The sequence below is a fragment of the Novosphingobium sp. FG90 genome (assembly GCF_057808725.1).
Map to the genome: position 1 here is coordinate 1 of NZ_JBMDIO010000034.1, position 54,368 is coordinate 54,368.

At 64.0% G+C, this 54,368-nt stretch carries 56 protein-coding genes and 1 pseudogene; 37 read left to right on the forward strand and 20 right to left on the reverse strand.

Annotated elements, in window-relative coordinates:
* From ACODRZ_RS21470 to ACODRZ_RS21480, 3 genes are all read left to right on the forward strand, one after another.
* The coding region (locus ACODRZ_RS21470) for a hypothetical protein (protein ID WP_488972476.1) at positions 1–670 on the forward strand (670 nt) is incomplete at its 5' end.
* 1,247 nt (positions 671–1,917) lie between these two features.
* Positions 1,918–2,604 carry a ParA family protein gene (locus tag ACODRZ_RS21475; RefSeq protein ID WP_019054793.1) on the forward strand — a complete coding sequence of 229 codons (687 nt, stop codon included), beginning with the start codon at positions 1,918–1,920 and terminating at the stop codon, positions 2,602–2,604.
* Positions 2,597–2,992 carry a hypothetical protein gene (locus ACODRZ_RS21480; protein ID WP_019054794.1) on the forward strand — a complete coding sequence of 132 codons (396 nt, stop codon included), beginning with the start codon at positions 2,597–2,599 and terminating at the stop codon, positions 2,990–2,992. The genes ACODRZ_RS21475 and ACODRZ_RS21480 overlap by 8 nt, the downstream gene beginning before the upstream one ends.
* 45 nt (positions 2,993–3,037) lie before the next feature.
* On the opposite strand, the gene ACODRZ_RS21485 is transcribed toward ACODRZ_RS21480, so the two are convergent.
* Positions 3,038–4,171, reverse strand: coding sequence for a replication initiation protein (locus ACODRZ_RS21485; protein WP_488972475.1), 1,134 nt, complete (start codon positions 4,169–4,171; stop codon positions 3,038–3,040).
* An 868-nt stretch (positions 4,172–5,039) separates the two neighbouring features.
* Here ACODRZ_RS21485 and ACODRZ_RS21490 point away from each other — a divergent pair.
* The 5 genes from ACODRZ_RS21490 to ACODRZ_RS21510 all read left to right on the forward strand — a co-directional run bounded on the left by ACODRZ_RS21490 (position 5,040) and on the right by ACODRZ_RS21510 (position 12,425).
* Positions 5,040–5,876, forward strand: a complete 837-nt coding sequence (locus tag ACODRZ_RS21490) for a DUF7146 domain-containing protein (protein ID WP_024018137.1) — start codon at positions 5,040–5,042, stop codon at positions 5,874–5,876.
* 80 nt (positions 5,877–5,956) lie between these two features.
* Complete coding sequence (locus tag ACODRZ_RS21495) at positions 5,957–6,535, forward strand: NAD(P)H-dependent oxidoreductase (RefSeq protein ID WP_019054338.1); 579 nt, start codon at positions 5,957–5,959, stop codon at positions 6,533–6,535.
* Between the two features lie 137 nt (positions 6,536–6,672).
* Positions 6,673–10,890: a strawberry notch-like NTP hydrolase domain-containing protein gene (locus ACODRZ_RS21500; RefSeq protein ID WP_019054339.1), complete on the forward strand. Its 4,218-nt coding sequence runs from the start codon at positions 6,673–6,675 to the stop codon at positions 10,888–10,890.
* A gap of 94 nt (positions 10,891–10,984) precedes the next feature.
* Positions 10,985–11,701: a hypothetical protein gene (locus ACODRZ_RS21505; protein ID WP_026149955.1), complete on the forward strand. Its 717-nt coding sequence runs from the start codon at positions 10,985–10,987 to the stop codon at positions 11,699–11,701.
* Positions 11,702–11,906: 205 nt separating this feature from the next.
* Entirely contained in the window at positions 11,907–12,425 is a 519-nt protein-coding gene (locus tag ACODRZ_RS21510; RefSeq protein WP_019054342.1) for a hypothetical protein, read from the forward strand.
* A gap of 34 nt (positions 12,426–12,459) precedes the next feature.
* Here ACODRZ_RS21510 and ACODRZ_RS21515 read toward each other — a convergent pair whose 3' ends face one another.
* Positions 12,460–13,242, reverse strand: coding sequence for a hypothetical protein (locus ACODRZ_RS21515; protein ID WP_019054343.1), 783 nt, complete (start codon positions 13,240–13,242; stop codon positions 12,460–12,462).
* A gap of 178 nt (positions 13,243–13,420) precedes the next feature.
* Between ACODRZ_RS21515 and ACODRZ_RS21520 the strand changes: the two genes are divergently transcribed.
* Complete coding sequence (locus ACODRZ_RS21520) at positions 13,421–14,164, forward strand: hypothetical protein (RefSeq protein ID WP_148564661.1); 744 nt, start codon at positions 13,421–13,423, stop codon at positions 14,162–14,164.
* A 196-nt stretch (positions 14,165–14,360) separates the two neighbouring features.
* Here ACODRZ_RS21520 and ACODRZ_RS21525 read toward each other — a convergent pair whose 3' ends face one another.
* Together ACODRZ_RS21525 and ACODRZ_RS21530 are read right to left on the reverse strand one after the other, a co-directional pair.
* A complete protein-coding gene (locus ACODRZ_RS21525; RefSeq protein ID WP_325421030.1) occupies positions 14,361–15,731 on the reverse strand; it encodes a septum formation inhibitor-activating ATPase in 1,371 nt (456 codons plus the stop codon).
* Between the two features lie 128 nt (positions 15,732–15,859).
* Complete coding sequence (locus ACODRZ_RS21530; RefSeq protein ID WP_019054346.1) at positions 15,860–18,211, reverse strand: phospholipase D-like domain-containing protein; 2,352 nt, start codon at positions 18,209–18,211, stop codon at positions 15,860–15,862.
* A gap of 182 nt (positions 18,212–18,393) precedes the next feature.
* Here ACODRZ_RS21530 and ACODRZ_RS21535 point away from each other — a divergent pair, with 182 nt between their 5' ends.
* From ACODRZ_RS21535 to ACODRZ_RS21555, 5 genes are all read left to right on the forward strand, one after another.
* Complete coding sequence (locus ACODRZ_RS21535; protein WP_031308780.1) at positions 18,394–20,463, forward strand: ParB/RepB/Spo0J family partition protein; 2,070 nt, start codon at positions 18,394–18,396, stop codon at positions 20,461–20,463.
* 83 nt (positions 20,464–20,546) lie between these two features.
* A complete protein-coding gene (locus ACODRZ_RS21540; protein ID WP_019054348.1) occupies positions 20,547–21,485 on the forward strand; it encodes an ArdC family protein in 939 nt (312 codons plus the stop codon).
* Positions 21,486–21,538: 53 nt separating this feature from the next.
* A complete protein-coding gene (locus tag ACODRZ_RS21545; RefSeq protein WP_019054349.1) occupies positions 21,539–22,150 on the forward strand; it encodes a DUF6927 domain-containing protein in 612 nt (203 codons plus the stop codon).
* Positions 22,151–22,190: 40 nt separating this feature from the next.
* Positions 22,191–22,397 carry a hypothetical protein gene (locus ACODRZ_RS21550; RefSeq protein ID WP_019054350.1) on the forward strand — a complete coding sequence of 69 codons (207 nt, stop codon included), beginning with the start codon at positions 22,191–22,193 and terminating at the stop codon, positions 22,395–22,397.
* The gene (locus ACODRZ_RS21555) at positions 22,394–22,900 is read left to right on the forward strand and encodes a thermonuclease family protein (protein ID WP_019054351.1); all 507 of its coding nucleotides are present in this window, start codon (positions 22,394–22,396) and stop codon (positions 22,898–22,900) included. Before ACODRZ_RS21550 ends, ACODRZ_RS21555 begins: the two co-directional genes overlap by 4 nt.
* Positions 22,901–23,008: 108 nt before the next feature.
* On the opposite strand, the gene ACODRZ_RS21560 is transcribed toward ACODRZ_RS21555, so the two are convergent.
* Positions 23,009–23,503, reverse strand: a complete 495-nt coding sequence (locus ACODRZ_RS21560; protein ID WP_019054352.1) for a hypothetical protein — start codon at positions 23,501–23,503, stop codon at positions 23,009–23,011.
* A gap of 29 nt (positions 23,504–23,532) precedes the next feature.
* On the opposite strand from ACODRZ_RS21560, the gene ACODRZ_RS21565 reads away from it, so the two are divergent.
* The 4 genes from ACODRZ_RS21565 to ACODRZ_RS21580 all read left to right on the forward strand — a co-directional run bounded on the left by ACODRZ_RS21565 (position 23,533) and on the right by ACODRZ_RS21580 (position 25,700).
* Positions 23,533–24,567, forward strand: coding sequence for a deazapurine DNA modification protein DpdA family protein (locus ACODRZ_RS21565; RefSeq protein ID WP_019054353.1), 1,035 nt, complete (start codon positions 23,533–23,535; stop codon positions 24,565–24,567).
* Positions 24,568–24,629: 62 nt separating this feature from the next.
* Positions 24,630–24,884 (forward strand): type II toxin-antitoxin system Phd/YefM family antitoxin, encoded by a 255-nt coding sequence (locus ACODRZ_RS21570; RefSeq protein ID WP_019054354.1) that lies wholly within the window; start codon positions 24,630–24,632, stop codon positions 24,882–24,884.
* Positions 24,884–25,300, forward strand: coding sequence for a type II toxin-antitoxin system VapC family toxin (locus ACODRZ_RS21575; RefSeq protein ID WP_019054355.1), 417 nt, complete (start codon positions 24,884–24,886; stop codon positions 25,298–25,300). The genes ACODRZ_RS21570 and ACODRZ_RS21575 overlap by 1 nt, the downstream gene beginning before the upstream one ends.
* Positions 25,301–25,391: 91 nt before the next feature.
* Positions 25,392–25,700, forward strand: a complete 309-nt coding sequence (locus ACODRZ_RS21580) for a hypothetical protein (RefSeq protein ID WP_019054356.1) — start codon at positions 25,392–25,394, stop codon at positions 25,698–25,700.
* 17 nt (positions 25,701–25,717) lie between these two features.
* Here ACODRZ_RS21580 and ACODRZ_RS21585 read toward each other — a convergent pair whose 3' ends face one another.
* Positions 25,718–26,329 carry a hypothetical protein gene (locus tag ACODRZ_RS21585; protein WP_052310930.1) on the reverse strand — a complete coding sequence of 204 codons (612 nt, stop codon included), beginning with the start codon at positions 26,327–26,329 and terminating at the stop codon, positions 25,718–25,720.
* Positions 26,330–26,509: 180 nt separating this feature from the next.
* Between ACODRZ_RS21585 and ACODRZ_RS21590 the strand changes: the two genes are divergently transcribed.
* From ACODRZ_RS21590 to ACODRZ_RS21640, 11 genes are all read left to right on the forward strand, one after another.
* On the forward strand, positions 26,510–27,154 hold the full coding sequence (locus ACODRZ_RS21590) for a hypothetical protein (protein ID WP_019054358.1): 645 nt from the start codon (positions 26,510–26,512) through the stop codon (positions 27,152–27,154).
* Between the two features lie 13 nt (positions 27,155–27,167).
* On the forward strand, positions 27,168–27,620 hold the full coding sequence (locus tag ACODRZ_RS21595) for a hypothetical protein (RefSeq protein WP_019054359.1): 453 nt from the start codon (positions 27,168–27,170) through the stop codon (positions 27,618–27,620).
* A complete protein-coding gene (locus ACODRZ_RS21600; protein ID WP_171132323.1) occupies positions 27,617–28,942 on the forward strand; it encodes a hypothetical protein in 1,326 nt (441 codons plus the stop codon). Before ACODRZ_RS21595 ends, ACODRZ_RS21600 begins: the two co-directional genes overlap by 4 nt.
* 95 nt (positions 28,943–29,037) lie before the next feature.
* Positions 29,038–29,571: a hypothetical protein gene (locus ACODRZ_RS21605; RefSeq protein ID WP_019054409.1), complete on the forward strand. Its 534-nt coding sequence runs from the start codon at positions 29,038–29,040 to the stop codon at positions 29,569–29,571.
* 28 nt (positions 29,572–29,599) lie between these two features.
* Positions 29,600–30,034, forward strand: a complete 435-nt coding sequence (locus ACODRZ_RS21610; RefSeq protein WP_019054410.1) for a DUF4262 domain-containing protein — start codon at positions 29,600–29,602, stop codon at positions 30,032–30,034.
* 79 nt (positions 30,035–30,113) lie between these two features.
* A complete protein-coding gene (locus ACODRZ_RS21615; protein WP_019054411.1) occupies positions 30,114–30,440 on the forward strand; it encodes a hypothetical protein in 327 nt (108 codons plus the stop codon).
* Positions 30,441–30,535: 95 nt separating this feature from the next.
* Complete coding sequence (locus ACODRZ_RS21620) at positions 30,536–30,844, forward strand: hypothetical protein (protein WP_019054412.1); 309 nt, start codon at positions 30,536–30,538, stop codon at positions 30,842–30,844.
* Between the two features lie 99 nt (positions 30,845–30,943).
* Positions 30,944–31,762: an NYN domain-containing protein gene (locus tag ACODRZ_RS21625; protein WP_019054413.1), complete on the forward strand. Its 819-nt coding sequence runs from the start codon at positions 30,944–30,946 to the stop codon at positions 31,760–31,762.
* Positions 31,763–31,867: 105 nt separating this feature from the next.
* The gene (locus tag ACODRZ_RS21630) at positions 31,868–33,079 is read left to right on the forward strand and encodes a helicase HerA domain-containing protein (RefSeq protein WP_019054414.1); all 1,212 of its coding nucleotides are present in this window, start codon (positions 31,868–31,870) and stop codon (positions 33,077–33,079) included.
* Positions 33,076–34,287, forward strand: a complete 1,212-nt coding sequence (locus tag ACODRZ_RS21635; RefSeq protein ID WP_019054415.1) for a hypothetical protein — start codon at positions 33,076–33,078, stop codon at positions 34,285–34,287. Before ACODRZ_RS21630 ends, ACODRZ_RS21635 begins: the two co-directional genes overlap by 4 nt.
* Positions 34,288–34,375: 88 nt before the next feature.
* Positions 34,376–35,179: an N-6 DNA methylase gene (locus tag ACODRZ_RS21640; protein WP_026149969.1), complete on the forward strand. Its 804-nt coding sequence runs from the start codon at positions 34,376–34,378 to the stop codon at positions 35,177–35,179.
* Positions 35,180–35,238: 59 nt separating this feature from the next.
* Here ACODRZ_RS21640 and ACODRZ_RS21645 read toward each other — a convergent pair whose 3' ends face one another.
* Together ACODRZ_RS21645 and ACODRZ_RS21650 are read right to left on the reverse strand one after the other, a co-directional pair.
* A complete protein-coding gene (locus tag ACODRZ_RS21645) occupies positions 35,239–35,787 on the reverse strand; it encodes a hypothetical protein (RefSeq protein ID WP_019054417.1) in 549 nt (182 codons plus the stop codon).
* A gap of 38 nt (positions 35,788–35,825) precedes the next feature.
* Entirely contained in the window at positions 35,826–36,317 is a 492-nt protein-coding gene (locus ACODRZ_RS21650) for a Ros/MucR family transcriptional regulator (protein ID WP_019054418.1), read from the reverse strand.
* A 263-nt stretch (positions 36,318–36,580) separates the two neighbouring features.
* On the opposite strand from ACODRZ_RS21650, the gene ACODRZ_RS21655 reads away from it, so the two are divergent.
* Positions 36,581–37,390: a Mom family adenine methylcarbamoylation protein gene (locus ACODRZ_RS21655; protein ID WP_019054419.1), complete on the forward strand. Its 810-nt coding sequence runs from the start codon at positions 36,581–36,583 to the stop codon at positions 37,388–37,390.
* On the opposite strand, the gene ACODRZ_RS21660 is transcribed toward ACODRZ_RS21655, so the two are convergent.
* Positions 37,366–37,602 (reverse strand): acyl carrier protein, encoded by a 237-nt coding sequence (locus ACODRZ_RS21660; protein WP_026149970.1) that lies wholly within the window; start codon positions 37,600–37,602, stop codon positions 37,366–37,368. The genes ACODRZ_RS21655 and ACODRZ_RS21660 overlap by 25 nt on opposite strands.
* A gap of 119 nt (positions 37,603–37,721) precedes the next feature.
* On the opposite strand from ACODRZ_RS21660, the gene ACODRZ_RS21665 reads away from it, so the two are divergent.
* Together ACODRZ_RS21665 and ACODRZ_RS21670 are read left to right on the forward strand one after the other, a co-directional pair.
* Positions 37,722–37,964: a hypothetical protein gene (locus tag ACODRZ_RS21665; RefSeq protein WP_019054421.1), complete on the forward strand. Its 243-nt coding sequence runs from the start codon at positions 37,722–37,724 to the stop codon at positions 37,962–37,964.
* Between the two features lie 87 nt (positions 37,965–38,051).
* Positions 38,052–38,753 (forward strand): annotated as a pseudogene (locus tag ACODRZ_RS21670) (adenine nucleotide alpha hydrolase family protein); the annotation flags it as partial.
* 741 nt (positions 38,754–39,494) lie between these two features.
* Here ACODRZ_RS21670 and chrA read toward each other — a convergent pair.
* Both chrA and ACODRZ_RS21680 read right to left on the reverse strand, forming a co-directional pair.
* Positions 39,495–40,652 (reverse strand): chromate efflux transporter, encoded by a 1,158-nt coding sequence (gene chrA, locus ACODRZ_RS21675; RefSeq protein WP_488986235.1) that lies wholly within the window; start codon positions 40,650–40,652, stop codon positions 39,495–39,497.
* Between the two features lie 19 nt (positions 40,653–40,671).
* Positions 40,672–41,013 (reverse strand): PadR family transcriptional regulator, encoded by a 342-nt coding sequence (locus ACODRZ_RS21680; protein WP_313041664.1) that lies wholly within the window; start codon positions 41,011–41,013, stop codon positions 40,672–40,674.
* Positions 41,014–41,135: 122 nt separating this feature from the next.
* Between ACODRZ_RS21680 and ACODRZ_RS21685 the strand changes: the two genes are divergently transcribed.
* Both ACODRZ_RS21685 and ACODRZ_RS21690 read left to right on the forward strand, forming a co-directional pair.
* Positions 41,136–41,882 (forward strand): hemerythrin domain-containing protein, encoded by a 747-nt coding sequence (locus ACODRZ_RS21685; protein ID WP_313041663.1) that lies wholly within the window; start codon positions 41,136–41,138, stop codon positions 41,880–41,882.
* A gap of 216 nt (positions 41,883–42,098) precedes the next feature.
* On the forward strand, positions 42,099–42,584 hold the full coding sequence (locus ACODRZ_RS21690; protein ID WP_488972472.1) for a DoxX family protein: 486 nt from the start codon (positions 42,099–42,101) through the stop codon (positions 42,582–42,584).
* Positions 42,585–42,673: 89 nt separating this feature from the next.
* Here the strand turns inward: ACODRZ_RS21690 and ACODRZ_RS21695 are convergent, their stop codons facing one another.
* Genes ACODRZ_RS21695 through ACODRZ_RS21720 form a run of 6 tightly spaced genes read right to left on the reverse strand, consistent with a single transcriptional unit; the run spans position 42,674 to position 47,414 of the window.
* Complete coding sequence (locus tag ACODRZ_RS21695; protein WP_488972471.1) at positions 42,674–44,050, reverse strand: alkaline phosphatase PhoX; 1,377 nt, start codon at positions 44,048–44,050, stop codon at positions 42,674–42,676.
* Between the two features lie 44 nt (positions 44,051–44,094).
* Positions 44,095–44,841, reverse strand: a complete 747-nt coding sequence (arsH, locus tag ACODRZ_RS21700) for an arsenical resistance protein ArsH (protein ID WP_488972470.1) — start codon at positions 44,839–44,841, stop codon at positions 44,095–44,097.
* The gene (locus ACODRZ_RS21705; RefSeq protein WP_488972469.1) at positions 44,841–46,127 is read right to left on the reverse strand and encodes an arsenic transporter; all 1,287 of its coding nucleotides are present in this window, start codon (positions 46,125–46,127) and stop codon (positions 44,841–44,843) included. The genes arsH and ACODRZ_RS21705 overlap by 1 nt, the downstream gene beginning before the upstream one ends.
* Positions 46,127–46,555 (reverse strand): arsenate reductase (glutaredoxin), encoded by a 429-nt coding sequence (gene arsC, locus ACODRZ_RS21710; RefSeq protein WP_488972468.1) that lies wholly within the window; start codon positions 46,553–46,555, stop codon positions 46,127–46,129. The genes ACODRZ_RS21705 and arsC overlap by 1 nt, the downstream gene beginning before the upstream one ends.
* Positions 46,552–47,073 carry an arsenate reductase ArsC gene (locus ACODRZ_RS21715; RefSeq protein ID WP_488972467.1) on the reverse strand — a complete coding sequence of 174 codons (522 nt, stop codon included), beginning with the start codon at positions 47,071–47,073 and terminating at the stop codon, positions 46,552–46,554. The genes arsC and ACODRZ_RS21715 overlap by 4 nt, the downstream gene beginning before the upstream one ends.
* Positions 47,074–47,084: 11 nt before the next feature.
* Complete coding sequence (locus tag ACODRZ_RS21720; RefSeq protein ID WP_488972466.1) at positions 47,085–47,414, reverse strand: ArsR/SmtB family transcription factor; 330 nt, start codon at positions 47,412–47,414, stop codon at positions 47,085–47,087.
* 320 nt (positions 47,415–47,734) lie between these two features.
* On the opposite strand from ACODRZ_RS21720, the gene ACODRZ_RS21725 reads away from it, so the two are divergent.
* Positions 47,735–48,367 carry a tyrosine-type recombinase/integrase gene (locus ACODRZ_RS21725; RefSeq protein WP_488972465.1) on the forward strand — a complete coding sequence of 211 codons (633 nt, stop codon included), beginning with the start codon at positions 47,735–47,737 and terminating at the stop codon, positions 48,365–48,367.
* Positions 48,368–48,643: 276 nt separating this feature from the next.
* Complete coding sequence (locus ACODRZ_RS21730; RefSeq protein ID WP_488972464.1) at positions 48,644–50,578, forward strand: TonB-dependent receptor plug domain-containing protein; 1,935 nt, start codon at positions 48,644–48,646, stop codon at positions 50,576–50,578.
* Here the strand turns inward: ACODRZ_RS21730 and ACODRZ_RS21735 are convergent.
* Entirely contained in the window at positions 50,541–51,209 is a 669-nt protein-coding gene (locus tag ACODRZ_RS21735) for a cation efflux transmembrane domain-containing protein (protein WP_488972463.1), read from the reverse strand. The genes ACODRZ_RS21730 and ACODRZ_RS21735 overlap by 38 nt on opposite strands.
* A gap of 66 nt (positions 51,210–51,275) precedes the next feature.
* Between ACODRZ_RS21735 and ACODRZ_RS21740 the strand changes: the two genes are divergently transcribed.
* Entirely contained in the window at positions 51,276–51,680 is a 405-nt protein-coding gene (locus ACODRZ_RS21740) for a MerR family transcriptional regulator (protein ID WP_488972462.1), read from the forward strand.
* A gap of 406 nt (positions 51,681–52,086) precedes the next feature.
* On the opposite strand, the gene ACODRZ_RS21745 is transcribed toward ACODRZ_RS21740, so the two are convergent.
* Both ACODRZ_RS21745 and ACODRZ_RS21750 read right to left on the reverse strand, forming a co-directional pair.
* Positions 52,087–52,455, reverse strand: coding sequence for a hypothetical protein (locus tag ACODRZ_RS21745; RefSeq protein WP_010409068.1), 369 nt, complete (start codon positions 52,453–52,455; stop codon positions 52,087–52,089).
* A complete protein-coding gene (locus ACODRZ_RS21750; protein ID WP_488972461.1) occupies positions 52,452–54,293 on the reverse strand; it encodes a site-specific integrase in 1,842 nt (613 codons plus the stop codon). Before ACODRZ_RS21750 ends, ACODRZ_RS21745 begins: the two co-directional genes overlap by 4 nt.
* Between the last annotated feature and the right edge of the window lie 75 nt (positions 54,294–54,368).

The following is a 54,368-nucleotide window of genomic DNA, read 5'->3' on the forward strand; positions in this document are numbered from 1 at the left end:
ATATGACTTTAATTCAATAGTTTACACCCGATGTTGGAAACTTTGTCGCGTGACAGCCACGCGGCAAGTCGTGATCGAGCGCCCTCGCCCGCCCTCCCCGCGCTGGGCGATCGAATGCGCCTTTGGCGCGTATCTGCAAGCCACCGGCGCCCATAGCGCGGCGCTGCCGCTCAACGGCCTGATCCGGCTCGATACGGTGCGCGCGGCCGAAGTTGACGACAACCCGGCGCACGCCGCCATCGTTCACGCCGAAGCGCTGCGCGATGTCCTGAATCATCTCAACCGCCTGGTTGCTGAGGCCCGCGACACGCGCCAACACCTCGCCGAGCGCTACCGCGCGAAACGGACGAACTCGCGCGCGCAGCAGCTCTATGGCCTCCTCTCCGGCTTTGGCCCGCTGCGCTCGTCCCAGATCGAGGCCGTGCTCGGCGCGACCCGGCTCGGGGTCCGGACCATGCTGGCCGCGCTGGCAGACGGAGGCGATCTGGCCGTTGAAACCCTGTCGGGGGTCAAGCTCTATTCGGTCATGCGCGGCAGACCAGCCGTTGCGCCTACACCGCTGGCCGATGACCCGGTCCGGTTTTCCAGCGAGGCGATTGAGGACTATGATGCCGCCCTCGCCCGGATTGATGCTCTGCTGGCGCGCTATGACGATCGATCGGACGACTAGGCCTGAAAACCGGCAAAAAGTTTGTCCCTGCAAACGCCCCTTACAGCGCCAACACGAGCGTGAAGCAGCCCCGACTACGGGAGCACCCCCTAATCGCGCTGTGCGGGCTTCTGAGGACGATTTTGCCAGCCGAGCCCGTCCACCCACGTTCATTTGCCCAGTTTTGCACCAATGCGCGGTTCGTCGAGCGATAGAAGCCATAATTGGCTTCAGGCCCCGGGGGGCGACCGATCGGTTCGCCCCGCGCTTCCGCGCGCTGGGTAATGGACATATCAGATCGGCGGGAAACCGATGTTCTCCGTTATCGCGTGGAGCAGGCCCCCTCCCCTGCCTGTGCGGGGGTGCGAAGACGTTGCGGTTGAAGCCACGTCCTTCCGACGCGGACTGGTTGGCGGGCGTACGATCGCTTCATGGTGCGGCTGTCTCAGGGTCCGAACGGCTCGATGAGCTCAAGCGTCTCTATCGCGACGCCCAGCACGCTATCCTCTCTCGCGCAGGGACCCTTCCCTCCCCTGCCTCTCTCTATTCATCGTCCAATTCTTTCGCCGCAGTTCGTCCCGGAGGCGTTGAAGTTGAGCGTGGCCGGAGTCAGCAAGCTTCTGGTCCGTGGTGTTGCCGCGAGTCTGGTGGTCGAGGTTACCCGACCGCGCACCTTGGGGAGATTCCTGGCGGCCAATCTTGCGGTTACGTTCGGATACGCATCCCCGAAGCGCGGCCGACCAAGGTTGGCCCCCCTCCCCTACCCGCGGATCCGAGCTTGTCGGCAATCTTCGACACCTTTGACGAAGAAATGGCCGAGATCGATCGCCTGCTTGCGCGCCATTGACTCCGCTATGGCAACGCTCCGGGTCCCTTAGCTCACAGCGTCGGCATCGTCGGATTCCTTGATTTCTGCGGGCTTTTGGCATGTGCCGCATTGTGTGCCGCGCTTTGTCGTGCGCTGGGTGTCGCGCTGGCGGGTTGTAACGCCATCGCGCTAGGTGACGCGCTCACGCCGTGTAATGCTGCGACGCTGTACCCAGCGCTGTCACCTTCTACCTCGCTTTTCCCAGCGCGTGCGCTGTCGATGGCGCACGCGCTGGCCAATGTGCTCGCATACGCGCTTTGCCCTACGCCTGCGACTATAGCCGCGCCCACGCCTTGCACCGCGCATCCACAGGCGCTATGCACCGCGCATATCAATTGTGTCGCGCTGCCCATCTTACGCTACATGGGTGCCGCGCCTTCGACCCACAGGGAGTTCCTTCGTGCCAGTCATCACTATCGCGCAGAGCAAGGGAGGGGCGGGCAAGACGACACTCGCACTCGCCCTGGCATCAGAATTCGAAGCGCTTGGCGGTTCAGTCTTCATGCTCGACGCAGACCGCCAGAACAGCTTGCTCAACTGGCACCGGGATCGGATCGCAGCGGGCAGGGGAGGGGATTCGCGCATCGCCGTCGAAGACGCCTCGCAGCTTCGAGATTCCGATATTGGCGGCGCAATCGCTCGGGCCCGAGAAGTGGCCCAGCTCGTCGTCGTCGATTCTGAGGGAACCTCGAACTTCAAGACGGCCTACGCCGCCATGGACTCGGATTTCGTCGTCATCCCCACGCGTTCCTCGCGGCTCGATCTCGAGCGGACCGTCGAAACCAGCGACATGCTCGAGAAGATGTGCCGTGGCGTGCCGTACCGCGTGCTCATCACGCAGACGGGGCAGGTGGCCCGCTCGAAGGCCGAATGGGAGATCGACGGGCAGATCAGGAAGGCCCTGCCAACTTTCACAGACCAGATGTTCACGCTCGATGCCTTCCGCGCCATGTCCAATTACCGGATGACTCTCGCTGAAGTCGAAGCCGCCAACCTCGCCAAGACGGAAAAGGCCAGGCGCATCGCCCAAAGCGTCCTTGCCGATATTCTCAGCGAAATTCAGAACAAGGAGGCCGTGGATGCCTGAAGACAAGGCCGCCGCAAGCAGCATGGGCGATATCATCAGCTCTACACGCCAGCGACTGGAACAGCCCGAAGCGCCAGCCGACCGCCTTCGGGGCCTCGTAGCCGCAACCGCAGCGCCCAAGCCCGGCGGCGCACCTCCTGTGCAACGTGAACCCGCTGGCACGGCTGTGCCGGCGAACTATTTCCACCAAATTCCTGCAGAACTAGGCGTCACGCCCAAGCGCAAACCGCAGCGCGGGCCAGCTCGTTCTCTGCATATCAGCATGCGCTTGTCGCCCCCGGAGCGCGACCGCCTCGTGCGCTGGTGCGACGATCGCAATCTCAGCCTCCCGGACGGAATCATGGCGCTGATCGATCTGGTAGAAGGGGAGGGCGGCACGCCCAAATAGGCGCTATTACGCTTTATGTGAGGAATCGGGGGAGGGGGTCTTCCCCTAGGGCCGACCCCGGGCTCCAACGAAAGCTTTGCAGAACCCTTCCCACGATCTGTAGAGAGGCACGCCAGTCAGCGTCTTCAGCTTGTCTCCCATCTTCTCCCGAAACGCGCCGGCGATCAGGTCCTTGTCCCAACCACCTCCAAAATCGGCGACAATCGTGAGCAAACGCTGATCCCCGCAGAAATGCATGGATCCTGTGGGGAAGGGCTTGCTCGAAGCCAGCGCCGCTACCGGAGCCGCCGCCGGGATCGCCGCGATCTGCTCGACGCTGCCATCGCGCCTGGCCCGCCGTCCGACCTTCGGCCGATCGAGCTCCTTGGCGGTCTCTTCCTGATCGACAGGATCCTTGGGACTGAAGGTCAGCTTGACCGCTTCAACCGGCCGCCCACGCCCTGATCCCCTGATTTCTTCCCACTCCACGATGAAATCGGCGAGCTGGTCGATCTCCGCCTTCGATTTTGCGAGGACGTCGCGCCGAAATTCGGCGAAGTTCTTGAAGCTGCCGTCAGGCACACCGAGCCGCCGCCGCAGTTCATCGACGTTCATTTTGACGACACGGTTCTGGCGATTGATGATCAGGCAGCCAAGATCATACAGCGTGAGCGAATAGCGCGACTGAAGCGCAAGCATCACGCCGAGATTCACCCGCGCATAATAATCCGAACGCTGGATTACGCGCTTGAAACTCTCGGAGAATTGATACTCGACGACGCTCATGCCGTCCTCGGAGATTTCCTCCACGCAGCTCGACAGCAAAGACTGCGACATGATCGCAGGCTTGCCCTTCTTCGAGGTCGTCCGGATACGAACAATGACGCGCAGCAGTTCATCCATCACCGGCTGGATGCGCTCATTGCCCTTATGCGTGCCGCGCAGTTTCTTCTTGGTGATCGTGAAGGTCTTGCTGTCTTCCCCGGCTTCCGGTCCAGCCTTGCGCAACATCAGCGCAAAAGCCTTTCTTCCCGCGGCGCTCAACGACCCGGTCTCGAACTCGGATTCGACTAATTCCCCGGGTTTACTTACAAAGTCGAGGTCGCGGCGGCGAATCACGTCAGCCACCCGCAACGTCCGGCTCAGACCCTCAAGGTCAGGCGGAACCTCGATTTCAACCGTGTCCGAATCGAGCTTCATGTGAGTTGCATAACATCAGCTTGTCATAAAGAGAACAGCCCCCCCGTTCACTCACATAGACGTGCCCCTGAGCGCTCACATAAACCTCGCTGGCACCATTCGGCCGACAGCCCCCACGCACTCACATAAAGACAAAGGGCCCCCAACTGCCGACTCGCACAAACAGGCCGAGTCGCGTCCGCTCCCCCGAAAACTCACATAGAACTTTTGTCCGCCTGGAAAGGGCCGGGGAGGGGATTCCGACCCGACGAGCCGATGCCCCCGGCGACTCACATATAGATCCCTACATCCCGCTGTTTTAATTGAGTTTTCTTGGCCACCCCCCATCGCTCACACAAAGGCGGGGGAATTCCTTATTTCGAATACTCTTCACAGAAGGCTCCGCCCCCGTGCGCTCACACAAAGATCGGCCTCCCGCCAATTCGGTCCCCCACATGCTCACATAAACATCGGGATCGCCGGCCAGCCATCGTATGGACAGCAAAACGCCCAGCGATTCAGGGCTTTCGAAACTGCTCTTAAGCCCGCTTCGCCCGCTTCGCCTGATTCCCCCGAAAACTCACATTATCCCCCGATCGCTCAGGCTCTTGCCCCCATCGCCTCGCATAGACGCCCCCGAGAACTCACGCAGAAGCCCCCGCATCCTCACAAGGAGAGCACTCAAGCTATTGGTTTGCCGTCACAAATGGTGCCCGAATCTTAGAATCCATGAATCTATGAAGCTCCCGCGCTCCGCTTGGGCGTTTTTAAGATTTGATTCTTTGAGAGTAGCAGCTCGACGGTTCCGCATCACCGACAGGCTGGCGGCCAGGATAGAGCGACCAAGGAGAGAGGCAAGGGGGAGCAAGGACCGCGAAAGGAGCAGCCAATGGCCCTGGTCGCGCTCAAACCCACTCAGGAACTCGTCGATCTTGTCGGCTCGCTGGGCGGAACCTGGCACGGTCGCACGGCGATGTGTCCGTGTCCGGCCCACGCCGACAGCACCCCAAGCCTCTCCATCCGGCAAGGCAATCGAGGCATCCTCGTCACCTGCTTTGCCGGATGCGACCGTGACGACATCCTTCGGGAACTGCGCCGCGTGCCCAGCCGGGGGCGGTTTGCCTACACCGACAACCCGGCGGCTCAGGCGGGCAATGCGAGCCGGCTATGGGACGAGGCGCTTTCCGTCGCCGGCACGCTTGCCGAGCGCTATCTCGGGATCAGGCACCTCATGCCGATCAGCCAGGATCTGCGGTTTCACCCGCGCTGCCCTTACCGGCCAAAGCCGTGGACGACCTACCATCCCGCCTTGCTGGTCGCGGTTCGCGAGGGCCGGCGCCTGACAGCGGTGCAGCGCATATTCCTCGATCCAGTGACGGCGCGCTATCGCATGAAGCTCATGCTCGGCCGACCGGCGCGCGGTGCCTGGCAAGGGGGAGGGCGAGGCGATGTCCTGGCACTCGCCGAGGGGTTCGAAACGGCCCGGGCGTTCACGCTCCTTCACGACATCCCCTGCTGGGCGAGCCTGGGCGCACGTCGTCTCGACCAGATCCTACTGCCCGAGACGCTGACCTCGCTGATCCTGGCCGCCGACAACGACGCCGAAGGGGCGATCGCCGCGGAGCGCGCGACCCTTCGCTATGCCCGCCCTGGCCTCAAAATCAGAAGCATGCCGCCAGAGCGCGTCAAGGATTGGGCCAAGGTCCTCGAACTGAGCCGGCGATAACCGACTGCCGCGCACGCATTCGGAAACATCCGGATTGCGGGAGGCTGCGCTTCGGAGGAACGCCTTGCCTGGAGGCTCGAATGGCACGCATCACGATCATCGATGGCCACCCCGATCCGGACCGCGCGCGGTTCATCCATGCGCTCGCGTACGCCTATGCGGCCGGGGCAGAAGACGCCATCCATGAAGTGAGGCGGATCGACGTCGCGACTCTGGATTTCCCCATCCTGCGCTCGGCAAACGAATGGCGCGAGACCGATCCCGCAAAAGCCATCCACGACGCGCAGATCGACATCAGATGGGCCGACCATCTGGTCATCCTCTTTCCGCTTTGGCTCGGCGACCTACCGGCGCTCCTCAAGGCCTTTCTCGAACAGGTTATGCGGCCGGGCTTCGCGATCGACGAAACCGTGTCGGATCGGAATGCGAAGCTGCTCTGCGGCCGACCGGCACGTGTCGCGGTGACCATGGGAATGCCGGCCCCTTTCTATCGATTCTACTACCGTGCCCACAGCCTCAAGAGCTGGGCGCGAAATCTACTCGGCTTCACTGGGATCGCGCCCGTTCGCCATTCCATCATCGGGGACGCCGAGGCGAGCGACGGCGAACGGCAACACTGGCTGAGCCTCATCAGCCAGTTCGGCCGGGACGCGCGATAGCGTTCGGCAAACAGCGGGGCCCGAGCCCTGTCCCGCCAGCGCCAACCAAGCCTCGCCGCAGTCGGGCAATCGTGAAAAGGGAAGGGGGGTCGAAGGATTGATGCTGCCGATGGGGCAGCCAGTCCGGAGACCCCTCAATGTCCGATCTCTTCGATACCGCCACCGCGGCCGAACGCCGCGCGGCCACGCTTCTCGTCGACCGTCTCCGCTCCAGCGACCCGATCACGAGGGCGGACCTCAATGCGGCCATGGTCGAGGGCTATGGCGGGACGGACGCCGACGGGCTCTGGACGCAGCGCGACAGCTTCGAGATTCTGGAGCACGCGCTTGCCCATCACCTCCAGTTCGGGCCCTATCCCCTGCGCTCGCTCGATGACGTTGCGTCCGCCTGCGATCTGCTCGACCGGCTGCCGACGCAGACCGTGCGCAGCGAGGACCAGATCGAATGGCAGCAATTCTCGACGCCCGTCGATCTCGCTGCCGTCGCGGTTCTGCTCGCCAATATCCAGAACGATGACGTCATCCTCGAGCCGAGCGCGGGCAACGGACTCCTCGTGGCACATTGCCGAGGCTTCGCCGCCCTGCAGCTCAACGAATACGCACCGGCTCGCCGCGCGCGCCTCGCCGACGTTTTCCCCGACGCGGTAGTCACCGGCCACGACGGTGCGACGATCAATTCGAGCCTGGCCGCGGCACCGCGTCCCAGCCTGATCCTCATGAACCCGCCTTTCTCGCGCTCGGTGGGGCTCGGCGCCGACGCCCATGCCGCCGTGCGTCACCTTCAGGCAGCGCTTCGCCGGCTGCGCACTGGTGGGCGGCTGGTCGCCATCATGCCTGACTGGTTCGGACCCAATGCGCGCATGCGTGACCTCTTCGAGACCACGCTGCGCGATGTGACCGTGCGGACCTTGGTGCGGCTCGAGAAATGCTATCTGAAGCACGGCACCAGCATCGCGGTCCGGCTCTTCGTCATCGACAAGGTTCCCGGGACAACCATCCCCGCGACAATCCAGCGCACCTCGATCCGCGAACTCATCGGCGCGCTCTCGATCCATGAACGCGGGATGCTCGGCACCGCGGCCGCGCCCGCCCCGAAGCGATCGAGCAGTCCCTCGCTGTTCCGCGCCATGAAGAGCAATCGCGCGCAGCCACGGCCCTATCACGCTCCCGTGCGCAACAATGTGCTGCCGGTCGACTACATGTCGCTCGACACGCCCGCGCCGCTGCTCGACCAGGTCGGCGTCTATCTTCCCTATCGCCCGAGCCGCATCACCTTCGACGCCGCCGGCGAACATCCGACCGCGCTTGTCGAATCGGTCGCGATGGGCTCGATCGCCGCCCCGATCCCAGCTTACATCCCGAGGCTTCCCGAGCGGACCGTCTCCGAGCGCCTGCTATCGGCTTCGCAGCTCGAGACTGTCGTCTATGCCGGCCATGCCTGGGACCAGTTCCTGCCGGGCAAGTTCAGGCCCGCCAAGGAGGGCGTCGGTCTCGAGGAAGCGAACGACGGACGCGCCTACCGCATGGGCTATTTCCTCGGCGACGGCACCGGGGCGGGGAAGGGCAGGCAGGTCGCGGCCTGCATCCTCGACAGCTGGCTTGCGGGTCGGCGCCGCAACATCTGGATCTCCAAGAACGAGGCGCTGCTCGAAGACGCCCGCCGCGACTGGACTGCGCTCGGCGGCCTTGCGGCCGATATCCAGCCTCTCGCCAACTGGAAGATCGATCAGGCGATCCCGCTCGAACAGGGCGTGCTTTTCGTCACCTATCCCACCCTTCGTTCGGCACGCGGCGACCATAGCCGTCTGCAGCAGATCATCGACTGGGCAGGCGATGACTTCGAAGGCGTGATCGGTTTCGACGAGGCCCATGAAATGGGCGGTGTCGCGGGAGGCGAGGGCGCGCTCGGCAAGAAGGAGGGCTCGCAGCAGGGCATCAGCGGCGTGCTGCTCCAGAACCACCTGCCCGAGGCACGCGTGCTCTATGCCTCGGCGACCGGCGCTTCCGACGTCAACAATCTTGCCTATGCCGTGCGGCTCGGCCTTTGGGGACCCGAAACGGCGTTCAGCAACCGCGAGCAGTTCATCCAGGGCATACGCAAGGGCGGCATCGCGGCGATGGAACTGGTGGCCCGCGATTTGAAGGCGCTCGGCCTCTACACGTCCCGCGCGCTCAGCTTCGCCGGCGTCGAATATGACATCCTGCGCCATGAGCTGACCCGCGAACAGATCGCGATCTACGACGCCTATGCCGATGCCTGGGGCATCATCCACCGCAACATGGAGCATGCGCTCGAACTGACCGCGGTGGTCGACGGGCTCGAAAATGCGACCCTCAACAGCGGGGCGAAGGCATCGGCGCGCTCGCGCTTCGAGTCGACCAAGCAGCGCTTCTTCGGTCAGCTCCTCCTCTCCATGAAGCTTCCGACCGTGATCGCGGCGGCGAAGGCCCATCTCGCTGCCGGGCAGTCGGTGGTCCTTCAGCTGGTGACGACCGCGGAATCGATCCTCGACCGGCGCCTTGGCGACCTCTCTCCCGACGAGCGCGCGAATTTGGAGATTGATCTGAGTCCGCGTGAGTACATCATCGATTACCTCGAGCGCGCATTCCCGACCCGTCAGATGCGCGTGTTCAAGGACGACACGGGCACGCCGCGTTCTCTGCCGATGGTGAATGACGACGGCCACCCGGTCTACAATCCCGAGGCTCAGGCCGCGCGCGATGACCTCATCGAGAAGCTCTGCGCCATGCCGCCGATCATGTCGGCGCTTGATGCGCTGCTCGAACATTTTGGGCACGACAATGTCGCCGAGGTCACGGGCCGGACAAAGCGCCTCATCACGGTAAGCGACGGCCGCCAGAAACTGGAAAGCCGCTCGGCGCGCACCAGCCAGGCCGAGGCCGCTGCCTTCATGGCCGGCAAGAAACGCATGCTGGTCTTCTCTGACGCCGGCGGCACGGGGCGAAGCTACCACGCCTCGCTCGACGTGATGAACCAGGAGCAGCGCGTCCACCTTCTGCTCGAGCCCGGCTGGCGCGCCGATCGCGCGATCCAGGGCCTGGGCCGAACCCACCGCACGCACCAGGCGACCACGCCGCTGTTCCGGCCGGTGACCACTGACTGCAAGGGCGAGCTGCGCTTCACCAGCACGATCGCACGCCGTCTCGACAGTCTCGGTGCGCTGACGCGCGGCCAGCGGCAGACGGGCGGGCAGGGGCTCTTCGACCCGGCCGACAATCTCGAGAGCGAATATGCCTGCGCGGCGCTCCTCTCCTGGTTCGACCTGCTCGCCGCGGGCAAGCTTTCGAGCACGACGCTCGACGATTTCCAGCACCGCACCGGGCTCGAGCTTTGCGACAAGGACGGCGTGCTCAAGGACGAGATGCCGCCGATCCAGCGCTGGCTCAACCGCATCCTGGCCCTGCCGATCGCGCTGCAGAACAGCATCTTCGACGAGTTCCTGTCGCTGATCGAAACCCGCGTCTCGGCCGCGCGCGAGGCGGGACGGCTCGATGTCGGCGTCGAGACGATCCTCGTCGACAAGGCGACCCTCCTCGACGACGTCGTACTGCGGACCGATCCCCGCACCGGCGCGACCTCGCATCTTCTCACCATCGAGATCGCGCGGCGCCGCAACCCTGTTTCCCTCGAGCGCATCCTGAGGATCGCCGACGGCGATGCCAGCGCCGGTTTCATGATCAACCGCAAGTCCGGCAAGGCGGCGCTCAGGACGCGGGCGCGCTCGCTCATGGAGGAGAAGGAAGGCACGCCGATCCCGCGCGTCGAGATGATGCGACCTACGCGCAACGAATATATGCGCGAGGACGATCTCTACGAATCCTCCTGGGAGGAGGTGACCCGCGAGGCCTTCACGGCGACCTGGTCGGAGGAAGTGGACATCGCCCGGGAGACGGTCGACAGCGAGACGATCCGGTTGGCCACGGGGCTGCTGTTGCCGATCTGGTCGGCACTTCCGAGCGATCACATGGCGGTCAACCGTATCGTCGACGGGGAAGGGCAGTCCTGGCTCGGCCGTCTCGTCTTCGACGACCATGTGCCCCAGCTCTTCACCAAGCTCGGGATCGATCGGTCCGATACGCTGCCGCCCGACGCGGTCGCGAAGGCGGTGTCCGCGGGCCGCAGCGTCGACGTGTCGCATCCGTTCCCGCTCACCATCAAGCGCTCGGTCGTCAACGGCTCCCAGCGGATCGAGCTCGTCGGCTGCCCGCACGACCGTCTGCCGTGGCTCAAGTCGATCGGCTGCTTCACCGAGATCATCCAGTATCGCACGCGGATGTTCGTACCCATGGCGACGGCGGAGGCGGTCCTGGGGAAGCTACTCGAAGGAAGATGACGGCGCTCGGAGACGCTGCCTAAAGTATGTGGGCCGGGATGGTCTGTCTTGTCTCATTGGGCTAGACCGAGCAGGGCCGTTTCGGGGGAAACCATTGCGCATAATTTCTTTTTTGATTGCACTCGGCCTGTCGCTGCCGGCCATGGCACAGACCCAGGCGCAGCAGGACCGACTAAACCGCGTGGGGCAGTTCGTCGTGACGGCACCCATGTGCGAAAGACTCGGCATGAAACTCGACCCGGACTTGCCAGTGAAGGCGGAAGCCGCGCTGAACGCCGAGACAGCGGCCTGGGCGGTCGCGCCCGCGACGGTGGCGCGCTTGAAGGGCGAAGCGATCAACCGTCAGAGCCGCATGCTTGCGACTGATCTTCAATCAGCGGCCGACGGCGCGAAAACCGACGCTCAGCTCCGCGACCTGAAGCATACACTTTTGGGCTATGGCCGCACGTGCATGGAGGCGTCCGGCGAACCTATCTTCTCTTCCCTCATCGTTCCGCCACCCGGCTTCAATCTCGAGACCGCAGCGACCGAACTAACGGACAGCATGCTGGAGGTCGGTGGCCTCGCGAGTTGGCAGACCCCGCAGATCCAGGCACGCGGTGATCTGATGATGCTGGCCGGCACCTGCCGGTCGAAGATCGGAGCCCTGCGGTCGGACGCTCTGGTCAGGCAATATGGCCAGTCGGATGATCCCCGCGTTCGGGACTACTATTCCAAGTCATTCGACGAGGGTCTTTCCGATCCTTCCACGATTGGCACTCTAGCTGGCTGCAACAGGGCGATCGCTGCCTATCGCGCCAGGATACGGTGACTCCCGTGCTGCGGCGACGATCCATCGAGTTGCAGATGCACGATTATATCCGTTCCGTCATTGTGGAGCGGCATCTGTTTTTTGTGCTGAAGCGAAAAGCCGCCTGCTCACCCAGTTCGACGATATCGAAGGTGAAGCTGAACGCTATCAGGAGGATGCCTGGCAAGCGGCTATTAAAGCGCCCTATCATGGTGAAGAGCCCGATATGGGCGACATCGCAGATGCGGTGACGAGTGATGCCGCCGGACATTACATGTTGCTCGATGAGATGCGCAAACAGGTCCGCCTCGCCACCACGGCCGCCATGTTCCATCAGTGGGACAAGGAGCTGCGCGAATATCTCGCCAATGAATTCCGGCACTATGTCGATACGAAATGGATCGACAAGAACATCTGGAACGCCAAGACCATCGAGATTTTCGACATGTTTGGCGAGTTTGGATGGCAGGCAAAGCAGCAGGCTTTCTACCCGCAGATCGATGCCTGCAACCTCGTCGTGAACGTCTACAAACATGGCAAGGGTGCCGCGCTTACCCGCCTGCACAAGGCCTATCCGCACTTTATGAGCAAGCTCGGCGTCCAGTCGTGGACCGGCACGCTCTATCTCGATTATCGGTGGCTCGAAATCACTGACAGCGACTTCGACGATTTCGCGGGCGCGTTAGAGGCGTTCTGGCGAGCCATGCCGGAGCGTCTTGTTTATCATTCCCCAGATGTTGATTGACCTACCTTGTGCGCCCCGGCTGCGCTGCCGGAGATCATGTTGAGACCGAGGGGATATTTGGACGCGAGGCTATATTTCTCGACCATAGCCGCCTCCGCGTCATGCGCTTCCCGGCGAGAGAGCCGGTGGCACAAATGGTGGTAATCAGCCCCGCTAGCTTGGGCCGATCGTCGGCCCTGCCGGTGCGCTCGGCGATCCGCGCATCGATCAGCGCGTTGAGCGTGCGCGCGAAAAGGCGTTTGGACGCTGTCGCGACTGCCGCGCGGGTGTGTTCGTGGAAACGGATGTTCCAGCCCCGCTTGGTGATCCCGTAATATAGATAGGCCTCCCCCTCGCTGGTCAACAGCGTGTGGAGATAGAGCGTGTAAGTGCACGCGAGAGCTGGATTCCCGTGCAGAATTGCGCGCATCGGCAGTTCGACGCGCATGGCGACGTCGAGGAGAGGCGAGACCATGCTGAGGAAGACGGCCGGCGCGACGCCCGCCTCCCGCGCCTCTTTGAGGATAGCCGCAGTGTGTGCTGTCTTTCCCTCGGCGTTCGCCGCCTCTCTTACATCGGCGATGATCCGCCCGCCGGGATAAGCCGGGCAAGCCCCGGCCTGCAGCCCCCCTGCGCGAACCCAGGTTTCGACCTCGGCGACATAGCCGCTGGTCTCGTTGAAATGGACGAGGACATCGTCCAGCACTTCAGCTGACCGGAGCGGATTGAACGTAAGGCCGCGCGAGAGGTGCATGAGCGCCACTGGGTCGACGAAGCGAAGTTGCCGCCCGAGTTCGGCGGCGGCAGGCCAGTCTGGTTTGAACGCAGGGCTGAACATTCGACGTCCTTCAGCTACGCAGGTTACTTCCATGGTCGAACCCGGCGGGTCACGGGCTGCTTTTGTAAAACACTGTAAAATTACAAGAAATGAGGACCGGCGCGTAGCAGTAATGGCAGATATGATCTATCTATCTCAATGCGCGCAAATAACGATAATATAGCCGGGAGAACATGCCGTGACGGACGTGGTTTCCTCGTCTGTTGGCGAGGCTCGCCCATACATAAGCCCGGACAGCGAGATCGTCCGGGAGATGCGCTCGATACGGCGCACCATCGACGAAGCGCGCTCCGCCGGCACCCTCGACCCGCTCTTCGGCTATCTCTATGCGACCATCGAGCGGCGAACCCCAGCGCAGATCCGGACCGAAGCTGCATGCGGTCCGCGCTGCGCCTGGTGTTGTCACACGCGCGTCGCGGCGACCGCACCGGAAATCCTGTTCCTCGCGCGCAGCCTTCCCGCCGGGGTCGTGGAGGCCGTTCCCGCATTGGCCACGCGGCGCCGCGACGGCTGGGATCGACCGCTGCTCGAGAGCCTGGCGCCCTGCGCGGTTCTCGCCGATGGCCTTTGCACCGCGCATCCGAGCCGGCCGATCGTATCCCGCACCACCGTGTCGCTTGACGCCGAGCAGTGCCGGATTGCCACGAGCAATCCCGAGGAAGCCGTTATCCCCTCCGTGCTGGCGTCGGTCGCCCTGCGCGCGGTTTACGAGATCGCGCTGCAGGGCGCGCTGCTCAACGCCGGCTATGCGGTGGACCGGTTCGATCTTGCCACTGCGCTCGCCGATGTAGTCGCGGCGCCGGATGCCGAAGCCGCCTGGCTCGCGGGCGGCGATGTCTTCCCTTCAGCGCTCAGGATCGAGCAGGAAGCCTATCTGGACGAGCCGCTGAGGCTTGCCTTCTACGAGGCGGCGTTCGGCTGAAGCCCGACTTTGCGCGCTGCCGGCATGAGCTGGCGGCACGCCCGTACCTCATAAAAAGAGCCTGCCCGGTAAGGACCGGACAGGCTTGGAAGTGGGAGGCCGCCGAAACTTTCGACTCGAAGGCCCCTCGGGTCGCAGCAACATTGTATCGCAGCGCGCATCCATTTCCTTGCACGGATGCGACACTAGCGGCTCTCTAGAGTCGCCTGCACTCGACGAGCAGGCTGGTGGCTGTCTCCAGCCGGTCCGGCGTCGGCTCCGGCGGATTGCCCTGCCGGGTGGTGCCCGGCGTCAGCGTCCATCCGCCCTCGTCCATGACAATCCGCAACCGCAGGATCGTCTTGCCCCGATTGCGTGCATCGGCAAGGCCTCTTCCTACCGACCAATAGGCGTGCTGAGCCATGATCCAGATCTCGAGCATGTGGCAGACGAAACCGGCCGGCGTCAGCTCACCCCAGCCTTGCGCCTCCCGCTTGGCCCGGCTCAGGGGCAAGCGATCCGGATTTTCGAACGGATGACCCTGGTTCGGCGCTTCCCGCAGGCAGAGCGCGAGGGCAGCGACGATAGCGGCTGGAAGCTGGTCCTGGTCACGCAAGACTCCCTGCAGGGCGCGAAGACGTTCCACCGGGTTGGTTGCGTCCTTTGATGCGAGAATCCAGGCTTCGGCACTATCCGCCAATGACTTCTTATCGAGAGCGCCGATGAAGGCCCGGGCCAGTTGTGTCGTCGAGCGAGGACCAGGCAGGAGTGCGCCGATCGTCCAATAAAACATGCCTTCGAGGGCAAGACGGAACAGTTGGCGGATTTGCACCGCGCGCCATTCGTCCGCTGCCAGGGGGCGGTCACTCGCGCTGTCCCAGGCTTCGGCGCGATCGGCCATCCGAACCCTGATGTCCTCGTAGGTGGCTTCCTCGTCGTCGAGATTCGCATAGGCCGCCTGGACCAGCGCGACACCCTTCTGACGGGCTGGAGCTGCCCGTTCACCGCCGAGCCTCGTAAACATGGCCTTCGCCTCCGCGGCGCGAGGCTTGTCCATCGTCCAAAGCTTGCCCCAGCGCTCGGCATCCGCGCGCCTGACGACCACGTTGCCGAAGCGGTTGAACGCCTCGTGGCCCAGCTCCGCCCCGAAACCTCTTTCGAAGGCGTCGAGCACCGGGTCGAGGGAAGCATCGGGTTGGAATATGCCTGCCGCGCCCTCGACCGGGATCAGCCAGCCCATGGTGCGCAGGCTCGGCCCGTAGTTCAGCGGCGATATGAAACCTGTCGAATAGCGTCGCATGTTGCGCCGGGCTTCCCATTCCTCACCGCCAAAACGATACTGCTTCGCGTCCAGCATCGGCCGCATGGCTTGCGCCCCCGGAATGTCCGCACGCGGGTCGATCAGGAACTGTGACCACGCGTAGATAGCCTCGATCCGGTCGACGAAATCGCGCATCTCTTCGGGCTTTGCGCTCTGCCGCTTTCCCCGCTCCAGAACATGGCGCACCCTCCGCCAGGCCCAGGCCATCAGGGTGTAGGGACGGATGTGGCTTGCCACATTGTTGAGGTCCGGCAGCACCCGGTCCATCAGGCCGAAGTTGATCTGCCTAAGGCCCAGCGGGTCTACCCCGCCGAAGTTGATCTTGCTCCTGTCGACCGCGCGAGCCTCGCCAGCGGAGCGCGCGGTATCGAGGAGTTCGTTCAGATCCGTCATCGTCAGCAATCCCGATTGATGAGGATTCGGCCGCAGCAGGTGCTGAGACCCCGCAACCGCAGATCTTCCCCGGCCGCCAGAGGCAGGCGAATGTGGCACCGCGGGCAGGAGGGTCTGAAGGAGTCGAGTACCGTCAGTTTGGCGTATGACGAAGGATCACGCAGCGCCCGCTCTAGATTGGGCCAGTGCGGCGATGACCTCAGGCTATCGTAACCGACATGGGGGCCACGGCCATCGCCAGCGGCAAGATAGGCGTCGATCTGCTCACCCATGGTCCTTGCCGTCAGGACCTCGCCGAGGAAGCTGTCGAGGTCGACGCCCGATCCCAGCAAATCCATGAATGCCGGTATTACATCCGGAGTGACGGAAAGGCTTGCCGGGTCGATCCCGCGGCGCAGGAAATAGCGACGTGCCCGGATCGCATTGTCGTCCCGGCGATCAGCTGCGTGATGAAGGAGAATGGAGGCGATGGCGATGTCGCTTTCGGGTCCGTCAAGCGCAACGACGTGCGCAAGCACCTTGTCGAGCCAGAGTTGCACCTTGCCCGGCGCCGGCCTGATCCGGTCCGCCAGGAAATGCGATAGCGACAGAGCCATGAGCGCGTTGCGGCCCTCCGCCTCGGGCGCCAGCATGGCCGTCAGGAGCTCGTCGAAGAGTTGCAGCGACCGATGGTTCGCCGCCTCCTCCGATCGCGCCCGCTTTTCCCGGTCCTTCTCGTCCTCATCGTCGTCGTCATCGGTCTCGCCGCCGCCGCCCCAGGGTCCGCGCGACTGTCTGAAGACGGCACGGATGAGGGCCATGGAATGGCGCCAGGCGGACGTTGCTTCGCCGTCGCTCGCTCCAGAAAATGACTGTGCGCCAAGGCCAGCCGCCTTAAGGTCCGCGAGCGTTACCGCTCCTTCGCTCTCATTGGGTCCGCCGGTGCTTCCCCCGCCGCCAATGCCCAGCGATGCCGGCATGCGGCTCGGATCCTCACGAAACCATGCCAGGATGGCGGCAACGTCCGTCGGTGTCTCCGTGCCGGCGAGCATCGCCATGAGGCGGGGCGCGATCGAACCCGTGCGTCGGATCAGTTCGAGGGCAGCCGCGATCGACACGAAACCCTCCCAGCGTCTGCCGTCCTGCTCAAGCCCGAGGATCAGGCGACCATTCTCCCAGCTTTCGAACTCGATTCGCGGTGCATCGACCTCGAAATGGCCGTCGTCGGAAATCAACACCGAGCCCAACATGTGGGATCCCCTGGGCGTTCGCAGGACGGCGTTTGCGCTCCCGGAGAGTCTGGGCGCGAGCGTTCGGCCGGTTATCGTTTCGCCTTCGAGCGATGCGCCCAGGACCCCGACCGCGGATGCCACCGCGTCATTCTCGTCCTGCTCGTCGGCCGGCAGTCGTGCAGGGGCCGTCGCCGGCGCCGTCACCCAATAATTCTTGCTGCCTCGCTGAACGCGCAGCACACCGGCTTCGACGTTTCGGCCGAACAGTCCGGCATGCGTCACATTGGCGCTGCCGCTCAGAACGAGGCGGCCTTTGCGGCACACCAGTTCGATCGATTTGGCGTGAAGCGGCCTGTCATCCTGGCCGAACGCGTCGGCGGCATCGATAGCCTTCCACCTCTTGCCACCCTCGAAGGGCCAGGCGTTCGAACCCTGGCCGCGGACCGTGCCTGCGCGGTGGGCATGGAGATGCGCTTCATCGATCTCCAGCAGCGCCGCGAGCGCATTCAACCCCTCGGCGCGAAGATCGTAATAGGGCGAAACAGCTGTCATGCGCGTCACGCCGCCCAGATCTTCCGCATAGAGCGCCAGTTGTTCCGCAATAGGCGCGTCGAGGCTGTGGACCATGCGAACATTGCCCGGCCGCGGCTGTCCTTGCGCCGACCGGCGTAACGACGCAGCGATCGTCTCGCACGCCGGTCCCGCTGTCGTGATGATCTGAGCGGAAGCCGAAATCTGTCCGAAGAAGTCGGCCGCATCGTCGAAGGCGTCCGCAGCGAAACTAGGATGGAGATGCTCGACCAGCTCGAGATTGCCGCCCCAGCCCGCGAAGGTCAGATTTCCCGATCCGACGAGCAGATGAGCATCGTCCTCGCTGAAAAGTGCGCAGACCTTCGCGTGGAAAACGCCGTGATTGGTGCAGGCAACGGGTTCGATTTCATAGTCGCGGCCGACCCTGCGCGCCCCTTCCTCGCTCAAACCGGCACGCACGCCCTCAGGATCGGCCAGAACAAGAGCATTGCGCCCGCCGCCACGCAGCAAAGCGTCGAGAAGCACCGCCTCGAAGAAGGATAGCGAAAGCGCATAGGTTGTGAAGGCAGCGCGCTTCCACGGCGCGGCCGAGATCAGATCGAGCGGATTCACGTACACCCCCTGGACCAAGCCTAACCATCGACCAGTTCATCGACAGTAAAAATCGAAGCTTCCGCAGGTGAGCGACTGGCGGCTCCGGCCTATGCAAGTTCGGCCGAAGCAGATCGGGGAAAGGGAAGGGGGGACGGAGCTGGTGTTCGGGATGATCCGGACGCCAGATGGAGCTCCTTCCCATGACCGCTTCCGTAAAGCTCGCCAAACTCACCCTATCGCCCATCAACGTCCGCAAAAGGCCCGACGAACTGCTCGAAATCCCGCAAATGGCGGCCGATCTCGAAGCGCGCGGCGTTCTGCAGAACCTTCTCGTCACGCCAGTGAAGAAGCCGCGCGGCACCTTCGAGGTTTTCGACGGCGGTCGCCGCCTCCGCGGCCTGCGGATGCTCGCCGACCGCGGCGTCATTGACCCTGAAACCTACGACGTTCCCGTGAAGGTTCTGGTCGGCGACGAGGCGACCCTGTCGGAGACCTCGACCGCGGCGAACTTCCATCAGCTCAAGATGACCCCGGCCGAGGAATGCCGCGCGTTCCAGTATTTCATTGGACTGACGGGCGACATCGAGGGTGTCGCCAAGCGGTTCGGCCTCACCCGCCGCTTCGTCGAGGGCCGCCTGCGGCTGGCGACGCTCGCTGAGCCGATCTTCGAGGCGCTGAGCGAAGGCACCATCACGCTCGACGTCGCCAAGGCCTATGCGTCGACCGAGAACCAGGAGAAGCAGCTTCTCGTCTGGAACAGCTACGGCACCAGTTACTCCAACGCCGACACGATCCGCCGCGTGATCGCCAACGAGACCATGAACTCGACCGACCCCGTCGCCATCCTGGTCGGCGAGGATCGCTATGCGGAGGCTGGCGGCAAGGTCGACCGCGATCTCTTCAGCGACAGCGGCGACAAGTGGGTCAATCCCGAGATCGCGCAGCGGCTGGCCGCGGACATCATGGAAGCGGAAGCCAAGCGCGTCGGTGAGGAACTCGGCCTTGGCTGGATCCGGCCGATCGCGTCCAACTATACCCACAGCGCGGCTGCCGGCCTCTATCGCGTCATCCTGCCCCCGGCCGACCTGACCGAGGAACAGCAGGCCCGGATCGAGGCGATCTCGGCCCGGCAGGAAGTGATCTCCGTCGAGATGGACGATGATGCCATCGGCGAGGACGCCTACAAGGCGCTTGACCAGGAATATGACGCGCTCACCGAGGAGGAGCAGGCGATCCGCAACGTCGCGCCGGTGCTGCCGGACGAGCTGCGCCCGCTGGTCGGCGCCTTCCTCAAGCTCACTCCCAGGGGCGAAATGGTCCTCGACGCCGAATATTACAGCGAGGAGCCCGTCCGGATCGGCGGCACCGAGGAGGAAACCGGCGACACCGCGGTCAACGGGGCGCGCAGCCGGCCGAGCGGGGCAGGCAGGGAATCCGCGCCTCCGGCGTCGCGGCCCGAAGCGGTCGCGCCCGGCGGCAAGCCGCTCAGCGCGCGGCTCTACGACGAGCTTGCGATGCAGCGGCGCGACGTCCTGGCGGCGACCCTCCTCAGCCATCCGGCGCTCGCGCTCGACTATGCGCTGTTCGTGATGATCGACGACCGCATGAGCACCGAAAGCGCCTATGGCTCGACCATCCGCGCACGCTCGCCGCAGGACCCGGTCACCGGCGAGCAGCCCGCGACCCGTGCCCGCAGCTATCTCGCCGAAGCGCATGACGGGCTCGATGCCGATTGGACCGAATATCCCTCGCAGGTCGAGCGGTTCGAGGCGTTCCGCGCGCTCGACGACGACGGCAAGGCGGCCTGGCTAGGCTATATCGTCGCGATGTCGCTCGAGGCGCCCAATTCCCGCGCCGAACAGTCCCCGCTCCACAACCGTCTCGCGACGATCATGGAGATCGACGTCGCGAGCTGGTGGCGGCCGACCTCGGAGAACTTCTTCGACCGGGTCAGCAAGGGTTCGATCCTGACGCTGCTCGCCGATGTCGGCGGCGCCGCGCTCACCGCGCGTCACGCGACGATGAAGAAGTCGGAGATCTCGGAATCGTGCGCCAAGCTCTTCGCGGGCGAGGCGATCGTCGAGCCGGAGGTTCGCGACGCGGCGCTGGCCTGGGTGCCCAACGCCATGAAGTTCCTCGACCAGGTGCCCGCCGACGATCTCGATGTCGACGACAGCACCGAGGATCAGGGCGACGATCGGGAGACGGTCGCGGGGAACGACGCCGACGGCGAATCTCAGCTGGACGATCAGGACGCGCTCGCGGCCTGACGCCAGTCACCAACTGGAGTGCTCACCGCCGGCGCGCACCCCGCGCTGGCGGTTTCCTTCTCGTCCGCACCGGAGTTCCCACCATGTCAGCTTCACGACGCTCCAGCCGCGACGTCGCCGCGGAAATCACCGACCTCATCATTCGCAAGCTCGAGGAAGGCGTCCCGCCCTGGTCGAGACCCTGGCGGTGCAGCGGCGCCGGCGGGCGCCCGCTGCGGCATTGCGGCACGCCTTATACCGGCATCAATACGCTCTACCTGTGGGCGCTCGGCGACGCGATGGGCTACCGCTCGCGCTTCTGGATGACCTATCGCCAGGCCGAGGCGCTCGGGGCCAATGTACGGCGCGGCGAAACCGGCGCGATCTCGGTCTATTATTCCTCGTTCAAGAAGACCGAGGAGCATCCCGAAACCGGCAGGGAGGTCGAGAAGAACATCCGCTTCCTTCGCCACTACGTCGTCTTCAATGCCGATCAGATCGACGCGCTTCCGGCCTATTTCTATGCTCCGCAAGAGCCGGAGGTGCCGGTGGAGCCCTCGACGCACCAGGCCGCGATCGACGCCTTCTTCGACGCGATCCCCGCCGACGTCCGCCACGGCGGCAACCAGGCCTACTTCACACCGACATTCGATCACATCCAGATGCCCAGCCGCAGCTCGTTCCGCAGCATGGATCTGTACGCCTCGACGAGGTGCCATGAGACAGTCCACTGGTCGGGCCACCCCGACCGGCTCGCGCGCAAATTCGGCAAGCGCTTCGGCGATAAGGCCTATGCGTTCGAAGAGCTCGTCGCAGAAATCGGGGCCGGCCTTTGCTGCGCCGATCTCGGCCTGCCCAATCTGCTGCACGACAGCCATGCGAGCTATGTCGGGCACTGGCTCGGCATCCTGCGCGGCGACAAGACCGCCATCATCCACGCGGCTGCCAAAGCCGAGCAGGCCTTCGCCTATCTGAAGAGCTTCTCCGGTGCCGAGAGCGATGCCGCGCCCGCCGATCCGGCCGTGCCGGCGCTCGCCGCCTGAGCGCCGCCGAGGCTCCCGCTTCCCCAATTACCGACAAGCAAAGGAACACCATCATGGGATGGCTCTACATGCCGCGTGCGTCGCTCGGCGGCCACGCAACCGCCAAATCCTACCTCGACGCCCAGTGTACCTACGACCGCCCACAGGAGGATGGCGGCACGCAAGGACTCAAGGTGCTGGCCTCGGCCTGCCCCGGCAACCGGGTCTATTACGCCGCGGTGCAGGTCATGAAGAACGGCATCGGCGGCGAGGTTTTCGCCATCGTCTGCCTCGTGCGGTGGAACCCGCGCGACAAGGACGGAATGATCTTCGGGTATAAGGACATGACCGAAAATATGGGTCCATGCGAAGCCGAGTGCCCCGAGCGTATCCTCGATCTCCTGACCCCGACCGAGCATCGTCACGCAATCGATTGGCGCGAACGCTGCCGCGCCAATCTGGCCCTGCGCGGGCGCAAGCTCGCCCAAGGCGATCGCATCCGGCTCGACCAGCCGGTGACCTTCACCGACGGCCACGTCGCGCAGGAGTTCGTCGTCTGCAAGCGCAGCCGGAGCCTGATGCTCCGCGACCCGGACAATGGCTGCTTCTACCGGATCAGCCGGCTGATGGAGCGGGCCTGGTCGATCGTGCCCGTCACCAAAATCCACAAGACGGTGTTCGCCTGAACATCAATCCGTATATCCTCGTGATGAAGTGGATCATGTCATGACAATCGCCATCGAAAGGAACGCCCTGTCGCCCAAGCGCGGCCTGCTCTGCAGCCGCGAGAACGCGCTGCGCGTCGCGGGCCGGATTTTCGATCATTCCCAGGAGAGGGTCAGCATCCTGCGCACCGCGAACCCGCTGCAACCGTTCCGCGTGTCCACCGACCCGGCAACGCCGGGCCTGATCGTCCTCGAAATGGTCGCATGAAACGGCTTCCCGTCCTGGCTCTGCTGCTGGCGGCAGCCTGCACGCCCAGCGATGCGGCGGAGGACACGTCCTTCAGCGCCACCGCGCGCGCCCTCGATGGCGACACGGTCGCGACCGATTTCCGCCTGCTCGGGGTCGATGCCTTCGAACGGCACCAGATGTGCGAACGGGCCGGTGCCTGCTGGGAGTGTGGGAAAGCCGCCCAGGACCTCGCCGCGCGGACGTTGCGGGGCGGCGACGCGCAGATCCGTCTCTCGTCCCGATCGAGCTACGGCAGGCCGGTTGCCATGGTTTCCATCAATGGACGCGACCTCGGCGAAGTGATGATCTCGGCCGGACTCGCCATCCCGCAGCCGCAATATCTGAGGTCCGACGCCGCCCGCGCTTCGCGCTATGCGGCCGCCTTCAGCGAAGCGCAGCGGCGACACGCGGGCGCCCTTGCCGGAAACTGGCTGGAGCCAGCGCGGTGGCGGCGCGGTGAACGGCTGTCATGCGAGCGCTGATCGCCGGCAAGGCCCGGCCTTGCTCGGCGGAAGCGCACGCCGGGCATCCCCAACCAGGCAAAGGGTAGAGCAGGGGCCGGCGCGCCAAGCGCCTGACGCCCGCAGGCTTCAGGCACCCAGGCCGGGATCGGCCCACCAGGACTGGCCCTGCTGGAAATCCTCCGCCGTTGACACCACCGGGCCATCCGGCTCGTCCGCCACATAGGGCCGCACGAGCGGCCGGGCCTTGACCTTGCGGCGATGCATCTTGCCCGCGATCCGGCCGCGCGCCTCGAGCAGCTCCTCGAGCCACATCAGATCGTCGATCATCTCGACCACGCCGCGTCCGGCGAGGCAGAAATAGATGCAGCGCTGAAAGTCGTCGCCCGCCGGATTGCTGAGGATCGAGGCCAGCTTGCGCTTCCCGCCAAGCTCGCCCTCGTGGATCCAGGTCACCGCCTCGCGCAGTTCGCGGACCGAATAGAAGGCGTCCTCGACATGCATGCCGATGGCCGCGTTGGCGATCATCCGCCGGGTCGGGCGGTTCTGCTCGTCGAGCGCCGCATCGCGCAGCGTCACGTCCAGATCGAAATGCCCAAGAAAACGGGCTGCGGAATCGGTCATCGGAAATCTCCTTTTGCAAGGAACATAATATGAACATGGATCGGGTCAAGCCGCGCACGATAGCGGTGATGATCGGCTTACCCCACCTGTCCGACAGCAAATTGCTCGATCGCGCGCGCCAGTTGCAGCAGCCCGTGCTCATCTCGGCGAACGCCCTTTCGCGCTGGTCGCGGCGGCGCGGCTGGCGCGAATGGACGGGCTGGACGACTGGTCCGCTCGCCAATGCGGCCGGGCTCCACAGCCTCTGCCTCGACAGCGCCGGCTTCAGCGCGATGACCACCTACGGCGGCTATCCCTGGACCGTGGGCGACTATGTCCGCCTCGCCGCCGCCTACCCGTTTCGCTGGTGGGCGGCCCTCGACTATTGCGTCGAGCATGAGGTCGCCGGCGACCGCGACGAGATCCTCGACCGCATATCGCGCACCATCCGCGCCAATATCGAGTGCCGCTTGCGCGGTGAGGACCAAGACATCCTCGACAGCTTCATGCCGGTGATCCAGGGGCGGCTACCCGCCGACTATGAGCGCTGCGCCGATGCCCTGTCGGGCACGATCGAGCGCGCCGGGCTCGTCGGCGTTGGATCGATGTGCCGGCGTTCCATCCACGGCCCCGAAGGACTGATGGCCGTCGTCGACCATCTCGATCGGGTGCTTCCGCGGCGCATCCGGCTTCATCTGTTCGGCGTGAAAGGGGAGGCACTCCCCTATCTCGCGGCCTTCCGGCACCGCATCGCCTCGATCGACAGCCAGGCCTATGGTGTCGCAGCGAGGACCGCGGCCCGGCGCGATGGCTGCGTGAAGACCGACGCCATCGTCGCCGACCATATGGAACACTGGGTCCACGCCCAGCATGCGCGCCTGCGCCAGCCGCAGCGCCAGCTTCCCGTGCAGATTCCCCCAATCGCGCCCGCGCAGCCCGATGACCCCTGGGAGGCGGCGATCGCCGAGGCGCGCGAGCAAATGCGGGAACTCATCGAATGCGGCGATCTCGACCATGACGAGACGACCGCGCCCTGGATCGAGCAGTGGGCGGCCGACATCTATCGCGAGCGCATGACCGGCTGATCCCGGAACGGAATTGAAATATCTCGCGGACTAGTTAGATAACTAGTCAGAAAGGAATCGATATGCAGGCTTGGCCCGTTCAGGACGCAAAGGCGCGCTTCAGCGAAATGCTCGAGGCATGCACGACCCATGGACCCCAGATGGTCACCAAGCGCGGCGTCGAAGCGGCGGTGCTGGTACCAGCCGCCGAGTGGCATCGCCTTCAAAGCCGTGCTCGCCCGACACTCAAGGACCTACTTCTGGCGCCCCCCGGCCGAGGCGATCTCGTGATCCCGCCGCGGGGCCGGGGGAAGCACCGCGCGTCGCCCGCCCTCTGATGTTCCTCCTCGACACCAATATCGTTTCGGAGCTTCGCCGCGTCCGCCCCCATGGGGCCGTGCTCGCGTGGCTCGAAGCGCAGGACGACAGCACGCTCCATATCTCGGCCGTTACGCTCGGCGAGATACAAGCCGGCATCGAAATCACCCGCGGCCAGGACCCGGCCCGCGCCGATGAGATCGAAACCTGGGCCGATGCGCTCGCGGAGGCCTGGAATGTCCTTCCCATAGACGCCGCCATCTATCGCACCTGGGCAAAGCTCATGCATGGCAAGAGCGAGCATCTCTACGAGGACGCCCTGATCGCCGCGACCGCGCGTGTTCTCGGCCTAACGATTGCGACCCGCAATGTCGCCGATTTCGCGTCGTTCGATGTTCCGGTGATCAACCCGTTCGAGACGCCGACGCTATCCTGAATCCGACGTCGACCACCTCACCGCCAGAGAAGAGAGGGGGTGCGAGGGCAGCCCGACGGGAGCGAGAGCTCCTGCAGTTCGAGGAGCCCTCATGTCCCACCAGTTCATTGCCACCGAGCGGATTCCCGCTCGCTCGAATCGTGCGGAGGTCCGCAATCCGATCCTCACACTGCCGGCCGTCGCCAGGCTGCGGGCACTCGATCCGGAAACGCGGGGCATGCTGCGGGACCTGCTTCTCGAACTCCAGCAGGACGCGAGAGAGCGCGCCGAGGCGAGCTGGCGCAGCCGCAAGCCTCCGCTCGCCGCCTACTGGGCGGCCTGCGGCGTCTATGCCGGTCACATAGCCCGCGCCATCGGTCCGGGCGCCTGCCGCAAAATCCGATTGGTCAGGCGGGGATAACATTGCGATTGCCGACCTCAAGTCGCCTGCAGGCGGGCGTCCTTGTCGGACCCAATCCGGGGCGCTTCCGCAGGCCAGTCGCCCGTCGCGAGGACGGGTAGCTCCTCGAACCCCGCCAAGTCGATCGTCAGCGAGAGGCGTCGCGCAGCGAAGCAGACGACCTCGCAAGGCACCGCGCGCAGCGTCTCGTCGATACCGCCGATACCGCCCCGGGAAACGACCAGATAACTTATCCTCGCCGACGCGGACTCGAGGAGTGCTTCGACCGCGCGCCCGATGCGCTGTCCGTGGCAATCGTCCACCTCCATCCCGGCGAGTCCGGTCGCGGTGAACAGCTCATCGCTCGAGCATCGGCGGCTGGCCCTCTCGGCGGACTTGCCACCCTCTTCGTATCGGCGCTGCTCGCCCAGCCATCGCCATGCGCCGACCAGGTTGACCACGGTCAGGAAGCCGTTCGTCGCGAGCAGGTTGGTCTGCCCGGTCGATAGCCCCACGAGCGACCAGCAGATCGATCCTATCGTGAAGACCAGGAATCCCGACCCGGTGACCTTCGCGCCCAGATTGGCCGCGGTCATCATAGCGGCGATCATCGTCGCGATCGGGGCGATCCAGCCCGCGATATCGTCCATCCAGTTCCTCCGTCCGCCCCAGCTCTTCGCCGTGTCCGGCGGCAATACACCGTCGCTGCGCCGCTGTCGTCGTTCGGCAGGGCCAGCAGCGAGGTTCGAATCCATTCCGCCGGGGGGACGAGAGGGAAGGGGGGCCGGGGGCGCGAGCGGAAGAACCGCTCGAGATTCCCGGAGGACCCCATGACCTACGATGTGGCATTTCGCTACGGCCAGGCGCTCGACCCCAGCGCGCTGGTCACGATCGGCACCACGCTCCACGCTATCCAAGCAGCCATCACCGATTGCCGCAACGCCGGCATCGAGGTCGAAACCGACCCCGCCGTCATCCTGCTCGTGCGCCATCTCTCGCAGGTCTGCGCCGATCGGCCGGCCGATGCCGAGCTGCGCCGAGACTGCATGGCGCGGATCGCTGACCTCAGAAACCGGCCGATGCTCAAGACGCTCGCCCTGCGCGGCGTCGCCTATGACGAGACCGCCAAGAAGCTGTTCCATTCCGAGGGCCGCGCGGCCCTCCGCCGCCTCGCAGAAGCGCTGAGTCTCGATGAGGGCAGCTTCGACATCCGCTCCAACAAGGCGGGGCCGGCGGTGTCCGGCGAGATCACGCTCCACGCCGACATGCTCTGGGTCCAGTTCTCGCTCGGGCCGTTCGGGCCCGACCGCGAGGTCTGCTTTCGCAGGGTCCGCGACCGCCAGGATTATATCGGCGAACGCAACCATTGGGCATCCGTCCGCGAGCTCGTCGAGCCCGACCGGTTTGCCGCGCGTATCCGCCGCGACCTCAATCTCCCTGCCGCCGCGCCCGCCGCGCCGCGGCTGGTCGCCTGAGGGGGATGGAGCGATGCGCATATTGCTCACACGCACCCGGATCGGCGTCGAGGCGCCGAGCTATTCCTACCGGGTGCATATCCCCTTCACCGAGATCTCGCTCGAACGGCAGGGTCTGATCTCGATGCATTCGGACTACGGCCTGGGAGCCGGGCTGCTCGCCCGCCTGCCGGACGTCATCGCGCCGATGGCGCATCTCGAAGCCGCGCCGGGCCTCGACAAGCATCATTTCGGCAAGCGCGTCGATGCCGTCGCCGACCGGGTGGCCGCAATCCTGCTCGGCGCCGTCTTCCCCGAGATGGCCGAACGGACCCTGCCGTTCCGTCTCGATGTGCCATCGGCGCCGCCCAACGCACGGGCCTTCGGGGCAATCGAGAATCTCACGGGACGCTACGAGGCGCTCGCGCGCGGCCTCGACAGCCTGACCGCTTCGAGCCTCGGCTTTCGCGCGGAGGGCGACCGATGATCTCCGAGCCGTTCGATCCCGCCGACGCGGCCACCTGGATCGCCCGCGGCCGGAGGCCCGACCATGCGGCAATCCTCGCCGACGCCTGGCAACGATTCCCGGATCTCCCGAACGAGGCAGACCGAGAAGCGAGGGTCGCGCGGATGCGTGACCGGGCACTCGCGCTGCGCCCAGTCATGGAAGCGATGTCAAGAGCCAACGACGAGGAGCGGCAGGCGCGCAACTTCGGCTTCACCGAGGGCAAGGTCGGCCGCGGCGAAGGTGACGCCCGCGACGACGCCATCCTGCGCGGCCGCACGCTTCACGGCTATGACTGGGACCGGGCCGTGCGCTACGCCTCGGGCTGGTACGCAGCCCATGCCGGATGGGAACCGGAAGCCCGGCGGGCCGGCTCCCCGTCGCCTGCCTCGCTCGCCTACGACCAGGGCTTCGCCGACGGTGGCGGCGATCGTGACGACCTATTCGATACCGCGCGCCGCGCATTCGAAGCGGCACCATCGCCGGATGCGCGGCCGGCGGTGCAACGCGCTCGTCCCCTTCCAAGCACATGGCCCAAGCCGACCGACGAACCGCTGCCCGCCCGGTGGACGCGACGGCTCCTCATTCTCGGCGCGCCCGAGGCAGGATTGTTCGGTGAGAGAGCCAGCCCGCCATCGGATGCCGCCCTGCTTTTGCCGGCCTTGCGGGCCGCCGCCGGCCCGGATGAACTCACCGTCATCCTGGTCTCCGGCGCCGGCTTCCATAGGCTTGGCGAGGACATGACGGCGATCATCCCGTTGCACGGCGACGCCCTGCCAGCCGATCGGCGCGTTGGCGATCGGCTTCGCAGCCTCCTCGCGGGCCGCGATTTCGACGACATCCTCGTTGCCGCCCAGGGCGACTATCTGAGGCTCCTCGACCTTCACGCGCCGGCGCTGCCGCTCTGCCGGACCATGGAGCGCACCCGCAACACCGTCCTCCAGCAGCGCACGCATTTCCGCATCTGGCTCGAACGCGGGCTCATGGCCGGCGAAAGCCTCGGCGCCGGTCACATACGCTGGGGCAAGGCGGTGAAGGGCCTTACCGGCAAGCTCGGCGAGTTCACGGCTCGTTATGCCGGAAAGCAGCCCGGCCGCGGCCACCGCATCATCGTTGAGACGCCGGAAGGGCGGCTTGCCACGGGCTATGTGTCGGCCCGCGGCGAACCGCTGTCGCCTGAAACCATCATCGGCAACCGCGCTCATCTGCGCAAGACGATGGCCGCCCGCCTGCGCGCCTTCGGCGGGGCAACGCGGCTCACCGCCACTCCCGTGCCCGACCTCCTCGACCTTGCCGCTGCCTGATCCGGCGCGCGTGCAAGGGGAGGGGGTATCGGGGAGATGTGCCGGCCGATCGAGACGCCGGCGCTCCAGCTTCCTCCACCGATCGGAACCCCTGCATGTCTGAACTCTCCGTCTTCTCGGGCCTTCCCGCCACCGCCAATGCCGATCTCGTCCGGCAGATCGACCAGCTCACCGTCGCGCTCGGCGAGAGCGAATATCATGCAGCCACGATCCTCGCCTTCGATCCCGACGCCCATATCGCGGCAGGCCAGCTCGCCGGGCATGACGAGCCATATGACCGGCGTCTCGCGGGCGATGCGATGAGCCTCCGCTCATGGGCGATGCTCGCGCGGGCCTGCTGCGCGGACGGTGACCGTCTCGATGACGCGGCCTGCCTGGCGCGCTTCCTCGCCGCGCGGACGACCCCTGCTGAACCTGTCCTCGAGCATCGGATCGGGTCGCGGGTCCGCATCCGGCCGCGAACGTGCGTTGGCGGGGACCGCTATGCCGGCCGCGAGGGCGTGATCGTGAAGACTCATTTCGCCGGCTTCTACGTGAAGCTCGACATGTCGCGGCGCGAGCGAAGCCAGAAGACGGAGCTCGTCGAAACCGCCTATCTGGAGGTTCTGGCGCCGCCGCTCGCCGCGTGAATCCCCTCCAACCGATATAGAGGTTTTCATGACCGATGCTTCGGACTTCTATGCCGTGATCGAGCGCAACATCGCGCGCAGCGGCCAGCATATGTTCCTGGTCTTCGCCGATGGCGAGACACCCGCCTTTGCCTACAGCATCGGCAACGCCTTGCACGGCCTGCCGGAACTCCTGCTCGTCGGCAATTTCTCACCCCGGGTCGCGGGCTCGATCATCAACGACCTCGGCCGGAAAATGCGCGAGGCGCGCAGGCCGCTCGAAGGCGACATCGATGTCGGCGGCCAGTTCCCAGTTCGGGTCCGCCGCGCCTCCGCCAAGGCCCACCAGTGCTTCACACTCCAGGCAGGACGCTATCTCCGCCACGAGGAGTATGACGTCCTGCAGGTACTGCTGTGCGATGCGGCCGGGATCTATCCCGGCGAACCGGGCTGCGAGCCGGCCTACGACGTGCCGCTGGCCTGACGCTGCCGCAGCATTTCCCCAAACGTTCGGCCGAGGACCTTCGGGAATCCGTCGATGCAACCGCGAAGGAGCTTCGCCCATGAACCCCGCCCTCGCCAACGAACTGGCCGCCCGCGCCGCCGATGGCTGGCATCCCGTCACGCTCAACGAAATCAAAAGGCAGTTGCGCGGTCTCGGTTATGCGCTCGACCGCTCCCTGGACTGCCGCTCTACGGCCCAGATCATGACGGGTCCGCGTGCTGGCAAGACCTATCCCACGCTCTCGACCGGCATCAAGGAAGCCGACACCGGCCGCAGCGCGTTCCACGTCGAGGCCCGGCGCGACGCCAGGTTTCGGGCCATGCAGAACCTTCGCTTCGAGGTCGGCCTTTATGCCGTCCTGGGCGGAGCGATCATGGATCTCTGATCGCGCGGCGCCACTCTAAAATTGCCGGGACGACGTTCGCCGAGCGCTTCGGCCCCATTCTGTCCAACATCCCCAACGCCAGACCCAGGAGACCGATGATGTCGGAGCCCACCCATTTCGTTCACGTCTATGCGACCGTTCGCGTCAAGATGGCGGTCACGGCCACGAACCATGAAGACGCCATGCGCGCCGCCGACGAGGCGCTGTTCGCCAGGGGGTTCGGCGTGCGCCTGGTCCCGACCGCCGAAGGCGCGCTCGACGCCGATTATGCCGAGGAAGTGACCGGCTATCTCGTCGATGAGGCTGGCGACACCGAATATCTCCGCAGCGCGAACTACGGTCCGGACTATGCGCCCGACTGGGGTATGAGGCCGCGGGACAAGCCGGAGCGTCCGGCTGATTGATGAAGCCGCGACAATGACTTGAACGCCTGCAGCCACATGCGCAGGTTGCGGTCCAGCCGGCGACGGACGACGAGACAGAACAGGAAGGGTGATTGCCACATGGAGAATGACGAGAAGCCCCGCGGCCTCAATCGGCGGATCGCCCTCCTGATCGACGCCGACAATGTGTCCCATGCGAAGATCGCGGTGATGCTCGCGGAGCTATCCAAATATGGCACCGCGAATATTCGCCGCGCCTATGGCGATTGGGCCAAGCCCGCGCTCAAGGGATGGACCGACAAGCTCCATGACTTCGCGATTCGGCCGATCCAGCAATTCAGCTATTCCACCGGCAAGAATGCGACCGACATCGCGCTCGTCATCGACGCGATGGAACTGCTCTACACGCAGAAGCCCGACGCCTTCTGCATCGCATCGAGCGATGGCGATTTCACCCCGCTGGTCATGCAGCTGAAGGCCAATGGTCATGAAGTCTACGGATTCGGTGAGCGCAAGACCCCCGCGCCCTTCGTCAACGCCTGCACCACCTTCCTCTATCTCGACAGCCTCGAGGATCCGAGCCAGCCAGCGTCTCAGAGCGAGGCTCCCGAAGCACCCGCCGCGCCCAAGGCCAAGGCGAAGTCCAAGCCTTCAGCGGGCAAGGCCACCGAAAAGACCCTGGCACAGAACACCAAGCTCGTGACGATCCTGCGCGGTGCCGTCGAGGCATCCGCGCGCGAGGACGGCTGGGCGCTCATGTCGGCGGCGGGCAGCGCGGCGAAGCGGCAGGCGCCCATCGATCCCCGCAACTACGGCGTGAAGAACTTTACCGCGCTCTTCACGGGAACGGGCCTTTTCGAGATCCTCAAGGGCGAGAACGGCCAGAGCTATGTCGCCGACAAGCGCAACAAGGATCGAGCACCGCGGCCGGGCGGCTGACCTCCCCCGGGGGCGCCGCAATAGCGCGGCCAGGCGCCCGATGCGCAAAGGGAAGAGGGATCGAGTGGGCGATGGCCAGACAGGCCAGGCCCAGGAGATCCCATCATGGCTACAGTCCTATCGATCGACCCATCCGCCGACCAATGGTCCGTGCCGATCGGCAAGCACAGCCGCGGCGCGCTCATGCTCAACCTCGAGCGCCTGCTCGCCGGCCGGCTGCTCATCCAGGGCAGCAGCGGCGCCGGCAAGAGCCGGACCCTGCGCAAGATCATCGAGGAGGCGTTCGACTTCACGACCGTCGTGCTGGTTGATCCCGAAGGCGAATTCGGCAATCTCGCAGCCCATATCGGCGCGACCTCGCTCAAAGGCTGCGAACTCACCTCGGACGGCCTGACGGCAGCGGCCGCGCGCGCCCGCCAGCACCGGCTCTCGCTCCATGTCGATCTCACCGACCTTGATCCCGACCAGCGCATCATCAAGGCGGCGGCCCTGTTCGCCGGCCTGATCGGCGCGCCGCGCGAGCATTGGAGCCACACCGTCCTCGTCTGCATCGACGAGGGCCATCTGCTCGCGCCGCATCATGCGGGATCGGCCCGCGACGCGGAGACCCGCCGCCTCGGCGTCGCCACGCTCACCGACCTCTGCGCCCGTGGCCGCAAGCGCGGCATCGCACCGGTTATCGCCACCCAGCGCCTCGCCAAGCTCTCCTCCTCGGTGATCTCCGAGCTGCAGAACTTCCTCGTCGGCCTCAACGTCTTCGACCGCGACATTGCGCGCGCCGCCGATCTGCTCGGTTTCTCGGCGAAGGAGGCCGACCGCCTGCGCAAGCTCGCTCCCGGCGAATTCTTCGCCATGGGGCCGGCGATGTCGCCGCTCCCCGTTCTCGCCCATATGGAAGAGACGATCACCGAGCATCTCGGCGCGACGCCCAAGCTGACCGCGGCCGCTGCGATCGACAGCGACGAGGCCGAGAAGTTGCTCGATCTTTCCGCGCTGCGCGAGGTGTCGAACGGCTCGCGCGATACGGCGCTGACCCTCAAGGGCACGCGCGCGCTGGACGCCTTCCTGCTCGATCCGTCGGCGCCGCACGCGGCCTCGATCATCGGCGCGCTCAGGCGCATCGCCCCCAACGCGACCACGGCAAACGACCTCGCCGGCCACCTCGGCTGCCCACGCGATGCCGTCGACAATGCGCTCGACATGCTGGCGGCCATTGCAGCGGTCGACACCATGCCGCGAGGGGAGGACCGGATCGCCCGTCTGCATGCCCGGCTCAGGGCCAAGATCAGCGACATTCCCGTGGTGGCACTGGCATGACCCCGCTCGACCTGGACGCCAACGTCGTCGAGCTCGCGCCTGCGCCAGGCCCTTTCCCCCAGCCACCGCCGCTGCGCGAAATGGCCTATCGCGCGGACGCCTGGACGCCGGCCGAGAGTGAAAGGCTCCGAGCTCTCTTTCTCGAAGACATCTCGATTGGCGATATGGCGCTCACGCTCGGCAGGGGCAGGGGGGCGATATCCGAGCGGATCGCGCTGCTGGGGCTTCGTCGCAACTCGACGCGGTCGTGGACCGAATTCGACGATGCAGAGCTCACTCGCCGCTATGGCACCGAGCCGACCGCCACCATCGCCTCGGATCTCGCTCGCTCCTGCTCAGCGGTCTATGCCCGGGCCCGGCTTCTCGACCTGACCGAAGGCAATCCTCCCGAATGGACACCCTGGGAAGATGCCCAGCTCACCGAGGGGTATCGCCGCGGCGTTCCTCTCGCCCAGATCGCGACGCTGATCGGCCGGCCTTTCGGCGGGTTGTCCAGCCGCGCCGGCTATCTCGGCATCGTGCACGCAAACCATCCGCCCGACTGGACTGAGCAGGAGACGGCTCGCGCACTCGAGCTTGCGGAGGCGGGGCACCGCTACACGGCGATCGTCGCGATGCTTGTCGGGGAGGGCTTTCCGCATAGAACGATCAGAGGCTTCGGCCTTGCCATCCGCAAGCTCGGCTACGGCCGCGGATGGGGCCGGGCCTGGACACCCGAAGAGGACGCGTTCCTCGGCAAGGCCTATACCGAGGGGACAAGCCTGACCCCGCTGCGGCGCCAGCTCGGCCGCACCGCTGGCTCGCTGCGCCACCGCGCCGAATATCTCGGGCTGCGCGGCCTCCATGCCAACCGCAACGGATGGCGCATCGGTCCGGACTGGACCGAGGCCGAGGAAGCGCGACTGCGCGCAGACTATGGCCGTGTCGCGACCAAGACCCTCGCAGCGAGCATGGGCCGGACCAAGGCATCGATCACCACGCGTGCCAACGTCCTGGGCCTGGTCCACGGCTACATCCGCCCGTTCAGCGACGATGAGACCCGCGCCCTCGAAATCGCCTTCCGCACCGGGGTTTCGATCGCCGATCTGGCGCTCGCTCTCGACCGGAAGGCCATGTCGGTCAGCAAATACGCGACCAATCACGGCTACCAGTTCGGGCGGAGGCCCAGACGCGCCGTGACGCTCGAGGGTCTGCTCGCCGCCGCGTGAGCTCTCCGTCGATGCCGGCGGACCCTCCCACCCTTCAACCAGACACAGCAGGCGCGGTCGCCAGACGGCCGGCGCTCGGGGAACCCTCATGCCGCCCCAGGATCGACATATCAGGAACGTCCTCAAACTCTTCGACGCCCATGGCTATCGCCACGATCGCTACAGCCTCTTCTCCGATTGCATGGAGCTCTGCGCGATCAGCATCTCGAACAGCGTCGACAGCCGCTCGCGGACCGATCGGGAGGCGCGCTACCTCGAGATCGTGGGACGATATGACAGGCCGACCGTCGAGATGTTTCCGCAGGTCTTCGCCGAAATCACCTTGGCGCTGGAAGCCGCGCCGGGCGATGTCTTGGGCAGCATCTTCACCGCGCTCGAGATCCACAACAAGAACAGGGGCCAGTTCTTCACGCCCTATCCCGTATGCCAGATGATGGCGGAAATCACGCTCGGCAACGCCGATGACGCGCGGGCGCTGATCGCCGACAAGGGGTTCGTCAGCGCGATGGAGCCCGCCTGCGGTGCAGGGGCCATGGTCATCGCGCTCGCGCAGGCGATGCTCGCAGCCGACATCAATTACCAGCGCCATCTCCATGTGACCGCGGTCGATATCGACAGCCGAGCCGTCCACATGGCCTATATCCAGTTCTCGCTGCTCCATATCCCGGCCCATGTCATGGTCGGCAACTCCCTCAGCAACGAGGTTCGCGAGCACTGGTTCACTCCGGCCCATATCCTGGGAGGCTGGGGTGCGAAGCTTGCGGCCCAACCTCGCGCAGCCGAGCCGCCGGCACGCTCCCTACCGCAAACGACAGTTGCGCGCCCATCTCCTCGCATGCCAGCGCGTGAACCACAGCCCCGCGCGATCGGCGAGCAGTTGACCCTGTTCTGACTGGGAGGCTGGCCCTCGCCGCTCGCGACCGGACATCACTGCGCGACAAGGTCTCCGGGTCACCAATAGACCTTGTACCATGGGTCTGCACGATCATAGGGCTGCTCGAAGATCGCTGCCCGGACCTTCTCTGCGATCTCCTTCAGCGTCGCGAACATCCGGTTGATCTCTGACAGGTCGCCGAGCTGCTCTGGACCATATCGCACCACCAGATAGTCACGCTGGTCGCTGAGCCGGATCAGATGCTCTGCGGTGCGTCGGCGGAGCGACAGCCCTTTTTCGACCGCCAGGCGCGTGCGCTCGGCGAGATCGTGCTGCAGGCCCCGCACCAGCTTTCGATCGAGCGAATGAAAGAGCAAGAACGCGTTGAGATAGGTCTCGATCGATTGAATGGCGCACAGCCTGGCAGGCGCGGACGAGACACCCCGGCCCTTCTCGATCTGCGGCAACAGCCTGTGCGCGGCATCCCAATAGGCGTCGGCCAGGCTCACGACCGTGCCGACCGACGCCTCGGTGCCGGGATAGGACGGCGGACGTGCATCGGGCTGCCCTGAAGGTGCTGTCACGCGCCGCGCCGGCGCACTTTGACCCGACTGTCCCTGTTCCAAACCCGACGTCTCCGAACCGAAATGCCGCGTTGATGCTGCTAGGAAGGCTGCCCTTCGGTTGACTTTGCACGTCCGCGACGAGCCGGGGCGGCTTTGGTGGCCTTTGCCGGCGCGGCGCTGGCCGCCTTGGGCTTGCGCCCGAGGCCGATGCTCTTCGCGAGCGTGCGGCGCTGCTCGGCATAGTTGGGTGCGACCATCGGATAGTCGGCCGGAAGATTCCACTTCGAACGATAATCAGCCGGCGTCATCTGATAATGCGTCATGAGATGGCGCTTGAGCATCTTGAGCTTTTTGCCGTCTTCCAGACAGACGATATAGTCGGGTTTGATCGAAGCCCGGACCGACACCGCCGGCTCCTGCTTTGTTTCGGCAGCCGGTTCACTTTTGCCGAGATTGCTCAGCGCTCCATGAACATTCTGGATCAAGGATGGCAGATCAGCGACCGCCACGCTGTTGTTCGTCACATGTGCCGCGACGATATCGGCGGTCAGGGTAATCAGCGTGCTATCGTCTTCCGATACTTCGCTCATGATGATCTTGCCTTCTTTGGTTGAAAGAACCCGGAGGACTATTCGCTACCGGGAACATGACGCCATGTGAAGCTCGCAAGGCCTCAAAGGAACATAAGCTCACCGGCGCCAATCAGGGGATGTGCGATATCTGATCGTGCCCAATCCCAAACATTCCGTAAACCGATTCATCTCGATCCCTGTCCAAAGAAGAGGGGAATGGACCGGGGAGACAGGTCGAAGGTCCAAGCGGCGTCGATCCTTCTCCATCCCGAGGCCACGACATGGACACCTCACGCAGCCAGCGCTGGCGGGAGCGGCGCGCTCTATGGGCGACCGACTCTCTCGTCATCAATCCGAAAGCCTACTCGGCGGACATCATCGACCACGCCGCCGCGCGCGCGTTCATCGCCGAGCATCATTATCTGCCGAGCTACCCGGCCGCTCAGGTCGCGATAGGTCTCTTCGGCCGCCAGGCGGTGCTGGAAGGTGTGGCCGTCTTTGCTGTGCCGGCGACCGACGCCGTCATCACCCGGCATACCGGCTTTACCGATCCCGCCAAAGGATGCGTCCTCGCGCGGCTGGTCCTGCTCGACAGCGTTCCGCAGAATGGCGAAAGCTTCTTTTGCGCCCGTGCCTTTCGGCTTCTTCGTCAAGCACGCCCCAGAATCGAGGCCGTGGTCTCCTACAGCGATCCCGAGGCAGGTCATGTCGGCCGGGTCTATGCTGCCCTGTCCGGCGCGCACCGGGGCGTCTCCCGGCCGCGCATCGTCCTTCGCGTAGGGAACCGCACCATCTCCGATCGGACGCTCTCCAAAATCCGGCTCGGCGAACGGGGCATGGATGGCGCGATCGCACAGATCGTCGGCCTCGGCCTGCCAGGCCCGGGACTTCGGGAGCAGCCGGAAACCTGGCTCCGCCGTCTTCAGGCTGAAGGCCTCCTGACCCGCCATCGCACCGCCGGGCTTTTCACCTATTGTTTCGAGCTGACCCGCAGCGCCCGCCGAAACGGCCGGACGCTGCCCAGGCTTCCCTATCCCAAAATCCTCCCGCAGGCTCGATTCCAGCGTCAGGCTTTGGCGCTTTCGACGTAGGTGATTGCGTCGCCGACGGTCTGGATTTTCTCGGCATCGGCATCCGATATCGAGATATTGAACTCTTCCTCGATAGCCATGACGAGCTCGACGACGTCGAGGCTGTCGGCACCGAGGTCATCGATAAAATGGGCGTCGGGTGTAACCTTGTCGCGATCGGCACCAAGCTGGTCCGCCACAAGCTCCGCAATTCGATCGGCGATGTCGCTCATCCAATTCATCTCCAAGGGGGGCCGCCTTTCGAGGTCGGCATCCGCGTGCCGTTGCTCTTTCGGCGGCGTCGCGTCCGCCGGTGGGGCCGCAATATCGTCTTCAGCAGAGGAGCAGTCTGATGCATGTCGAGTTCGAAATCCATGGCCGCTTCGACGTCCCCGACGGGACCGAACAAATCGACGGATCGACCAACCTCTTCCGGCTTCCGTCAGGCCAGGTCGTATCGGTTCATCCGGTGATCGAGATGGCCACCGCCCTCGACGGCGATGACCACCGGGACCTCACGACCGACGCGGCGGCCGCGATCGGCGTCCATCTCGATCTATACGATCGGGAGTCCAGCCTTCAGGACGCCGAGTGACGATGCGCTTTCACCACCCAGGGCCGAGGAGGAGAGGCGGGGGGACGTTCGGCGCGCAGATGGACTGCGCGAGAACGGAGCACCTCCATGCTGGCGACCGATCCTTCCGCGCCCGCCGCGCATATTCGCGACATCGACTATATCCGCGTCGCCGAACCTGCCCCCGTGGTGCTCGCCTACGGGATCGGCGTCGACAGCACCGCGCTGCTCGTCGAGCTCGAAAGCCGCGGAACCCCGCCCGATCTCGTCCTGACCGGCGACCCGGGCATCGAGAAGCCGGAGACCTACGCCTATCAGAAGATGATCGCCGCCTGGATGGCCGCGCGCGGCATCCGCTACGAGACCGTTCGCTACACGCCGCGCCGGTTCAAGCACTGGCCGCCCTATTACGACCTGCTAGCCAACGTCCTCACCAATGCGACGCTGCCGAGCATTTCTCTGGGGCGTCATTCGTGCTCCCTTAAGTGGAAGGTGGCGCCCCAGGATGCGTTCCTGAAACAGTGGGCGCCGGCGAAAGCGGCCTGGGCGCGCGGCCAGAAGGTCATCCGCCTGATCGGCTATGATGCCTCGCCGGCGGATACTCGGCGCCATGCCCATGCTTCCGCGATCGAGCATGATCTCTTCGAGTGCCGATACCCGCTTCGCGAATGGAAATGGGACCGCGCCGCCTGCATCGCCCGCATCGAGGCTGCCGGCCTTCCCGTGCCGCCCAAGTCGAGCTGCTGGCTGTTATGTTTGCAGATGGTGTCTCGTCTCACCGCAACCCTTTATTTATGGGCTACAAAATTATCCGCCGTTTGAGACGATCCGAGGCCATTGAAGCGCTCGGGACAGTTGCAAAGCGCTACTGCACTTTGCAACTGTCCCGAGCGCAACCGCCGAAGGCGGTGCGACTCGTCGCGGCGGCATCCGGAATGACTTTGCTGAGCGGAAGAAACTGACTTGCCATTGCCCGTCGGGACTTGCTGATGCGGCCTTGATCGTTGCGCCGACAGATTGGGAAATGTCTGTTACGCGCCCAAGTTGGTCGTACGGCTCGCGTCTTCCTGCGCTGTTGAGCCGAACGACAGCTATGACGTGGTCTGGGACAAAGCCGTCGTTCCTACGTCGCCATCTGAACGACGGCCTTCGCCAGAACCCGTCATTCGCTCAGCGCGGAACCGTCAGGCACCAATGCGCCCATCCAAGTCACTCGAGTGGAAAAATGCTGTGCCAACGACCGGTCGGTCCGCTTATGACTAGGGCTGGGACATAGCTGCCATCCCTCTCGGACCAAGTGTATGTCGGCACTTAGCGCTAACCTGCCGATCGTAAGTGATTTACTCCCAGTCGCTAGATTAGGTAAGACGCATCCAATGCCAGCGTTTCCGAGAAGCCCTAACAATTCCGTTTCCCATCTTTACTAGACCGTTCCAAGACAAAGCGATTGAGAATAGATTTCGGGAACGGGCCGCCCGACGGGTTAGAAAGCCGTACATCTGCCTTTCTTTCTCGTATGACCTTCGTTTTCGGAAAGGTTTTGCGCAGCCATCATAGCAGTGAGGCTACGGCTCCCGAGAAGACGCCCATCGCAACGACGAGCACGATCGGCGGGAGATGCCAGCGCAACAGCGCGACCAGTCCCACACCGACTGCCGCCACGTCCGCCAACGAACGTATCCCGGTCGTCCAGAGCGGATCATAGAGCGCCATTGCCAATATGCCGACGACCGCCGCGTTCACGCCGGTGACAATCGATCGCGCGACGGGATTGAGCCGCAAGCGCGACCAGAACGGCAAAACGCCGATAACGATCAGGAGGCCGGGCAGGAACACGCCAAGGATCGCAGGGAGCGCGCCCCATGCGCTACCGGCTGCGATTGGGCCAAGGTATCCGGCGATGGCGAACAAAGGGCCGGGCAGCGCCTGGGCTGCCCCATAGCCGGCGAGAAACTGGTCGTCCGTCATCAGCCCGGTAGGCACGAGATCGGCACGCAGCAGCGGCAGCACGACATGGCCGCCCCCGAACACGAGTGCGCCAGCACGATAGAAGATATCGAACAGGCTCCACCCCGGTCCGCCGAGGGCTGCACTTATGACCGGCATTGCGAGCAGCATTGCCGCAAACAAGGTCAGGCTGGCGATTCCCACATGACGGGAAACCCTGACCGGAAGGCCATCGCCTGGAGATGCTGCGGGTTCGCGGCATAAGACCAGTCCGGCTAATCCGCCGATAACGATGGCAGCGACTTGCCCGATGGCACCGCCCGAAAGTACGAGGACGAGGGCCGCGACTGCTGCGATCGACGCGCGCCGCAGATCTGGCGTCAGCGACCGCGCCATGCCCCACACCGCTTGGGCGACGATCACGATAGCAACGAGCTTGAGCCCATGAATAGCACCGGCCGCGACGGCACCTTGAAGGCTCGATGCCCCAGAAGCTACGGCCAGCATGAGCAGCGAAGACGGCAGCGTGAACGCAGTCCAGGCCGCGAGCGCGCCGAGCGGACCTGCGCGCAAGAGGCCCAGCACGAAGCCGGTCTGGCTGGAGGCAGGACCAGGCAAAAACTGGCACAATGCCACCAACTCGGCATAAGCATCGTCGCTGATCCATTTGCGACGTAGCACCAGCTCGTCGCGAAAATATCCGAGATGGGCGATCGGTCCGCCGAACGAGGTGAGACCGAGCTTAAGAAAGGCAAGGAACACCTCGCCGACCCGGCCAGCGTCAGGCGGTGTCGTCTCCTGGGCGTCGCTCACGCCCATGCCCTTCCACCAGTTCGCCGAATAACTCGCGCGCTTTCCCGCGGGCGATCTCTAAAGCCTCGCGCCCTAGATCGGTCGCGACATACAGTTTGCGGACCGCGCGGCCGTGCCGCTCCTCGTGGCTGGTTAAATAGCCCTTCTTCTCCATGCCATGCAGCATCGGATACAGGGTGCCGGCGCTCAGGCGGTAACCGTGATGTGCCAGCTCTTCCATCATCCACTGTCCATAAATCGGCGCGTCGGCCGCATGGAGCAGGATGTGCAGGCGCACGAAGCCAGAAAGGAGCTCGCGGTGATCCATCATTCATCATTCCGCACGCTATATAGACGAATTTCGATGTCGAAAACCGATAGCGTCGTTGTGAATGCCGGTTTATGGTAGCTCACGTACTTTAATCGTCCCTTTCGTCTCATCGGAGGTATAACATGACTTCGCCGATAAACGATCACGATGTCGGGCGACGTGCCCTGCTGTGCAAAGCAGGTCTGGTGATCCCGCTGATGCTGGCGACTGTGGCCTGCTCGCGGGGGGCAGGCGATCTTGATCGCGGGGGTGAACACAAGGAGGCTGGCGAGGAAGAGGTTACACCGAACGAAGACTTGATGCGCGAGCACGGCGTCCTGCGCCGCGTGTTGATCGTCTATCGCGAGGCGGGGCCGCTGATCGCATCCGGCGCCCGGGTCGACGTGGGCGCGCTTAATCAAGCCGCCACGCTCTTTCGTGCCTTTGGCGAGCAGTACCATGAGAAAATGCTGGAAGAGGCGTATGTCTTTCCGGCCGTGCAAAAGGTTGGCGGTGCCGCTGCTCAACTCCCCGCCATCCTTCTTGCCCAGCATGAACGAGGCCGCCAAATTACCGACTACATCATCGATCAGACCAAGGCAGGGATCATCGCAACCGGCCAGGCGGCAGCTATGGCAAAGGCGATGACCGGCTTCGCCCGCATGTACGAAGTACATTCGGCGCGAGAGGACACGGTTGTATTCCCCGCCTTCAAAGAGGCCTTGGGTGAGCACCGGTTCAGGGAGTTGGGTGAGCAGTTCGAGGAGATCGAACACAAGCAGTTCGGTGCCGATGGCTTTGATGCCGCTTTAAGCCGCGTCGGCGCCATCGAGCAGGCTCTCGGCCTTTCAGACCTCTCCCGTTTCACGGCCGCGTTGCCCGGCGAATGACCGCCTGATGTCGCTGTCACGCCTATCGAAATCTGAATGGGCATGGGCCGCCGTGAACGGCGTAGGTCTGGTCGTCGGGGGCAGCCTGTTTTTCCTCGTAGAGGAACCAGTGGCCGCTACCCTTCTGCTGGCGGCGGCACTTATCGCTGGCGAACTGGGGGGCCGAGCTGCCTCACGGTGGGTCGCAATCAAAGAGAGTAAAGGAAGAGATCACCGATGACGATGCGATCACGCTGGGCCGACAGCAACGCCAACCCATGGACAATCCTGATCCGTCTTGCGGTGGGGTTAGTGGTGTTCTTCCCCGAAGGCATTCAGAAGCTGATCTTCCCCGACATCCTCGGAGCTGGACGCTTTGCCAAGATTGGTATTCCTGCGCCCGAGATCCTGGGGCCGTTCGTCGGCGTGGTCGAATTGGTATGCGGTGCGCTCATCATCCTCGGCCTGTTTACGAGGCTAGCGACGATCCCCCTGATCGTCACGATGATCGTGGCGCTGGTTTCGACGAAGCTCCCGATCCTGCTTGGCGAGGGTTTTGGGCCGTTCAGTCTCCCCGACTTCAAACGCTACGGCTTCTGGAGCGCGCAGCATGAGTCCCGCGCCGACCTGACGATGCTTCTTGGCTGCCTGTATCTACTGATCGTCGGCGCAGGAGATTGGTCTCTCGACCGTCGTTTGTTCGGAAAGCGCCATGAGCACTGACCGAGACTGCGCCGCGAAATCTGTTGATGCCCACCCCTGCTGCCAGCCAAGGCGGGGTGGGCTAGCGGATTGTCAGTCGGAGCAACGGGTTATGCGGTGACCGCATGCCAGGGGCCGGTAATCGCCAGAGTCTTGGCAGGGCTGTAGATGTTGACAAACATCGTTCGACCATCCGGTGAGAAGCATGCACCGGCCAGCTCCGTTTGCGCATGAAGGCGGGCAAACGAATAAACCGCCCCTTGTGGCGTGATCCCGCGAAGGTGGTTGTCGACGACGTCGGTATACTGATCCTCGCAGACAATCAGGTGCCCGTTCGGCGCGACCGTGAGATTGTCGCCGAAGTTCAGCATCGCAGTGCTCGTCGACTCCACGAAGAGCTGGAGCCTGCCTGGTGCGTCAGCTTCGCCCACTTGGCCTTCGCTGGTGGACGGCTTGTAGCGCATAATTTGGCTCAGCCTTGCCGCCCCCCCGGAGGTACAGCAGAAGTAGAGTTCGCCGGACCCGAAGTGGATGCCTTCGCCTCTGGCGAAACGCACGGCACCTGCCAGATTGCCACGCTTCCTCAAGTCGTCGTTCGAACTGTCGGTTCCATCGAGATCGATCCAGCGGGCATCGGTCCACTGCCCGATGGACAGCGTGCGCGTGTCCCAGTTGCGGCTGTCGGTGCCAAGCGCGCGATCCGCAAACGCCAACGCTTGCAGGCGACCTCCCCGCGCCAGCTGTCCGGGCGACGCAGGAAGAAACCGATAGAACAGGCTGTCGTCGCGATCTTCAGTTAGATAGACGATGCCGGTCCGTGGATCGACGGCTGCTGCTTCATGGTTGAACCGTCCCATGGCGCGCATCGGAATGGCCTCGGTCCGTCCCGCGTGCGCGGCAGGAACCTCGAACACCCAACCATGATCCTCCCGCAGGCCATTTCCAGCGCGCGACACGTCTTCTTCGCAACTGAGCCAGCTGCCCCACGGCGTGATACCGCCTGCACAATTTCGTATGGTGCCGACGAGGCTCAGATGTTGGCGCTCTACCTGCCCGGTCATCTGATCGTACACGAGGGTGGTCGTCCCCCCCGGCAACCAGCTATCATCCGCTCCGCGATCGAAACCGGCCCCCGTGCTGCGAGAGGACGCGAACGGGCCGATGCTGCCATGTTTCGGCGAGAGTTCGTGGTTGCGAACCAGAGCCACCCGGCGCGCATCAAGCCGGAACGCTCCCATGCCATCGGCATGATCCGGCACGCGCAAGCCGTCGTCCATCGGATCGCCCAAGGCAGAGATCACGCGATATGAAAAGCCACGCGGCAGATCGAGGAGCTGGCGCGGGTCAGCCTCCAAGGGGCCATATCCCGCAGCAGTCGATGATCGAGGAAGGCTCGATGTCGCGCAACCGCTCAGCGCGAGGCCTGAAAATGCAAGAGAGGTCAGGCCAAGAAAGGAGCGACGATCGATCGGTGTGATGTTTTGCATGGCTGTCACCTAAGCTTCGATTTGGTCGTTTGCATGAATGGCGATCAGCGCCTCGTGGTGACCGCGATGGTCGACAGGTCCGTTGCCGGGTCGATCGGCACCCCGGTTTCTTTTCGCTCCGAATAGCGGTCAACGAGATGGGCGGTGTGCGGACGCAACAGCACCGTAAAGCGCACCAGCTCTTCCATCACATCGACGATTCGGTCGTAATAGCTCGACGGCTTCATGCGGCCGGCATCATCGAACTCGTTGAACGCCTTGGCGACCGATGACTGGTTGGGGATCGTCACCATCCGCATCCATCGGCCCAGCACGCGCAGCGTGTTAACGCTATTGAACGACTGCGATCCGGCCGACACTTGCATGACCGCGAGCGTGCGGCCCTGCGTCGGACGCATCCCGCCCATGCTGAGCGGCAGGTGATCGACCTGCAGCTTCATGATGCCCGTAATCTGGCCGTGGCGTTCGGGGCTGCACCACACCTGCCCCTCCGACCACATCGATAGCTCGCGCAGTTCGTGGACTGCCGGATGATCGTCGGCGGCGTGCTGGTCGGGCAGCGGGAGTGTCGAAGGATCGAAAATGCGCGTTTCGCAGCCGAAGAAGCGGAGCAGCCGCGCCGCTTCTTCGATGCACAGACGCGAATATGATCGCTCCCGAAGTGAACCGTAGAGCAGCAAGATGCGGGGCGGTGGATCACCGGCGCCCAGCCCGAGGGCAGGACGATCGAGCGCATAGCGCCGATCGAGCGCGGGCAGATGGTCGGGTTCGGCAATGTCGCGGAGGGGCATCATTCAATTCCAATTCGCAGCGCGAGCGCCGCAAGCGTTATGAGCAAGACAGGCACGGTGAGCGTGGCCCCGACCCGGAAGTAATACCCCCATCCGATCCGTACACCCTTTTGCCCTAAGACGTGTAGCCAGAGCAGTGTCGCGAGCGAGCCGATCGGTGTCAGCTTGGGTCCGAGATCGCAGCCGATCACGTTGGCGTAGATCATCGCTTCCCTGACTGCCCCGGTCGCGTGTGCGGCGTCGATCGACAGCGCGCCTACCAGTACAGTCGGCATGTTGTTCATGACTGACGAAAGGACAGCCGCAATCACGCCCGTTCCCAGTGCTGCACCCCACACACCGCCTTGCGCGGTGCGATCAAGCAACGTTGCCAGATGGTCAGTGAGGCCAGCGTTCCGCAGGCCATAGACGACCAGGTACATGCCCAGTGAGAAGATCACGACCTGCCAGGGTGCCCCACGCAGCACCTTGCCGGTCTGGATTACCTGGCCTCGCCCAGCGATCACCAGCAGCAAGATTGCTCCGGCAGCGGCAACGGCGCTAACCGGCACGCCGAGCGGTTCGAGCAGGAAGAAGCCAGCGAGCAGCAAGGCGAGGACAATCCATCCGGCGCGGAATGTCGCAGCGTCACGGATCGCGGCACCGGGAACGCGCAGCGCGGCTACGTCGTAATCTTGCGGTATATCGCGTCGGAAGAAGATCAGGAGCGCGCCCAGCGTGGCGGCAATCGACACCACATCGACCGGCACCATGACAGACGCATATTCGCCGAACCCGATTTCGAAAAAGTCGGCTGACACTATGTTGACCAGGTTCGAGACGACCAGCGGCAGACTGGCTGTATCTGCGATGAACCCCGCCGCCATGACGAACGCCAGCGTCGCCTTGTCCTCGAACCCTAGCGCTCTAAGCATGGCGATGACGATAGGCGTCAAGATCAGCGCCGCGCCATCGTTAGCGAACAGCGCTGACACCGCCGCGCCAAGCAGCACGATCAGGACGAACAGTCGGCGACCATGCCCCCCGCCCCAGCGGGCGACGTGCAGCGCCGCCCATTCGAAGAAGCCGGCTTCGTCCAGCAGCAAGCTGATGACGATGATTGCGACAAAGGCGCCCGTCGCGTTCCAGACAATCCCCCAGACTACAGGCACGTCGGAGAGCGATACGACGCCCGCAAGCAGCGCCACGATCGCCCCGCCCATGGCGCTCCACCCAATGCCGAGGCCCTTGGGTTGCCAGATAACGAGTGCAATCGTCGCGATGAAGATCAGAATTGCTTGCAGCATCAAGCGATACGCTGGCCCGAGGCGTCCACGACCTGTTCGCCATCTTCTTTCGCGAAAGCGCCGAGCTGGCCTGTAGGGAGCAGATCAAGCACCGCTTCGGAAGGGCGACAGAGTTTTACACCGAGCGGTGACACAACCAGGGGGCGGTTGATGAGGATCGGATGCGCTATCATCGCATCCAACAGTTCGTCATCCGACAGCGACGTATCTTCCAGGCCCAGTTCCGCATAGGGCGTGCCCTTTTCGCGCAAGAGATCACGAGGGACCATCCCGGCGCGGTCGATCAGCTCGACCAGCAAGGCGCGTGTGGGCGGCGTTTTGAGATATTCGATCACATGCGGTTCGGTGCCTGCATTGCGGATCATGGCGAGCGCGTTGCGCGATGTGCCGCATTCGGCATTGTGGTAAATGACGATGTCGATGGTCACTTGTCGGCTCCCGCTTTGACGCTGGCCCCTTCGGCCTGTCCAATTTCCTTGAGTTTGCTGCGCATCGCCATTTCATCGAGACTGGCGATTGGCAGAGCGAGAAACAGCGAGATCCGGTTCTGAAGGAAGCGGAGCGCCTGTAGGAACGCCTCGCGCTGGCCTTCGCCCTCAACGGCAGCCGGATCTTCTATGCCCCAATGCGCCGTGAGCGGATGCCCGATCCAGACCGGGCAAGCCTCACCGGCAGCATTGTCGCATACGGTAAAGATGAAATCGAATTTCGGGGCATCGAGCGCGGCGAACTCATCCCAGCTCTTGGAACGCATCTCTGCTGTGTCAAACCCGAGGTTGGACAGCACAGACAGGGCCATGGGATGGACGTCGCCCTTGGGCTGGCTTCCTGCGCTGTATGCGCGAAAACGGCCCTCCCCGAGTTTGTTCATAATCGCCTCGCTCAAGATCGAGCGGGCGCTGTTCCCAGTGCATAGGAACAGGACGCTGTAGACCTTATCAGCCACGGTAAAATCCTTCAGCAGCAGGTGAGTTCGGCAACGAGGGGTTCGCAAAGCTCGGCACGTCCCTGACAGCAGTCCTTCGCCAGAAACAGCATGAAGCTCTTGAGGGCATCTATGTTTGCCCGCTGAATTTGCTGGCGCCCGCGCTTCTCAGGCAAGACCAACCCGGCTTTTACAAGGACGGCTAGATGTGTCGAAAATGTGCTCTGTGTCAGGCCCGATGCGTCCACGAGCTGCCCCGTTGATAGGCCCTCGGGTTCGTGTTGGACGAGCAGGCGGAAAGCGTCGAGGCGAGTTGAATGCGCCAAAGCGGCCAGAATCCTGAGTGAAGTATCGACATCCATGCATCGGGATTATCCGATAAGTGATAGGCGGTCAACATCAATCGGAAATTGACGATGGATTTAATCCACTACTAAGTGGCGTGTTTAGAGCGTAGTTCTGGAAGATTGCCCGACGTCGGTATCCGGTGCGTTTGATAGGGGCAAAGCCGACCACGCTGCCAGACTATCCAGCAAGGGGGTGATCGTTATCCGCATTGGATTGCGAGTAGACGGCAGGTTCTGCGGATGTCGGTCGTCCGCAGTGCCCCATGGAATGACGTCAGTTGGTCGGCACAAGCCCCAAGCCATTCTCACCCGCGTCGTCGCCGGCAAGCGTTCTCATGGAGATGCCTGAAACAGAATTCGCCGCCACCAAACGCCCGGTCTGGAATGCCGGACGGGCCGTGGGCGCAAAGCGGGCTCTCAAACCGAAGCAGATCTGGGAAATCCGGTTCTACCTCAATCAGCGCCGCCGCCTGCGAGATCGGGCGCTGTTCGATCTGGCGATCGACAGCAAGCTTCGTGGCTGCGACCTGGTGCAGATGAAGATCGGCGACCTTGTAAGCGGCGGGCAGATCCGAACGCGGGCAATCGTCATGCAGCAGAAAACGAGCCGGCCTGTTCAGTTTGAACTGCTGCCAGATGCTCGAGCGAGCTTGCTGGCGTGGCTCGAACGCCGGGGCGGCACGGTGGACGATTATGTGTTCCCGAGCCGAGTTGATAATAATGGGCATCTCAGCACCCGCCAGTACGCTCGGCTTGTCGACGAATGGGTGACAGGGGTCGGTTTGATACGAAGCGAGTATGGCACCCGTTCGCTTCGGCGAACGAAGGCATCGATCATCTATAGGGCGACCGGCAACCTGCGTGCCGTCCAAATCCTTCTAGGTCACAGCAAGATCGAGAATACCGTGCGGTATCTCGGGATCGACGTGGAGGACGCGCTGGCCCTTGCCGAAAACACCGAGATCTGAACCCTTGGCGCCCGTTTCCGGTTGGGAGCTGGACACGGGCGCTTGAGACTTTGCTGCCGTTCCCGAATGTGTCGCCGATCGGCAGGTTCTGATGGAACCTGTCGCTAACAGTGTCGCCAGGCCATGTGAGTTCGCTAGCCCTATCCCGCGAGAGGTCATCTTTACCTTGACCCTGTAGTTGCTACAGGCCCTATGAGGCACCCCGTGATCGCAATTTAGATCGAACAGGGGTTGGCATTGAAGTCTGTTTCTCGAACGCACCGGCCGGTAAACCACGTGCTTCTCTCACTGCTCCTTGGGACTGCATGGCCTGCGACAGCCTATGCGCAGACTGATACCCACGCCGAAGATGAAGAAGAGCCTGAGATCGTCGTGCAGGCGACGCGGACGGGCCGCCGTGTGCAGGACGAACCGATCCGTGTGGATGTGGTGAACCGGGAGGAGATCGAGGAGAAACTCCTCATGCGGCCGGGCAACATCGCCATGCTGGTCAGCGAAACTCCTGGCGTCAGGGTCCAGACCACGTCGCCGGCGTTGGGGGCGGCGAATGTGCGTATCCAGGGCTTGAAGGGCCGATACACGCAAATCCTCGCCGACGGCCTGCCGCTCTATGGCGGACAGACGCCATCTATCGGCCTGCTCCAGATCCCACCGACAGATCTGGGTCAGGTGGAGATCATCAAGGGCGCCGCATCGGCTCTCTACGGACCTTCGGCCCTTGGCGGCGTCATCAATCTGGTGTCGCGCCGACCCACGAGCGAGCCGCAGGGTGAGTTGCTGCTGAATGCGACAAGCCGGAATGGTCAGGACGCTACGGGCTATGTCGCTTCGCCGCTCAGCGAGACGTTGAGCGCGTCGATCACGGCCGGCTATGACTGGCAGAGCCGCCAGGACCTCAACGATGATGGTTGGGCAGACATGCCAGGCTACGAGCGCTTCACCGTCCGCCCCCGGCTGTTCTGGGATGGCGTCGACGGATCGAAGGCCCTGCTGACCTTCGGCGCAATGGCCGAACAGCGTGACGGCGGCACTATGTCGGGCGCCACCGCGCCAGATGGGCAACCCTTCGTGCAGGCGCAGCGCAGCCGTCGATATGACGTCGGTCTGACGGCAGAGACGCCGCTGGAAGGCATCGGCTTGCTGCACCTGCGCGCGTCAGGCGTGACCCAATACCATCGCCATCGCTTCGGTGGCCAGCTCGAGAACGACCGACACCGGACCGGTCTGGCCGAGGCATCGATCGGCGGTGAGGCTGGCGCGACCACGTGGCTGGCGGGCGCTGCCATTCAGGCGGATGATTATCGCTCCAAGGCCTATGCTGCCTTTGACTACAGCTACACCGTGCCCTCGCTCTTCGTTCAGGGTGAGCAGAAATTGGCCAACAGGCTGACCCTTGCGGGAAGCGCGCGGTGGGACGGTCACAGCGACTATGGTTCGCGCGTCAGCCCGCGCCTCTCGGCGCTCTATAAGCCCGGTCCCTGGACGATCCGTGCGTCGCTCGGGCGCGGCTTCTATGCACCGACGCCGTTTGTCGAGGAGATCGAGGCGAACGGCCTTTCGCACCTCCTGCCCTATGCGAAGTTGAAGGCCGAGGTGGCGGACAGCGCCTCCATCGACTTCGGATACGTCCGTGGCCCACTGGAAGCCAATGTCAGCCTGTTCGCATCCAACATCGACAACGCCGTGCAACTCCAGACGGTCGATGCCAGCCATGTGACGCTTATCAACGCTGCTGGCCTGACGAAGACGCGCGGTGCGGAAGTGCTGCTCCGTTATCGTTGGAATGCAGTCACCCTGACCGGCAGCTATGTTCATGTCGATGCGCGCGAGCCCGACCCTGATGCCGCTGGTCGCCGCACAGTTCCCCTGACCCCGCGCGACAGCGCCGGACTGGTCGCCATGTGGGAGAAGCATGGGCGCGGACGTATTGGGATCGAAGCCTACTACACCGGTCGCCAGTCGCTGGATGACAATCCCTATCGCACCCGCAGCCGACCTTATGTCCAGCTTGGCGCCATGGGCGAACTCGTCCTGGGCAAGGTCAGCCTGTTCGTGAACGCCGAGAACCTGCTCAATGTCCGGCAGACCAAATTCGACCCGTTGCTCCTCCGCAGTCGCGCGCCGACAGGTGCGTGGACGGTCGACGCCTGGGCGCCGACCGATGGCTTCGTCCTCAATGGGGGTGTGCGGTTCCGGTTTGGCGGGGAATAGCATGGCCGTGGTCGAGGCTTTTCAACTCCAGCCATGCCTGGCGAATGATCTGCCAACCACCCGAGACGCCAAGACCAGCCAGCACTGCCGCAACGGCGATGTCCGGCCATGCGGTCCCGGTGCCGAAGACGCCCAGTGCTGCCGCGACTACGGCGATGTTCCCGATGGCGTCGTTGCGCGAGCAGATCCAGACGGACCTGCGGTTGGCGTCGCCCTCGCGGTGCCGCCAAAGCATCACAGCGCAGATCAGGTTGGCGACAAGCGCGAGAATGCCGATGATGCCCATGGTCTCGGCCGTGGGCAGCGTGCCCGTGGCCGCCATCCACGCCGTGCTGGCGATGACCCAGACGCCCAGAAGCAGCAGCGATATGCCTTTGGCGAGGGCCGCGCGAGCGCGCCAGCGCAACGCAAGTCCGGCAACACCCAGGCTGATGGCATAGTTGGCCGCGTCGCCCAGAAAATCGAGCGCATCAGCCTTGAGCGCGGCTGATCCTGCCGTAACGCCAGCGACGATCTCGACACCGAACATGCCCGCATTGATGATGAGCGCGATCCACAGAGCGCGCCGCCAGACGTGGTCGTCCGTCTTTCCGCCAGTGTCGGGTGATCCGCCGCAGCAACCGCCAGCCATGTGCCATCTCCTCTTCGTATCGATGACAGCCTATATAGGGCCTGTAGCAACTACAGGGTCAAGAGCATGGCGTTGACGATCGGGGAAATGGGCAAGGCCACAAACACGAAGATCGAAACGATCCGCTATTATGAGCGGATCGGGTTGCTTCCGAAGCCCGCGCGCACGTCCAGCAACTACCGGGACTATGGGCAGGCCGAACTTGGCCGCCTGTCATTCATCCGGCGGTCCCGCGATTTGGGCTTCTCGCTGGATCAGGTGCGCGCGCTCCTCGGCCTATCCGACGACAAGAGCGGCGACTGCGCTGGGATCGACCGGATCGCGAACCAGCATCTCGTGGAGGTCGATCGAAAGATCGCTGATCTCCAAGCCTTGAGACGGGAGCTGAAGGCGGTGATTGACTCCTGCGATGGCGGGACGGTTGCCGAATGCCGCATCATCGAAGCCCTGGGGCCGATAGCATCGACATGATTGTCGGCTTTCGGGCCGGAAGCTGACGCTGGCGGCGCGGAGGGGTACGTCCTGAGTTGGTCGGTTGCCGACTCCGAACGACCGTCAGCTATCCACGCATCCCGGCTCCGAACCGGACAGTCGCCTACCGGCCAATCGCGGTCATTTACATGCGAGATACCCATTCAAGCTGCTGGTCGCAGGCGGGCCGTTGATTGAGGGAATTCTTCGTCGAGTGATGGGCCCAACCAAAATCCATCAAGCGTTGTGCAGGGGAGGATCAGTGCTGCGCAAGCGGGGAGGGTTTTACACTGAACCTGCCTTCAATGCGTAGCCCGCCCGTGGCGGTCTCGCGTCGCCATGTAGCGTAGAGCGAATTGAGCGTGCAACGTGGCGTCGATTGTAATGTCCTCAGGACTTGCTCGCATCATGAGTCGGCCGGCCGTGGTTTTGGCAGCATTGAGCGCAATTGCCGGAGTTCCGCGTCTTTGGCTTCCAACGCAGCCTCCAGCATGATGATACGATTGAGCAACTGGTTGATCACGTTTCGCAGCTCGGCCTTGCCGCTCGTGCTTTGTGGTTTAGCCTTCGGCGGCTTCGGAGCTTCATCGAACAAAGCGAGAAGTTTGGAGCATCGATAGGCCGTCGCTCGACTGACCCCCGCCTCGCGCGCAACATTGGTTATGCTCAGCTTGCCATTCGTCGCGGTGCCTTTGCCGTCGCGCAAGCGGTTATAGGCGTCAAGCAGCGCGACGGTGGCTTGCGATTTCCGGGGAGGGTTCGCTTTCGTCGTCATCGTTCGACCTGTTCCAGCAACTGCCTGTAAATATCGATCTGTGCCTCAATGGCGTGTTTCTGGATCGGGCTGATGTTCTTGCCATTTTTCATGGTCTCGGCATCTGCGATGCATGATTGCAGAGCCAGCACATGCCGCCTCGCCACCACGCTGTTCGGACAACGAGCAGGCTGGCACCTCGTAAATGCCGGCTGCGCCTCAGCTCCTTTCACCTTCAAGCAGAGGGCGTGGTCGGCATAGAAGAAGCAGTCGTTGATATAACCCGGATGAAGCGTGACGGCGGTGTTCGAGAGCATTTTTGCGCGGCGCCGATCATCAACGACCGTGCCGGGCAGATCTCCGATCTTGTTTCTGATGCTTGTAAATTCGGCGACGAGTTTCGATCGCATGGGGCCGCCTGGATTGATCCCTGCCTTCCAGTCCTCGTACATCTCGACGATATCGCTGAGCTGAGCGAGGCGACGTTCCTCTTCGATCTCCGAACGGAAGCCGGATTGGGAAGTGCCCGCATAGCCTTCGAACATCATGGCGCTCGCGTGCCCATATTGTATCATGCCCGCGATCACGCCGAAGGGCTGACTGGCGATGTACCATGCAAGGGTGCGGCGGAGCTGACGCGTGCGCCACCGCCAGGGTTCATCACCCTCGTCCGGGATATGATAAAGTGCCAGTATGCGGTCGGCTTCGGCGGGCGCCGCCGCTGCCATTTCTTCGGCGAGCCGGCGACACTCTTTGGCAAAGTAATTCAGGTATACGGTCGATTGATGCGCCGTAAGCTGGACATTGCCCACCCCCCGAATCAAGGCCGGTTTGAACAGGGGCTCATCATCTCGCGGCGCTTCCGTTCGATCGGCGCTGTTGTGTAGATAGTCCTGCAACCGTATTGCTGCCAATACGGCCCTGGCAACAGGCTCTATCACGGTCCAGCGATGTTCAGCGCCGTCGACGTTTTTACGGGTTTTGAAGATTCTTCCGACGAGTTCGTAGCCCTTAACCTTCCCATGTTCGTCGCGCATGAGTCTGAGGCAACCACGCTTGAGCGCGGCCGCTTCCTCGCCGCGCATTCCTGATAATAGGCCGATTACGAGATAGCACGCGGCTATCGCCGGTATGAAGGTATAACGGCTGCTGAAGCTGGGAAGATGCGACCGCCACGCAATGTTTGTTCCTGGCATGCTGGCCCAACCACTGCTTGCGCCTGGGCGCTCGGTTCCGAGTTGCGAGATTGCCTTCTCGAGCATAGCTGAGCGTGCCTTCAGCACTGCCACGCCGAGGCCGCTGGCCTTGCAGATTTCTGGCCACGCGGGTCGACCATCTTGGGTCGCCGGTACTCCAGAGCCCGATGCTTCAAGCGCATCCAAATAAGCGCGCAGGCGCTGGTCGCTTAGTTTCGGTGACACTCTCTGCCGACGCGCGGCGATGTTGATGCCAGCTATACGATGTCGGGCGATAAGATCGTCGATCCCATGATGGACGTAGAACATGGCCCACCGCAACGCCGGCGCGCTAATGGCTTCCGGTATTCGCGGTGTGACATTTTCTCGGCCACCCCGGTATCCCGCGATCCTAGTCGCTGAACGGTTACCCCAAGGAGCTATCTCGATTCCCCGGAACGACAGGGAGGGCGTATAGAGCGCAAGTCGCCGTACGCAGAGGATCTTGTAGACAAGAGTTGCCGGTGCGAGGTGCCGCTTCGCGGACAGCCACTGATCCAGCCAAGGCTGATCGATCTCGTGGAGTCGAAGTCCGGCTTCCCGCACTTCTTGTAGAAAATGCCGGATTATATTGCCGACCTGCATCAGCGAACCAGGTTTCAGGACGCCGAGGCGGCCGCGCACATTGTCTCGGGAGTCGTAGTTTAGAGCGGTTTTCGACCGCTATGAGTCATTCGGGGATTCCCACCGGGCGTGATT

What these genes read in the sequence shown, in the direction of transcription:
- ACODRZ_RS21480 (WP_019054794.1), top strand. Translation starts at nt 2,597, where the DNA reads ATGCCTGAAGACAAGGCCGCCGCAAGCAGCATGGGCGATATCATCAGC.
- ACODRZ_RS21485 (WP_488972475.1), bottom strand. Translation starts at nt 4,171, where the DNA reads ATGAAGCTCGATTCGGACACGGTTGAAATCGAGGTTCCGCCTGACCTT.
- ACODRZ_RS21490 (WP_024018137.1), top strand. Translation starts at nt 5,040, where the DNA reads ATGGCCCTGGTCGCGCTCAAACCCACTCAGGAACTCGTCGATCTTGTC.
- ACODRZ_RS21495 (WP_019054338.1), top strand. Translation starts at nt 5,957, where the DNA reads ATGGCACGCATCACGATCATCGATGGCCACCCCGATCCGGACCGCGCG.
- ACODRZ_RS21500 (WP_019054339.1), top strand. Translation starts at nt 6,673, where the DNA reads ATGTCCGATCTCTTCGATACCGCCACCGCGGCCGAACGCCGCGCGGCC.
- ACODRZ_RS21510 (WP_019054342.1), top strand. Translation starts at nt 11,907, where the DNA reads ATGGGCGACATCGCAGATGCGGTGACGAGTGATGCCGCCGGACATTAC.
- ACODRZ_RS21515 (WP_019054343.1), bottom strand. Translation starts at nt 13,242, where the DNA reads ATGTTCAGCCCTGCGTTCAAACCAGACTGGCCTGCCGCCGCCGAACTC.
- ACODRZ_RS21525 (WP_325421030.1), bottom strand. Translation starts at nt 15,731, where the DNA reads ATGGACCGGGTGCTGCCGGACCTCAACAATGTGGCAAGCCACATCCGT.
- ACODRZ_RS21535 (WP_031308780.1), top strand. Translation starts at nt 18,394, where the DNA reads ATGACCGCTTCCGTAAAGCTCGCCAAACTCACCCTATCGCCCATCAAC.
- ACODRZ_RS21540 (WP_019054348.1), top strand. Translation starts at nt 20,547, where the DNA reads ATGTCAGCTTCACGACGCTCCAGCCGCGACGTCGCCGCGGAAATCACC.
- ACODRZ_RS21545 (WP_019054349.1), top strand. Translation starts at nt 21,539, where the DNA reads ATGGGATGGCTCTACATGCCGCGTGCGTCGCTCGGCGGCCACGCAACC.
- ACODRZ_RS21550 (WP_019054350.1), top strand. Translation starts at nt 22,191, where the DNA reads ATGACAATCGCCATCGAAAGGAACGCCCTGTCGCCCAAGCGCGGCCTG.
- ACODRZ_RS21555 (WP_019054351.1), top strand. Translation starts at nt 22,394, where the DNA reads ATGAAACGGCTTCCCGTCCTGGCTCTGCTGCTGGCGGCAGCCTGCACG.
- ACODRZ_RS21560 (WP_019054352.1), bottom strand. Translation starts at nt 23,503, where the DNA reads ATGACCGATTCCGCAGCCCGTTTTCTTGGGCATTTCGATCTGGACGTG.
- ACODRZ_RS21565 (WP_019054353.1), top strand. Translation starts at nt 23,533, where the DNA reads ATGAACATGGATCGGGTCAAGCCGCGCACGATAGCGGTGATGATCGGC.
- ACODRZ_RS21570 (WP_019054354.1), top strand. Translation starts at nt 24,630, where the DNA reads ATGCAGGCTTGGCCCGTTCAGGACGCAAAGGCGCGCTTCAGCGAAATG.
- ACODRZ_RS21575 (WP_019054355.1), top strand. Translation starts at nt 24,884, where the DNA reads ATGTTCCTCCTCGACACCAATATCGTTTCGGAGCTTCGCCGCGTCCGC.
- ACODRZ_RS21580 (WP_019054356.1), top strand. Translation starts at nt 25,392, where the DNA reads ATGTCCCACCAGTTCATTGCCACCGAGCGGATTCCCGCTCGCTCGAAT.
- ACODRZ_RS21585 (WP_052310930.1), bottom strand. Translation starts at nt 26,329, where the DNA reads ATGGACGATATCGCGGGCTGGATCGCCCCGATCGCGACGATGATCGCC.
- ACODRZ_RS21590 (WP_019054358.1), top strand. Translation starts at nt 26,510, where the DNA reads ATGACCTACGATGTGGCATTTCGCTACGGCCAGGCGCTCGACCCCAGC.
- ACODRZ_RS21595 (WP_019054359.1), top strand. Translation starts at nt 27,168, where the DNA reads ATGCGCATATTGCTCACACGCACCCGGATCGGCGTCGAGGCGCCGAGC.
- ACODRZ_RS21600 (WP_171132323.1), top strand. Translation starts at nt 27,617, where the DNA reads ATGATCTCCGAGCCGTTCGATCCCGCCGACGCGGCCACCTGGATCGCC.
- ACODRZ_RS21605 (WP_019054409.1), top strand. Translation starts at nt 29,038, where the DNA reads ATGTCTGAACTCTCCGTCTTCTCGGGCCTTCCCGCCACCGCCAATGCC.
- ACODRZ_RS21610 (WP_019054410.1), top strand. Translation starts at nt 29,600, where the DNA reads ATGACCGATGCTTCGGACTTCTATGCCGTGATCGAGCGCAACATCGCG.
- ACODRZ_RS21615 (WP_019054411.1), top strand. Translation starts at nt 30,114, where the DNA reads ATGAACCCCGCCCTCGCCAACGAACTGGCCGCCCGCGCCGCCGATGGC.
- ACODRZ_RS21620 (WP_019054412.1), top strand. Translation starts at nt 30,536, where the DNA reads ATGATGTCGGAGCCCACCCATTTCGTTCACGTCTATGCGACCGTTCGC.
- ACODRZ_RS21625 (WP_019054413.1), top strand. Translation starts at nt 30,944, where the DNA reads ATGGAGAATGACGAGAAGCCCCGCGGCCTCAATCGGCGGATCGCCCTC.
- ACODRZ_RS21630 (WP_019054414.1), top strand. Translation starts at nt 31,868, where the DNA reads ATGGCTACAGTCCTATCGATCGACCCATCCGCCGACCAATGGTCCGTG.
- ACODRZ_RS21635 (WP_019054415.1), top strand. Translation starts at nt 33,076, where the DNA reads ATGACCCCGCTCGACCTGGACGCCAACGTCGTCGAGCTCGCGCCTGCG.
- ACODRZ_RS21640 (WP_026149969.1), top strand. Translation starts at nt 34,376, where the DNA reads ATGCCGCCCCAGGATCGACATATCAGGAACGTCCTCAAACTCTTCGAC.
- ACODRZ_RS21650 (WP_019054418.1), bottom strand. Translation starts at nt 36,317, where the DNA reads ATGAGCGAAGTATCGGAAGACGATAGCACGCTGATTACCCTGACCGCC.
- ACODRZ_RS21655 (WP_019054419.1), top strand. Translation starts at nt 36,581, where the DNA reads ATGGACACCTCACGCAGCCAGCGCTGGCGGGAGCGGCGCGCTCTATGG.
- ACODRZ_RS21660 (WP_026149970.1), bottom strand. Translation starts at nt 37,602, where the DNA reads ATGAGCGACATCGCCGATCGAATTGCGGAGCTTGTGGCGGACCAGCTT.
- ACODRZ_RS21665 (WP_019054421.1), top strand. Translation starts at nt 37,722, where the DNA reads ATGCATGTCGAGTTCGAAATCCATGGCCGCTTCGACGTCCCCGACGGG.
- ACODRZ_RS21680 (WP_313041664.1), bottom strand. Translation starts at nt 41,013, where the DNA reads ATGATGGATCACCGCGAGCTCCTTTCTGGCTTCGTGCGCCTGCACATC.
- ACODRZ_RS21685 (WP_313041663.1), top strand. Translation starts at nt 41,136, where the DNA reads ATGACTTCGCCGATAAACGATCACGATGTCGGGCGACGTGCCCTGCTG.
- ACODRZ_RS21690 (WP_488972472.1), top strand. Translation starts at nt 42,099, where the DNA reads ATGACGATGCGATCACGCTGGGCCGACAGCAACGCCAACCCATGGACA.
- ACODRZ_RS21695 (WP_488972471.1), bottom strand. Translation starts at nt 44,050, where the DNA reads ATGCAAAACATCACACCGATCGATCGTCGCTCCTTTCTTGGCCTGACC.
- arsH (WP_488972470.1), bottom strand. Translation starts at nt 44,841, where the DNA reads ATGCCCCTCCGCGACATTGCCGAACCCGACCATCTGCCCGCGCTCGAT.
- ACODRZ_RS21705 (WP_488972469.1), bottom strand. Translation starts at nt 46,127, where the DNA reads ATGCTGCAAGCAATTCTGATCTTCATCGCGACGATTGCACTCGTTATC.
- ACODRZ_RS21720 (WP_488972466.1), bottom strand. Translation starts at nt 47,414, where the DNA reads ATGGATGTCGATACTTCACTCAGGATTCTGGCCGCTTTGGCGCATTCA.
- ACODRZ_RS21725 (WP_488972465.1), top strand. Translation starts at nt 47,735, where the DNA reads ATGGAGATGCCTGAAACAGAATTCGCCGCCACCAAACGCCCGGTCTGG.
- ACODRZ_RS21735 (WP_488972463.1), bottom strand. Translation starts at nt 51,209, where the DNA reads ATGGCTGGCGGTTGCTGCGGCGGATCACCCGACACTGGCGGAAAGACG.
- ACODRZ_RS21740 (WP_488972462.1), top strand. Translation starts at nt 51,276, where the DNA reads ATGGCGTTGACGATCGGGGAAATGGGCAAGGCCACAAACACGAAGATC.
- ACODRZ_RS21745 (WP_010409068.1), bottom strand. Translation starts at nt 52,455, where the DNA reads ATGACGACGAAAGCGAACCCTCCCCGGAAATCGCAAGCCACCGTCGCG.